Consider the following 55,123-nt stretch of genomic DNA (forward strand, 5'->3'; position numbering starts at 1 on the left):
GGCCACGGCCAGACGCAGCCGGTTGCGCCGCGTGCGGGCGACGGCCGCCCCGGCGAGCCGCTGCACAGCTCCGGGCTGGTGCGGCGCGGCGCGCAGATGCGCGTCACTCAGGGGTGCAGAGGCGGCGATCTCGGTGGGCGTGGTTTCGGTGAGCGCCACGGCCTCCGCCGCGGGCAGGGCCGCCAGGATGCCGGGCAGCCCGGCGAGTTCGGCGACGGCGACGGCGCAGGCGGGGCAGGTCGGCAGGTGGCGTTCGAAGGCGTGCCGGTCTTCGGGGCTGAGCGCGCCGAGCAGGTAGGCGGCGTCCCACTCGCGGAAGCGGTCGGAGGTCATTCGGTGACCCCTCTTTCCTGTAGGGCGAGCCGCATTGCTCGCAGGGCGTAGTGCAGGCGGGACTTCACGGTGCCCTCCGGCACCTGTTGGAGGAGGGCGATTTCCGCGATCGACTGCCCGAGGTAGTAGGCGCTCACCAGTACGGTGCGGTGCTCGGGAGTGAGCGCGGTGAGGGCATCCGTGAGCAGCCAGCGATCCAGGATGGCCTCGGTGGCGTCGGTCGACGACCTCTCCGGCAGGTCATCGGTCGCGATCTCACGGGCGTACCGAGCGCTGCGCCTGTCGTCGATGACGAGGTTGCGGGCCACCGTGAACAGCCAGGCACGAGCGGCGTCGTCATCCCGGTCCAGCAACGCCGGCCGCGTCCAGGCGCGCAACAGGGTCTCCTGCACCACGTCCTGCGCGAACCCGTAATCCCCGGTCAAACGCACCACGTACCGAAACAGTGCCGGCCCGTGGGCGTCGTGCAGCGCCCGCAGGAGCTCCGCGTGTGGCTCTGCCACGGTCACCTCCCGGTCTGCCCGATGCCCACAATGAACACGGCTCTGCTGGACTAATTCTGCGCGACGAAGAGCTCGAACTCGACGGAGCCGGCATCTTCGACCGAGACGAAGCCGAGGTCGGGGGCGTCGACGCCGTAGTCACTGAAGGTGATCGGGATGCTGCCGACAACCTGGCCGCCGGCCTCGGTGAGCGCGGCCTGCAGCTCCACCGTGACCGGCTGGGTGACGCCGTGCAGGGTGAGTTCGCCGGTGGCGCTCAGGGTCTGCGCGACACCGGCCACGGGGGCCTCGAGGGTGACCGGTGCGGTAAGCGTGAAGGTGGCGGTCGGGAAGTCGTCGGCTTCCATCGCGGAGTCCCGGAAGTAGGCATCCCTGGCGCCTTCGTCGGTGGCGATGCTCGCCACGTCCACCGTGATCGTGGCGGCGGTGAGCGAGAGGTTGTCGACGGTGAGCTCACCGGAAACGTCAGCCGTGCGACCGGTCACGGTCACGTCGTTGCCCTGCAGAACCTCGTCGACGCGGTAGCCCGCGAAAGAGTCCGCGGCCACGCTCCAGGTGCCGGAGAGGTCGTCCGCGTTGACCTCGGTGGCCGCGCCGGCATCCGTCGGGCCCGGGGTGCCCGCGGCGATGGTGGGGGCCGCCTCGACGGTGCTGTTGGCGTAGTCGGCATAGACCGCAGGCCCGAAGGCCAGGGCGGCACCGCCGATGACGACAACTCCGCCCGCAATCCACAGCCCGATCTTCGTCTTTTTCTGCATGTCACCCTCGTTCATAGTCTTCGCGTGTAATTGGCGAGCGGATGGTGGTCATCCACTCTGTACAACGAGACGGCAGGCCAAAAGGTTCAGACCGGTTCACTTTTTCGAAAAATTAGCCGGTTCGACCGCTGATGCGGCGGCCCAACTCGGCCGCGGCGTGCTCCACGGCGGCGGCGAGCTCCGGCCAGCGTTCCGGCGGCACGCTGGACCGGGCGAAGGTCACGGCGATGCCGGCGGCGGGCCAGCCGCTGTGGTCCCGAACGGCCACCGCGACGGATGCGAGACCCAGGGTGACGTCGCCGTCCTCCGCCGCGTAGCCCTGCGCGCGCACCTCGGCCAGGAGCCGGCTCAGCTCGCGATAGCTGCTCACGCCGCCCGGCGCCGGGGTGTTGCCGCCGTCGCGCTGCACGAAGGCGGACGGGTCGGGGAACAGGGCCCGCACCTGCGCGACCGGCAGCGTCGCGAGCAGCGCCCGGCCGCTGGCCGTGAGGTGGCTGGGCAGGCGCACCCCGACATCCGTCACCAGGGCGGGGCGGCGGGGAGCGCGCTCCTCCACGAGGTAGATCACATCGCGACCGTGCAGCACTGCCAAATGCGCGCTCTCGCCGATGGTGTCGACGAGCGAGGCCAGGATTGGCCGGCCCAGCCGGGCCAGGGGCTCCTGCCGGGCAAAGCCGCTGCTCAGCTCGAAGGCGGCCAGGCCGATGCCGTACCGACGGGCCTCGGGAAAGTGCAGCACGAAGCCGAGCTCGGTGAGCACGCCGAGCAGCCTGTAGACGGTGGACCGGGGGAGCCCGAGCGTCTGCGCGATGGTCGACGCCGGTACCGGCCCGCGCTGGGCGGCCAGGTGGGTGAGTATCTGCAGGGTGTGGCGGGCGGCGGGCACATCGGCCTTCGTGGGCGCCGCCCGGCTCTCAGCAGGCACGTCCACGGCGCCCCGGCTCAGCTGTCATGCGACGAGGCTATCGTTTCGACGAGCCCCCCGGGGCGCAGGCCGGTTGCCGGTTCGGCAAGCCAGTTTGTCGCCGTGCCGCCGACGAGGGAGGATGCAGTCATGCACACCAACGACACCGCCCGTGAACCCCAGGAGCCCGACGCAATAGGAGACTTCTGGGATCAGCGCTACGCCGGAAATGAGACCCTGTGGAGCGGCCGGCCCAACGCCGCGCTGGTCAGCGAGACGCACCACCTGCGGCCTGGGCGGGCCCTCGACGTCGGCTGCGGCGAGGGCGCCGATGCCCTCTGGCTGGCGGCACAGGGCTGGGACGTGACGGCGCTGGATGTCTCACGAGTGGCACTCGAGCGCGCCGCCCGCCAGGCCGACCTCGTGCGAGCCGACCTGGTCGGCGGCACGGTGCGCTGGCTGCACGCCGGACTCGTCGAGGCGGCCCTGCCGGCGGCGAGCTTCGACCTGGTCTCCGCGCAGTACCCCGCCCTGTTGCGCACGGACGAGAGTATCGCGGAGCGCGCCCTGCTGGATGCCGTCGCGCCCGGGGGTGTGCTGCTCATCGTGCACCACCCCACGCCCACCGCCGCTGAGGCCGCCGCGCACGGTTTTGATCCCGACCTGTACGTGAGCCCGGCCCAGGTCGCGGCCCTGCTGGACGACACCTGGCGGATCGAGGTCGACGAAACCCGGCCCCGCCACGTGGCCACCGGTGCCGGTGCCCACCACACCGAAGACGTCGTGGTGCGGGCGCGGCGCCTGCACTGACCGGGCTCAGCGTTCCCTGAGCGTCGCCACGGTTCCCACCGGCGCCGCCCGCGTACCCAGCCGGCTGGGGGTGGGCTCTGCCGGGTTCTGGCTCACCACCAGCACCCGGGACCCGCACAGGTGGATCTCGTCTGCCACGGTGCGGCCGCTCCGCAACAGGTCGGCGAGGCTGGGCGGCAGGTCCAGGTCGTCGATGCGTGGCGAGAAGGCGCCCGCGGCGCGGGAGGCGGGCCGCGGCGGCAGCCCGAGCAGCTCTGCGGCTCGATCGTTGTAGAGCACCAGATCGCCGGCACCGTCCACGAGAATCAGCCCCTCTGGCACCGAGTTGACCACGGAGTCGTTATGGACGAACAGTCGGGCGAGTTCTTCCGGCCCCCAGCCCAGGGTGACCCGGCGCAGGTAACGTCGCAGAACCCAGGTGGCCAGCGAACCCGCCAGGAGCAGGGTGAGCGTTATCGCCAGGATGGCGGGCAGCCGGGCGTCGAGGGCGATCTGCAGGTTGCTGGTTCTCACGCCGGCGGCCACCATGCCCACCACTTCGCCGTCGGAGTCGAGGATCGGCACCACGGCGCGCACCGACGGGCCGGGGGTGCCCGGCGTGACGTCGGTGAACGACATTCCGGCCGTGGCGGGGCCCGTGCGGCCGACATACTGCCGGCCGATTTCGGCGGGGTCCGGGTGCGTCCAACTGACCCCCGCCGGGCTCATGATCGTGATGAAGTCCAGCGCGGCGTCCCGGTTGACCTCGAGCGTGTACGGCTGCAGCGCCGCCGTCGGATCCGGCGATGTCGCCGCCGTCACCACGAACGGGCTGTCGGCGATCGCGGCCGCTACCGCGAGTAGCCGGTCGGCCCTTTCGGAGTAGCCGCGGTCCCGGGCGTCGACGAAGGCGGCAGTGCTCACGAACACGGCCAAAGACACTATGAACACAGAGTGAGCGACGAACAGCCGGCGTGTAATGCTCCACCCGTGCATAGTTCGCACCCATCCTTCCCGGCCGCACCACTGGTCCACGTCGTCGTGACCATCCTGACCTCTAGGGAGAACGTACGCCCAGACCGCCGCGCCGGGGCCGGTGCCCCTGGCGTGCTGATCTGAGTCGGGACGCTTTATCCCCGCTGACCAGCACTTGAGAGTGCACGTTGTGGGTCGGCGAGTCGGGGGTCCAGGGGTCTGGCGTGCCCTACCGTGGTAGGCTCGGTGACGGTCTTCCGACCCTTCACCAGGACGCGAACGCGTAGCCCCCAGCTCGACTGGGACGGCCGCGTGCGTACGGTGAGGCCCAGACGGACGCGATCCCATGGTCGCTCCAGCCCACGCCGTTTCTCGGTGTCGAGGCCGGTCTCGGCCTACCCGTCCGACACAGCGAGCCCCGTGTTGTCGACCGCTCAGGCGGTCTATTCGGCGTGCTCCGGAGAATCCGTGACCGAAATCATCGCCGTCAAGGCAGAAGTACCCGCCAGCGAGGCGGAGCAGACAGAAACTGCAGTAGCAGTAGCAGTAGCACCGGGAATCGCCGTGAAGGCGGACAGGCTCTACAAGGCCTTCGGCCGCAAACCGCACGACATCGTCAAGAAACTCCAGAGCGGTGCGAGCCGTGACGAGCTCGCGCACCTGGGAACGGCCGCCGTCATCGACGCTTCCTTCGAGGTGCAGCGTGGTGAGATCTTCGTGGTGATGGGCCTCTCCGGCTCGGGCAAGTCCACCCTCATCCGCATGCTCAACGGCCTGCTCGAGGCCACCAGCGGCACTGTCACCGTCGGAGACACCCCGATCACCGGCATCCCGGCGGCCAAGCTGCGGGACGTGCGCCGTCAAAGCATCTCGATGGTCTTCCAGCACTTCGCCCTGCTGCCGCACCGCACGGTGATCGATAACGTCGCCTACGGCCTCGAGGTGCAGGGCATGCCCCGTGAGGAGCGCCTCGCCAAGGCGCGCACCATCATCCGCCTGGTGGGACTGGACGGATGGGCCGACAATCTGCCCTCCGAACTCTCCGGTGGCATGCAGCAGCGCGTCGGCCTCGGCCGGGCCCTGGCCGCCGACACCGACGTTCTCCTGATGGATGAGGCGTTCTCCGCCCTGGACCCTCTGATCCGCCGCGAAATGCAGGAACAGCTGATCGAGCTGCAGGCCGAACTCGGCAAGACGATCATCTTCATCACCCACGACCTCAACGAGGCCATGTTCCTCGGCGACCGCATCGCCGTGATGCGCGACGGCCGGATCGTGCAGATCGGCACGCCCGAAGAGATCCTCACCGACCCGGCCAACGACTACGTCGCCCAGTTCGTGCAGGATGTCGACAGGGCGCGGGTGCTCACCGCCGGCAGCGTCATGGAGCCGGCGCGTTCGGTGGTCACCGTCACCGCCGGCCCGCGTGCGGCTCTCCGCACCATGCGCGACCTGCAGACCTCGGCCACTTTCGTTTTGCGCCGTGACCGCAGCTTCGCGGGGGTCGTGCGCGACCGGGACGTGCTCAAGCAGGTCAAGGCCGGCGACGGCGACCTGCGGGCCATCATCCTGGACGCCACCGCGGTGGCCGCCGACACCGCCTTGGTCGACCTCGTCGAACTGGCCGTGGAGAGCGACCTGCCCATCGCCGTGGTCGACGATCGCAACCGCTTGCTCGGCGTGATCCCCCGGGTGACCCTGCTCGCGGCTCTCGGCAATGTCAGTCCGACGACCGGTGAGCTGCCGGTGATGGAACCGCCGGCCACCATCTCGATGAGCATCATCACCGAAACCCTGCGCGAAACCGCGTCGGAAGGAGTACAGCCGTGAACGACTTCCGGATTCCCCTCGGCTCCTGGGCCGATACCTTCATCGACTTCATCACCGACACCTTCGGGTTCTTCTTCGACTTCGTGCGCGCCATCTTCAGCGGCGCCTACGACCTCGTCGACCTCATTCTGGCCACACCGCCGTTCTGGGTGATCATCCTCGTGGCCGCGGCGCTGGCACTGATGATCCGCGGCTGGAAGTTCGCCGTGGGCACCGTCGTCGGCCTCGTTGTCATCGTGGGTGTCGACCAGTGGGAGAACGCGATGGACTCGCTCGCCCTGGTGCTCGTCGCGAGCGTCCTGGCGATCCTGTTCAGCGTGCCGCTTGGCATCCTCTCGGCCAAGTCCGGCGTGGCGTCCAGCATCATCCGCCCGATCCTCGACTTCATGCAGACCATGCCGGCCTTCGTGTACCTGATCCCCGCGCTGATCCTGTTCCGCGTCGGTGTTGTTCCCGGCATCGTGGCGACGATCATCTTCGCCATGGCTCCCGGCGTTCGGCTCACCGAACTCGGCATCCGCAGCGTCGACAGCGAGGTGGTCGAAGCCGGCCAGGCCTTCGGTGCGTCACCGTGGCGCATCCTGCGTCAGATTCAGCTGCCCCTGGCGATGCCCACCATCATGGCCGGTATCAACCAGGTGATCATGCTGTCGCTCTCGATGGTCGTCATCGCCGGCATGGTCGGCGCCGGCGGTCTCGGCCAGCAGGTCGTGGCCAGCCTGAACCGCATCGACGTGTCGCTCGGCTTCGAGGCCGGCCTCTCCGTGGTGATCCTCGCGATCTTCCTGGACCGGCTCACCGCGGCTCTCGGCAACGGGAACACCCCGATCAGCAGGGTGCTCGCCGCTCGCAAGCGCCGCGCCCACCCGGTCCACGCTCCGGCCGCGGCCGTCGCCGTGGAACCGACCGTGGCCCCGGCCGTGACACCGACGCAGGCCGCCGAGCGCGAGCCGTCCCGCGTCTAGCTCCACCCGTAGCTTCAACCCCCGCAGCTTCAACCCCGGTCACCACCAGCAGGTGACACGAAAGGCAGACACATGAAGAACCGTTCACTCAAGATCCTCGCCACCGGTGCCATCGGCATGCTCGCCCTGGCCGGCTGCACCGCGGCCGAAGCCGAGACCGTCGGCGACGGCAATTCGGACAACAAAGACCTCACCATCGCCGTGTTCAACGGCTGGGACGAGGGGATCGCGGCATCAGAGCTGTGGAAGGCCATCCTCGACGAGAAGGGCTACAACGTCGAACTCGAGTACGCCGACGTTGCACCGGTCTACGCCGGGCTCTCCACCGGTGACTACGACCTCAACCTCGACGTCTGGCTGCCGAACACCCACAAGTCCTACCTCGAGGAGTACGGCGACGACATCACCGAACTCGGGGCCTGGAACGACGAGGCCAAGAACACCATCGCCGTGAACGCCGATGCGCCGATCGACACCCTCGCCGAGCTGGCCGATAACGCCGACCTGTTCGACAACCGTCTCGTGGGCATCGAGCCCGGCGCCGGTCTCACCGAGGCCGTGACCGACAACACCATCCCCACCTACGGCCTCGAGGACATGGACTACCAGACCTCCTCGACCGCAGCGATGCTCACCGAGTTGACCGCTGCGGAGAAGTCCGGCGAGAACATCGCCGTCACCCTGTGGGCGCCGCACTGGGCCTACGACACCTTCGACCTGAAGAACCTCGAAGACCCCGAAGGCACCCTCGGCGCCTCGGAGACCATCCACGCCTACGGCAAGAAGGACTTCTCCACCGACTTCCCGCAGGCCACCAAGTGGATCGCCGATTACACCATGGACCTCGACAAGCTCCAGTCGCTCGAAGCCGCCATGTTCGTTGACTACGACGGCCAGGACTACGGCCCCATCGTCGCGAAGTGGATCGAAGACAACCAGGAGTATGTGGACTCGCTCACCGCGTAGTCGACTGCCCCGTCCATGAACGGCCCGTGCCTCGGCACGGGCCGTTTCTGTGTCGTCTCTGGCGCGGTCGTCTCTGGCGCGGTCGTCTCAGGCGCTGGCGCGCAGTTCGGCGCCGATGTACGCCGCCCAGGCACCGGCCTTGCCGGTCTCTCCGGCGGCCAGCGGCCCCTCGGTGCCGTCGACAACGAAGCCGTGTGGCTTGGCCACGATAGTGGCGCCGGCGGCGTGCAGGGCGTGCGAGATCTTGGCCGCCGCATCCCCGTGGATGAATAGCTTGATGCGGGTGTCGAACGCGGCGGCCCGCACACCGGCGAGGGAGCCCGGTGCGAGGGTGCGCAGGAACCGGCGCATCCGATCGGTCGGCTTCCAGCCGTTGATCGGGCATCCCACCACCAGGACGTCGACGCCGTCGAGGCTTGCCTCGGTGATGTCGGACACGCTGAGGGTGGTGGTTCCCTGGCCCAATTCGGTGGCGATCACCTCGGCGATGGTGCGGGTGCTGCCATAGTTCGTGTCATAGACGACGAGTGCGTGCATGAGTCCTCCCGGGTCGTGGCGACGTTCGCCGACACGAGTCATAGTGGCCCCGGCCCCGGCGACCGACAAGAGCAGCAGGTCCCGCGGGTCAGTGCGATTGCCGGGTCACTGCGACTGCGGAGCTCGCAGCGTGATGAAGCTCGACAGCGCTTCGGTGATGGCCCGCTCCGATGCCGCCCGGGTCAGCGTGGCCTCGCCGTCGCCGGGCTGAGCCCCGTACGCTCCGAAGGAGGCGTGGTTGGCGCCCTCGATCCGCACAAAGGTCGTGTCGGCGGGCAGCAGGTCGGCGGTGTCCTCGATCTTGGCCGGGGTGCTCAAGCCGTCCTCGCTCCCGCTGAGGCTCAGCACCGGCAGCTCGTCGTCGACGGCCGAGGCGCAGTAGCTGCCGAACAGCACCAGGCCGGCGACCTCGTTGTCCTCGGCGTACATGCAGGCCCGCACGCCGCCGAGCGAGTGGCCGCCTACGAACCACGCCGCCACATCGGGCGCGGTGGCCGTGAAGGTGTCCAGCGGACGCTGGTCGAAGAAGGCGAGGTTCAGAACCGGTTTGGTGATGACCACGGTCATCCCCGTCTCTGCCACGGTGGGAGCCAGGGTGGCGAGGTACGCGTACGGGTCGACCTTGGCGCCGGGAATGAAGACCAGGCCGGCGACCGAGCGTTCCTCGGCCGGGGCGATCACGACGGAGACGTCGGTGTCGGTCACCGTGACGGCGGGGTCGTCGAACACGGCCTGGGCGGCCGTGCGGTCGGCGGGCATCACGAGCTGCGTCCAGAACAGGACGGCCACGATCCCGAGGGCCAGCGCGGTGAGCGCGGTCCAACCGGCGAATCTGATGCGGGTGCGCAGAACGGTTCGAGGGCTGCTGTCAGTGGTCAATTCGATCAGTCGTCCAATCCGCGTGCGGCGAGGGCCTCTCCGATCGCATCGGCGGCGTACAACGAGCGTACGACGACGGGGACGGCCAGGGCGATGATCGACCCCTGTGCGCCGCGCGCCCTCCGGGCGTCGAGCACCTCCCGCACGATCTCCGCCACCAATGGGATGCACCGGATGGTCAGGGCTACGAGCAGCCCCACCCTGTCGGCATCCACCCAACGCCGGAACGGCCGCAACAGCAGCTGGAACGCCTCGAGCACCGCGGTGACCGTGGTGGTGAGGGTGAAAAGGGCGGCGAGGGCCACGGCCACCAGCAGCCGGCCGGCCATCAGACCGGCCGTGGTCCAGCCCTCCGCCGAACCATTCGCGACCAGCACCTGCACCGGCACGGCGAAGACCAGGATCCACAGGATCGGACCGATCTGTGGCCAGGCCGCCGTGGGTGGGATGCCGGCCAGCGCGTACAGGGCGACCACGACCACGAATTCCCCCGCGAGCACCAGGGGATCGGCCGCCAGGCCGACCAGCACCATGGCGACGGCGAGCACGGCCAGCTTGAACACCGCCGGCGCGCGGTGCAGCAGCGAGGTCCCCGGCCGGTACAGCCCGATCATGCCGGCCCGGTCATGACAGCAGGCTCAGGTACGCGGTGAGAGCGGTGGCGGGCACGTCGTCGGCGACGACCCGGCCCTCGTCGACCACGATCACCCTGTCGAACCCGTCCAGCACCTCCAGGTCGTGGGTCACCACGATCACCTGCTGGGTCAGCGACACCAGCAGCCCGGTGATCAGACGGGTGTTGCGGGCATCCAGCAGGGTGGTCGGTTCGTCGGCCACTACGATGCTGGGCCCGGCCACCAGCACCGCCGCGAGGGCCAGCAGCTGCTTCTGACCGCCGGACAGACGGTGCGCGGGGCGCTCGGCGAGAGCGGTGAGACCGAACCTATCGAGCGCCTCTGCCGTGCGCGCCGTGATTTCGTCGGCGGCCAGGCCCCGGCGCCGCAGGGTGAAGGCCACATCCTCCTGCACGGTCGGCATCACGATCTGGTTGTCGGGATTGGTGAAGATGAAGCCCACCTCGCGCCGCACGAGCTTGGCTTGCCGGCGCACGTCCAGGCCGTTCACCGTGACGGTGCCGCTAGTGGGGGTGACCAGACCGTTGATCATGCGCGCCAGCGTCGACTTGCCGCTGCCGTTGGCGCCGACGATGCCGATCCGGCGTTCGGTGAGGTGCAGGTCGATGCCGCGCAGCACGGGCTGGTCGTCGAAGCCGTGCGAGACGTCCTCGAAACGGATGCCGGCGGCGCTCACGCTCACGCCCGGGCGTCGACGGGCGCGGAGACCGGAACCGTGCGGCGCGGGGTGATCAGGCCCGGGTACGCCCGGTGCACCTGCTTGGCGACGAGGACCGTCACGACCACCTTCACCAGGTCGCCGGGCAGGAACTTCGTACTGTCGACGGCGGCGGCCCACAGCGGCAGGCCCAGGTTGATGGCGGTGACGGGCACCCCGATCAGGTAGACGACCACGATGCCGCCGAGAACGGTGGCGCCCAGTGCCGGCCAGAACGGGTAGCGCGGCAGCAGCCACGCGGTGAGGGCGCCGATCACGACGACGCCCAGCAGCCATCCGTAGGGGTAGCCGGCGGAGGGGGAGGTGGTGAACCAGACCAGGCCGCCGCGCCCACCGGAGAGCAGGGGCAGCCCGGCCGCGGCGAGGACCAGCAACAGCAGCACGGCCAAGAAACCCTTGCGCGCTCCGAGGATTGCGCCGGCCAGCATCACGCCGAGGGTCTGGAACGTGATCGGCACGGTGCTGGCGCCCAGGGAAAGCGCGCCGGGGAACCCGAGGGCGGCGATGAGGGCGGCGAAAATGGCGATCTGCGCCAGGTCGCGCACGCTGAGGCGGGCCGTGACTCTACGGGCGGGAACGGTGGGGGCTGTCATGGTTTTCAATCTAGATTTCCTCGGCAGGGCGCCGCAGTGGAATACCTACAAAAAATCCGGCGGAACGCTGGTCACCGGTCCCGGCCGGGGTCTCCGGTCCGGTTTCCCGCTGCCATCGGCACGCCTATCCGTCGGACCTGTGCGGTTTTATGATCGTCGCAGCCGGACGGAGAGTTCACCGATGCCGGGACACGGAAGGCAGTTCTCATGGGTTTCTTCGGATTTCTCCTGCTCGGCCTCTTGGCCGGCGCCCTGGCCAAGCTGATCCTCCCCGGAACGCAGGGTGGCGGCTGGTTCGTGACCCTGCTGCTCGGTGTGGTCGGCGCGTTGCTGGGCGGCTGGCTGGCCGGCCTGATCTTCGGGGTCGACATGGGGTCGTTCTTCGACCTGCGCACCTGGGTGATCGCCATTCTCGGGTCGATCATCGTGCTGCTCATCTACGGCGCGGCTACCCGCAACCGCGGGAGTAGCAGCTCGACCTGATCTGCAGCGCGGGTGGTGCTTAGGCGACGAGGCGACTGATCGTGGCCGATCCGGCGCGGGCGCCGGACGTCGGTTCGGCCCACACCGAGATCGGAGCCGGGTTCCAGGGCAGTGCGGTCGGTTCCGCACCAGAGGACACCAGGAGGGCGCCGGTGTTGACGGCCGTGATTCCGTCCATCGGGGTGTCGGTGCGGGGTTCGGCGATGTTGCGGGGCGCTGCCTGGGTATCGGTGCGCAGGCGCATGGTCTCGGCAGCCAGGAGCTCGGTGAGGGTCTCGGCGATCTGGTGGGCCTTGAGCCCGTGGAAGATCACATCGGTGTCATCGGAGCGGCGGGGGACCAGGGTCCAGGCTCCCTCGGCGCCGACGAGATCGGCCAGCGCGGCGTGGAGATGTTCAAAGACCTCGGCGCGGCTGAGTTCTGCCGGAGCGGGAGCAACCGGGGCCTGGATGACGGGTGCGGTGCGACGTCGACGACCGAACATCGTGAGCCCCTTCCTACTAACAACGCGAGAAGACCAGTTTCGCCTTCTCCACCCCGAAATCACGGGGGACACGCCGCAGAACGGGGACTGGCGGGGGGATGCCCGCTACTTAACCTTCACGGCAGTGGCGCCCGGCACGGATTTCTCGTCGGCGTCCTTCACCACGTTGCCGACGGCGACCGCGACACTGAGTCCCCAGCCGATCCAGGTGAGCACCAGGCGCCAGTCCCTCGGACCGTTCTTGGTGGCCTGCAGGATGTGCCAGCCGCCGACGACGACGCTGATCATTGCGGTGTTGAACAAGAACTTTCGCATGGCTACACGCTAGCCGACAACCCGCGAACTGAGAGAAAAGCCCCAAAAAACTCGGGTTTTAGGTGCTTGAGTCACAGCTCTCGGGTGTGGTCGCGGGCGAAGGTGAGGGTTTCGGTCAGCAGGGCCAGGCGCTCCGGCTCGGTGCGGGCGGTCCGGGTGTTCACCTCGGCCACGATGGTGCCGTCCCAGTTCACCGCGGCGAGGTTCCGCAACACCTCGGCCACCGGCTCGGTGCCGCGGCCGGGCACCAGGTGTTCGTCGAAGACCCGGCCCTCGTCGAGGGAGCCCGTGCCGTCGCAGAGGTGCACGTGGCGCAGACGCTCGCCCAGGGCCGTGGCCATCGCGAGGCTGTCCTGGCCGCTGAGCGCACAGTGCGAGAAATCGAGGGTCACCGCGGCGCAGTCCATCACCGTGGGGTCCCAACCGGGGGAGTACGCCTTGACCCCTCGCCCGCCGATCTTCCACGGGAACATGTTCTCGACGGCGATCTGAAGGCCGGTGCCGGCGCCGAGCTCCCGCACGATGTCGAGAAAGTCCTCCGCATAACCGGCCTGCCAGCGAAACGGCGGATGCACAACCACCGTCGATGCGCCGACCAGCCCGGCGAGCTCGGCGGACCGCTCCAACTTCACCCGGGGGTCCCGGCCCCAGACGAAGTGGGTGAGCAACAGAACCGGTGCGTGGATCGAGAAGATCGGCAGGCTGTACCGCTCGGATAGCGCGGTCAGCGCCGCCGCATCCTGGGTGGCTTCGTCACGGGTGACCATGATCTCAACGCCGTCGAACCCTGCCTGCTTCGCCAACCTGAAAGAGTCTTCCAACCCCAGCGGGTACACGCAGGTGGAGCTCATGCCGATGCGAATCACGGCGTCAGCATAGCCTTCGCTGGTAACCTCGAGATGCAGCCAGGTGCGCCGCACAGGCGGGCACCGGAATGGATGAGTCATCGAAATCGCAGCAGACACCACCGCATCAGTCACCGCACCCGACACCACCGGAGAGGCCGGCGCGGAGCCCGGCCCCGATTCGGTCGCGCCCGGTCACTTCGACCTGGTCGTGGTCTCCAACCGGCTTCCGGTCGACTACGAAGTAGCCGAGGACGGCACCGAAAGCTGGCGCACCTCGCCCGGCGGCCTGGTCACCGCCCTCGAACCGATGATGCGCGCCTCCGACGGCGCCTGGGTGGGCTGGCCCGGCGTGGCCGACCGCGAATTCGAGCCCTTCGAAAACGACGGCATCTCGATCGTGCCCGTACGCCTGAGCACCGAAGACCTCGAGCTCTACTACGAGGGCTTCTCCAACGACACCCTCTGGCCGCTCTACCACGACGTGATCGCCTCACCCAGCTACCACCGCGAATGGTGGGACGCCTACGTCCAGGTCAACCGCCGGTTCGCCACCGCGGCCGCGGCATCCGCAGCGCCCGGCGCCACGGTCTGGGTGCACGACTACCAGCTGCAGCTGGTGCCGCGGATGCTCCGCGACGCCCGCCCCGACCTGGTGATCGGCTTCTTCAACCACATCCCGTTCCCGCCGTACGGCATCTTCGCCCAGCTGCCCTGGCGCAAGCAGATCCTCGACGGCCTGCTCGGCGCCGACCTGATCGGCTTCCAGCGGCTGGCGGATGCCGGCAACTTCTCTCGCGCCGTGCGCCGCCTGTTCGGCTACGCCACCCGCGGTGTCGCCGTGGACGTGCCCAGCCAGAACGGCCAGCACCGCCGGGTCATCGCCAAGCACTTCCCGATCTCGATCGACGCCGAGGCCTATGAGGAAATGGCCAAGCGACCGGAGATTCAGGAACGCGCCCGCCAGATCCGCGAGGACCTCGGCAATCCTAAAACGATCATGCTCGGCGTCGACCGCCTGGACTACACCAAGGGCATCGGTCACCGCATCAAGGCCTTCGGTGAGCTGCTCGCCGACGGCACTCTGAGCGTCGAGGACGTCACGCTCGTACAGGTCGCCAGCCCGTCCCGCGAGCGCGTGGCCACCTACATGCAGTTGCGCGACGAGATCGAACTCGCCGTCGGCCGCGTCAACGGCGACTACTCCACCATCAGCCACACCGCCATCAGCTACCACCACCATGGCTACCCGCGGGAAGAGATGGTGGCGCTCTACCTGGCCGCCGACGTGATGCTTGTCACGGCCCTCCGGGACGGCATGAACCTCGTCGCCAAGGAATACGTCGCGGTGCGCTACGACGGCGACGGCGTGCTCGTGCTCAGCGAATTCGCCGGTGCTGCCGACGAGCTCAAGCAGGCCGTACTGATCAACCCGCACGACATCGACGGCATGAAGGCGTCGATCATGAAGGCCGTCACCATGCCCAAGCGCGAACGCACGAGGCGCATGCGGGCCCTCCGCCGCAAGGTCTTCGACAACGACGTGGCCACCTGGTCCGCCTCGTTCCTGCAGACCCTCACCGGCGGGGCCGCCGTGCCCAGCGGCGTGCCGGAGAACCTCGTGTCGGCGCTGAAGGACATCAGCTCGGCCGAGACCATCCTGGTGGCCCTCGACTTCGATGGCACCCTGGCGCCGCACGTGGACGAACCCGAGGACGCCCGCGCGGTCGACGGCACCCACGACGTGGTGCAGCGGCTGCTCGACCTGCCCGGCGTGCGTGTCGCGTTCGTCTCCGGCCGGGCCCTGGTGAGCCTCAAGCATGTGGCCGAACCGCAGAGCGAGGTTTTGCTCACCGGATCGCACGGTATCGAGGTGCAGCTGGACGCAAACGGCATCGAGCTGGGTCTGGTACCCGAAGAGGTCGAGAAGCTCGACACCCTCACCCGGGTGCTTGAGCGCATCTCCGGCCCGGTGTTCGGCACCTGGATCGAGCAGAAGCCGGCCGGCCTGGCGCTGCACACCCGCCTGGCCACCGCGCAGGACGGCCAGGCCGTGCAGCGCGAGGCCCGCGACCAGCTGGCCGAGCTGCTGCCTGCCCTCACCGTGCGCGAGGGCAAGAACGTGCTCGAGTTCTCGGTGCGCTCCAGCACCAAGGGCGACGCCCTCGAACGCCTGCGTGCGCACACCGGCGCCGACAGGGTGCTCTATGCCGGTGACGATGTCACTGACGAAGACGCCTTCACGGTGCTGGGCGAGGGCGACCTGGGCCTCAAGATCGGCCCGGGCGCTACCCAGGCCGGCTATCGGGTGCGGGGCCCGAAGGAGGTCACCCAGGTGCTGGCGCTCCTAGCAGACTTCCGCGCCGCCGCCACGCAGCAGCAGTAGGTCCCGCGTCGCGGGCGTGCCACCGGTCGTCATGACGGGTGTGCCGCCCGCGACGTTCTAGACTCGGTGCATGTCTGAGTTCGATATGAAGCCCCGTAGCCGCGACGTCACCGATGGCATCGAGGCCACCACCTCCCGCGGCATGCTCCGAGCGGTGGGAATGGGCGACGCGGACTGGGAGAAGCCCCAGATCGGCATCGCCAGCTCCTGGAACGAGATCACCCCATGCAATCTGTCCCTGGACCGCCTCGCGCAGGCGTCCAAGGAGGGTGTGCACTCCGGCGGCGGCTACCCGCTGCAGTTCGGCACCATCTCGGTCTCCGACGGCATCTCGATGGGCCACGAGGGCATGCACTTCTCCCTGGTCTCCCGTGAGGTCATCGCCGACTCCGTCGAGGTCGTCATGCAGGCCGAACGCCTCGACGGTTCTGTGCTGCTGGCCGGCTGCGACAAGTCGCTGCCCGGGATGCTCATGGCCGCCGCGCGCCTGGACCTCGCCAGCGTCTTCCTCTACGCCGGGTCCATCGCACCCGGCTGGGTGAAGCTGAGCGACGGCACCGAGAAGGACATCACCATCATCGACTCGTTCGAAGCCGTCGGCGCCGTCAAGGCCGGCCGCATGAGCGTGGAAGACGCCAAGCGCATCGAGTGCGCCTTCGCCCCCGGCGAGGGTGCCTGCGGCGGCATGTACACCGCCAACACCATGGCCAGCGTCGCCGAGGCCCTGGGCATGAGCCTTCCCGGCTCCGCGTCGCCCGCCTCCGCCGACCGCCGCCGCGACTACTACGCGCACCGCTCCGGCGAGGCCGTGGTCAACCTGCTGCGCTTAGGCATTACGGCCCGCGACATCCTCACCAAGAAGGCGTTCGAGAACGCCATCGCCGTGGCCATGGCCTTCGGCGGTTCCACCAACGTGGTGCTGCACCTGCTCGCCATCGCGCAGGAGGCCGAGGTCGAGCTCACCCTCGACGACTTCAACCGCATCGGCGACACCGTGCCGCACATCGGTGACCTCAAGCCCTTCGGCAAGTACGTCATGAACGACGTCGACCGTCACGGCGGCGTGCCCGCCGTGATGCGCGCCCTGCTCGAGGCCGGTCTCATCCACGGCGACGCGCTCACCGTCACCGGCAAGACCGTGGCGGAGAACCTCGCCGAGATCGACCCGCCCGAGCTCGACGGCAAGGTCCTGCGCACCCTGGACAACCCGATCCACGCCTCCGGCGGCATCACCATCCTCAAGGGCTCCATCGCCCCCGAGGGCGCCGTCGTCAAGACCGCCGGCTTCGACAGCGACATCTTCGAGGGCCCCGCCCGGGTCTTCGAGCGTGAACGCGCGGCCATGGACGCCCTCACCGCGGGGGAGATCCTCAAGGGTGACGTCGTCGTCATCCGCTACGAAGGCCCCAAGGGCGGCCCGGGCATGCGCGAGATGCTCTCGATCACCGCGGCCATCAAGGGCGCTGGGCTCGGAGCCGATGTACTACTATTGACTGATGGTCGATTCTCAGGCGGCACAACCGGACTGTGTATCGGCCATATAGCACCCGAAGCGGTGGACGCAGGTCCGATCGCCTTCGTGCGCGATGGTGATCTGATACGGGTCGATATCGCAGCTCGCTCGCTTGACCTACTGGTCGACCCCGCAGAGCTGGCCGCCCGCCGAGAAGGCTGGGCTCCACTTCCTCCCCGTTACACCCGTGGCGTTCTCGCCAAGTACTCCAAGCTCGTGCAGTCCGCGGCCCTGGGTGCGACCACGGGATAATCGACACCATCCGTCATTCGAATTAGGGATTTGCTCTCATGACCACGGAACCTTTGCCCGTGCCATCCGCCCCGACCCCCAGCGCGCCGTCCGCCGACGCCGTGTCCGGAACGCCTGAAATCCTCACCGGTTCCGGCGCAATTCTGCGCAGCCTCAAGATGCTCGGCGTCACCGACGTCTTCGGGCTGCCCGGCGGCGCCGTCATCCCGCTCTACGACGAGCTGATGAACCAGGACGACATCCGCCACATCTTGGTACGCCACGAACAGGGCGCCGGCCATGCCGCCGAGGGCTATGCGTCCTCGAGCAACCGGGTCGGGGTGGCCATCGCCACCTCCGGCCCCGGCGCGACCAACCTGGTCACGGCCATCGCCGACGCCTACATGGACTCGGTGCCGCTGCTGGCGATCACCGGCCAGGTCTTCTCCACGCTGATGGGCACGGATGCCTTCCAGGAGGCCGACATCGTCGGCATCACCATGCCGATCACCAAACACTCGTTTCTGGTGAAGCGGCCCGAAGACATCCCCGCCGCCATCGCCTCGGCGTTCCTGATCTGCAACACCGGCCGTCCCGGCCCGGTGCTGGTGGACATCACCAAGGACGCCCAGCAGATGAAGGCACCGTTCATCTGGCCGCCCAAGCTCGACCTGCCCGGCTACCGGCCGATCACCAAGGCGCACGGCAAGCAGGTTCAGGCCGCGGCGGCGCTGCTGGCCGGCGCCGCGAAGCCCGTCTTCTACGTCGGCGGCGGTGTCATCCGCGCCCAGGCGTCACCCGAACTGCTCGAGCTGGCCGAACTGACCGGCACCCCCGTCGTCACCACCCTGATGGCCCGCGGAGCGTTCCCCGACTCGCACGACCAGCACCTGGGCATGCCCGGCATGCACGGAACCGTCGCTGCCGTGCTGGCACTGCAGGAATCCGACCTCATCATCGCTCTCGGCGCCCGTTTCGACGACAGGGTCACCGGCAAGGCCTCCGAATTCGCGCCCAATGCCACCATCGTGCACGTGGACGTGGACCCGGCCGAGATCGGCAAGATCCGCGCCGCCGACGTGCCCATCGTGGGTGACGCCAAGGACGTCATCGCCGACCTCACCGTGGCCTACCGTGAGGCGATCACCACGACGACCCCCGACATCTCCGAGTGGTGGACCTACCTCAAGGGCCTCCGGGAGAAGTTCCCGCTGGGCTACAGCGAACCGGCCGACGGCCTGCTCGCCCCGCAGTACGTGATCAAGCGCATCGGCGAGCTCACCGGGCCCGAGGGCGTCTACGCCGCCGGCGTCGGCCAGCACCAGATGTGGGCCGCACAGTTCATCAAGTACGAGCGGCCGAACTCCTGGCTCAACTCCGGCGGGGCCGGCACCATGGGTTACTCGGTGCCCGCGGCCATGGGCGCCAAGGTCGCCGAACCCGACCGCACGGTCTGGTCCATCGACGGCGACGGCTGCTTCCAGATGACCAACCAGGAACTCGCCACCTGCACGATCAACAACATCCCGATCAAGGTGGCGATCATCAACAACTCGTCGCTCGGCATGGTGCGTCAGTGGCAGTCGCTGTTCTATGACGGCCGGCACTCCTTCACCGACCTCAATACCGGTCACGGCACCGCGATGGTGCCCGACTTCGTGAAGATGGCCGATGCGTACGGTGCCCTGGGAATCCGGGTCACCCGCGCCGACCAGGTGGACGACGCGATCAAGCTTGCGTTGGCCACCAACGACCGGCCCGTGGTGATCGACTTCATCGTCAGCCGCGACGCCATGGTGTGGCCGATGGTGCCGCAGGGCGTCAGCAACAGCTTCGTGCAGTACGCCAAGGACCACGCCCCCACCTGGGAAGAGGAGTAACCGATGAGTACCCACGTTCTCAGCCTCCTCGTCGAGGACAAGCCCGGACTGCTGACCCGCGTCGCGGGCCTGTTCGCCCGGCGCGGCTTCAACATCGAGAGCCTTGCCGTCGGCCACAGCGAAATCCCCGGCCTGTCGCGCATCACGATCCTCGTCGACGTCGAGGACGCCCCGCTGGAACAGGTGACCAAGCAGCTCAACAAGCTGATCAACGTCATCAAGATCGTCGAGCTCGACCCGAGCCAATCGGTCCAGCGCGAGCACCTGCTCGTCAAGGTGCGGGCGGACAACACCACCCGCTCCCAGGTCCTCGAAGCGGTCACCCTGTTCCGTGCCCGGGTCGTCGACGTGTCCACGGATGCCGTCGTGATCGAGGTGACCGGCGACTCCGGCAAGACCCAGGCGTTCCTGCGGGTGCTCGAGCCATACGGCATCAAGGAAATCGCCCAGTCGGGCCTCCTCGCCATCGGTCGGGGATCCAAATCGATCACCGAACGCGTCTTCAAAAACTAAGGTCTCGACAAGCTCGACCAGCGCACCTTCTCGACAAGAACGCCAAACAAAATTTTCCCGACAAATACACAAACCAAGGAGAACACCACATTGTCTGAAATCTTCTACGACAAAGACGCCGACCTGTCCCTGATCCAGGGCAAGAAGGTCGCCGTGATCGGCTATGGCTCGCAGGGCCACGCCCACGCGCAGAACCTGCGCGACTCCGGCGTCGAGGTCGTCATCGGACTCAAGGAGGGCTCGAAGTCGCGTGCCAAGGCCGAAGAGGTCGGCTTCACCGTCCTCAGTGCCGCCGAGGCATCCGCCTGGGCCGACGTCATCGTGGTCCTCGCACCCGACCAGGTGCAGCGTCACCTGTACAAGGACGACATCCTCCCCAACCTCGCCGACGGCAAGGCCCTGGTCTTCGGCCACGGCTTCAACATCCGTTTCGGCTACATCGAGGCGCCCGCGGGCGTCGACGTGGTCATGGTCGCCCCCAAGGGCCCGGGCCACACCGTGCGCCGCGAATTCGAGGCCGGCCGTGGCGTTCCCGTCATCGTCGCCGTCGAGAAGGACGCGTCCGGCAACGCCTGGCCGCTGACCCTCAGCTACGCCAAGGCGATCGGTGGCCTGCGTGCCGCCGGCATCAAGACCACCTTCACCGAAGAGACCGAGACCGACCTGTTCGGTGAGCAGGCCGTTCTCTGCGGTGGCGCGTCGCAGCTGATCCAGTACGGCTTCGAGGTTCTCACCGAGGCCGGCTACCAGCCGCAGGTTGCCTACTTCGAGGTGCTGCACGAGCTCAAGCTCATCGTCGACCTGATGTGGGAGGGCGGCATCGCCAAGCAGCGTTGGAGCGTCTCCGACACCGCCGAGTACGGCGACTACGTCTCCGGCCCGCGCGTCATCGACCCGAGCGTCAAGGAGAACATGAAGGCCGTTCTCGCCGACATCCAGAACGGCGCATTCGCCGAGCGCTTCATCAACGACCAGGATGCCGGAGCTCCCGAGTTCCTGGCCCTGCGCAAGAAGGGCGAAGAGCACCCGATCGAGGCCACCGGCCGCGAGCTGCGGAAGCTCTTCGCCTGGAACGCCTCGAACGACGACGACTACGTCGACGGCGAAGCTGCCCGCTAACTCCGTACCTGTTTCACCCGAAGGGGCCAGTCGAATCGACTGGCCCCTTCGGCGTGTGCCGGCGCCGCTCACAAGGTGAATGCGCCGTCAGTTGCCAGTTGAAGCCCCTTCGGACGCCATGATGGGGCGCCAACTGGCAACTCACGGAGACGGCCTCGCGTCGAGTTGCGGCATCCTTCCCCCTCAGAGCCACCGAAGGGGGTGTTTGCGGCGACTCGGCGAGCTAGTCGACCTCTTCCTCGGGCAGGCACCGTGCGCGGATGTAGCGTGCGATCGGGTCCGGGGTGAGATAAGCGAGGTGGGCGGCTCCATTGATCGCGTCCGGCAGGTGCGGATCTGCGCCGGTGCGTTGGCGGGCGCGGGTGAGCGTCTCGGCGATCTCCCGGAACACCGGGGCGGAGTCGGTGCCGAACGCGAAACGGATGTCGCTGCCGGTTGCGCGCAGGAGGGCGGGGTCGACGGTCTCCCCGGTGCGCGGCAGGTCGTCCCGAATGAAGTTCTCGGCCAGGGCCGCCCCGCGCTCGGTGTACCACTCGAGCCCGGGCGGGGCGTCGAGCGGACCCCGGCCTGCGGAGTCGTCGGGGCTGTTCAGCCGGGCGGCCGGGTCCCGCCCCGCCATACGCGCCACCACGGCGAGGGCGCCGGCCCAGTCGTCGGTGCGCTCCCGCAGGTGCTTTCGCACGGCGTCGGTGGTGCGGGCCAGCAGCGCGGCGCCCGAATCCGTGCTGCGGAAGAAGCCCGGTTCGTACACGAGGACCTGTCGCACCAGGTCCGGATGCCGCACGGCGAGCCGAATCGCCACGATCCCACCGGCGCTGGCGCCGAAGATCGCGGCGGGAACGACCCCGAGGTCCTGGAGCAGCGCGGCGGCATCGTCGGCGTGGGTATACGAATCGCATGGCCAGCCCGGCCTCGTGCTCCGTCGGGTGCCGCGGGGATCCCAGGTCACAACGGTGAACCCGGCGACGCCGGTGAGCCCGGCCAGCCGCTCGGCGATCGGCCGGAACATCTCGGCGTCGTCGCTGGCGGCGCCGATGATCAGCAGCGGCGGGCCGGCGCCGCGCACCTCGGCGTACAGGCGGCATCCGTTCACGTGGTGCCGGCCCACGGTCGGGGCCGGAGCACCAGGGATGGCGAAGGGGACGCCGGGGGACTCGTCTCGAGCCATGGCGGAAGTCTACGAGCGTCCCCGGCAGACCGATAGGCTTCCGCAGGTGAACGCTATGAATGCCGGAGGCGAGAGCTCGGTCACGGCCCGGTTCACCGGCCGGCCCGGGACCCGACTGCTGGCGACCGTCGCCCTCGTTGGCGCTGTGCTCTACGTTCTGGTAGACGTGGTGTTGCAGCTGCTACCGCCGCACTACAGCGTGATCTCGGAGGCCGAGAGCAACCTCGCGGTGGGGCCGTACGGCTGGATCATGAACCTGAACTTCCTGGCCAGGGGAGTGGTGACGCTCTGCGCCGTCGCCGCGCTCTCCTCGTTCGGCCCGCGGTCGCCGCTGCGGCAGGCCGGCCTGGTCCTGATGCTGTTCGCCGGGGTGTGCTCCGCCGCGCTGGCATTCCTGCCCACCGACATCCCACCCGCCGATGCGCCGGGGCTCGCCCCGACCACCGCGCCGGGCGCCGCGCACTTGATCGTCGCGGCCGCGGGCTTCGTCGCCGCGCTGGTGGCGTTCGCCCTTCTGACGAGGTGGCTCCGCGGCAGTGAGCTGCCCCGCGCCTACCCGGCCGCCGCGTGGCTCACCGGGGTCGCCGCCGTCGGCCTGGTGTCGCTGGGCGTCACCGCCGCGATCGCCCCCGGCCTGCTGGGCCTGGCCGAGCGGGTCTGCCTGGCCGGGGTGCTGGGTTGGGTCATCGCGGTGAGCATCGCAGTGGTCAGGGCCGTGCGGCACCGCTGAGTCGCCGCGGTGCCCGTCAGCCGAGCGGCTTCACGGCCTGGATCGTGTAGCTGAGCGGTGCGACCCCGGCTCGCTCACCGAGCGCGAACTCGCCGTCGGGTCGCTCGATCATCTGGCCGGGCAGGGCCTCCCACGGCACACTGTCGTGTTCGACGAGCATCGTCAGGGTGAGGCCGGCGTTCAAGAGTGCCGTGACGATCTCGCCGATCCCGTGGTTCCACTCGTAGGTCTTCGTGTTGGTGATCGGCCGATCCGTCACGACGTAGCTGGAATCGTCGTCCCACTCCAACGGTTCCTGCTGCTCGAAGTAGGGGAATCGCAGGTGCAGGTCATCAGCGAGTCGCTCGTCCATGGTCCACAGGATCGGGTGACCCTCACGAATGAACAGGCGCCCGCCCGGTGCCAGCAGCCCGGCGACGACGGCCGCCCATCGGTCGATGCTCGGCAGCCAGCACAGGGCACCGATGCCCGTGTAGACCAGGTCGAAGCCGGCCTGCGGAAGAACGGCGAGGGCCGCGTACACATCGGACTCAACGAACTCGACGGCGTCCCCGGTTTCGGCGACCAGGGCGCGGGCCTCGGCAAGAGCCACCGACGAGAAGTCAAGCCCGGTGACCCGGGCGCCCAACCGGGCCAGCGAGAGCGTGTCGGTTCCGATGTGGCATTGCAGGTGCACCGTCGTCAGCCCGGCGATATCGCCCAGCCGCTCGCGGTCGAAGCGGACGACATCCGACAGAAGCGCGGGATCGTCGACGTACCGCTGCACTCCGTAACCGAACCCGGTGCGCACCGCGTGGGCCGCGGCCCGATCGTCCCAGTTCGCGCGGTTGGTATCGAGATGGTGTTGCATGATCAACCTGTTTTCGCCCGGGGTCGAACGAGCCCACCAGACTACCCCGCGAGTACTATGGCGCGCATCAGCGGGGGCAGCGCACAACTGACTCGAAGGAGCGTCATCGTGAAAGCACTCGTTTATGGCGGCCCTGGCGTGAAATCCTGGACCGACATGCCGGACCCGCAGATCGTGCGGTCGACCGACGCGATCGTGCGCATCGACACCACCACCATCTGTGGCACCGACCTGCACATCCTCAAGGGCGACGTGCCCGCCGTGACGCCCGGGCGCATCCTGGGTCACGAAGGTGTCGGCACCGTCGTCGCGGTGGGGGAGTCGGTGGAATCCATCATCGTGGGCGAGCGGGTGCTGATCTCCTGCATCAAGTGCTGCGGGCACTGCGCGAACTGCAAGACCGGCCTCTACTCACACTGTCTCGGCGACGAGGGCCGCTCGGGCATCGGCTGGGTTTTCGGCCATCTCATCGATGGCACCCAGGCCGAACTGGTGCGGGTGCCCTACGCCGACAACACGCTTTACCCGCTGCCAGACTCCGTCACCGACGCCGAGGCCGTGATGCTCTCGGACATCCTGCCCACCGGGTTCGAGATCGGCGTGCAGTACGGCCAGGTGGCACCCGGCGACGTCGTCGCCGTGATCGGCGCCGGTCCGGTCGGCCTGGCCGCCATCGCCACCGCGGGACTCTACGGCGCCGGGTCGATCGTGGCCGTCGACATCGACGAGAACCGGCTCGAACAGGCCAAGACCTTCGGGGCCACCCACACCGTGCGCTCCGGACGACCGGAGTGGCGAGAAGAGGTGCTCGCCGCCACCGACGGCGCCGGCGTCGACGTGGCCATCGAGGCCGTCGGCATCCCGGAGACCTTCACCATGGCCACCGAGATCGTGCGGCCCGGCGGACACCTGGCCAATGTGGGTGTGCACGGCAAGCCCGTGTCGCTGCACGTTGAAAACCTGTGGATCCAGAACATCAGCATCAGCATGGGCCTGGTGAACACCAACACCACGCCGATGCTGCTGAAGCTGGTGGCCCAGCACAAGATCCCCGCAGACCGGTTGGCCACCCACACCTTCGACTTCGGCCACGTGGAAGACGCTTACGACACGTTCTCCCGCGCCGCCGAAACCCACGCGCTCAAGGTGCTGATCAGCCACTGAACTAATAGGCTGAGCGCATGACTTCTTCCCGGGATGACGACGCGCTCGGCTGGGCCGGCGACGACGATCCCACCCTCGTGTCCGGCAGCACCAACCCATCCGAGCCCGCGGATGGGCCTGCTGCCGATCTCCCCGAGGGCTGGGCCGTCACCGGATCACCGGGTGGCTACGTCGATGCTCCCGCGGGCAAGGCGGCTCTGTCGTCGCCGGCCCTCGTTGGTCTGGGCATCCTCGCGGGCGTCTACCTGCTCTACACGATCGGCTGGTTCATCGGAGTGGGGCGCATCGAGAATCCGCTGACCGACCCGCTGTCGCAGTTCATGTTCTCACTGGGCACCTGGCTGGCCGTGGCCGCACCGCTCGTGTGGTTCGCCGCCTCGTACTGGCTCACCCGCGGCATGCCGCGTCTGCGCTGGACCTGGCTCATCCTGGGAGTCGTGCTGCTGGCCCCACTGCCCTTCATCGCCGGAACCGGGGGACTCTGATGAGCACTGCAACCACCGCACCCCAGCGCACCCGTCGCACGCCGGCGTGGCTCTCCGCGACCATCGCCATCCTGTTCGGGCTGTTCTACGCGTACAGCGCGTGGTCGGGCCTGGGCAACCTGCTGGGCCTCAACAGTGCCGCCCAGTCGCTCGACACCACCCTGAGCGGCTTCGGCTGGGGCCTGCTGTTGGCGGGTGTGCTCGTCCCGATCGTGGTGTTTGGGATCGCGTTCTGGCTCGGCCGCCGCCGGGAAGCCGGTCCGCAGGCGCTTCTGCTGCTGGCCGGGCTGGCCCTGGTCTCGGCGATCTCCCTCGACATCTTCGTGTTCGGCCTCGGCAGCCTGATCGTCTAGGGCCTGAGAGGCTGGCTCAGCCGGCCAGACCCGCCACGAGCACCAGACCGATCAGCGCCAGCTGGCCGAGCAGCCGCGGAACCAACGGAATCGCGACAGCGCCGAACCGGTCCTTGTGCCGCGCCGCGTAAGCGTTGGCGGGAAAGACGGCCACGAGGAACACGGCCAAAGCGACACCGGACGTAACACGGGTGGATTCGAGAAGCAGCCCGATGCCGCCGGCAATCTCGCACAGACCGGTGAAAATCACGAGGTTCCGCGGGGCCAATAGGCCCCGCACGCGCAGTCGTGGCGGGATCATGGCCGACATCGTGCGCTGAACCGCGGGCACGAAATGACTGATCCCGGCGACGACGAACACCACCGCAAGGACGATTCTCAGCACGGTTAGGACGTAGGTCACTGACTCGGGGCTCATGGCTCCATTGTGGTGCCAGTAAGGTGTTGTGGTATCTGGCGCCCCACCGTCGAGGCGCGAGCTTCCCTCGCCCGACGCTTTCTAAGGATCTGTTTTCGTGTCGAAGCCCGTCGTATTAATCGCCGAAGAACTCTCGCCTGCCACTGTCGATGCCCTCGGGCCCGACTTCGACGTTGTCAACGTCGACGGCACTGACCGTGCCGCACTGCTCTCCGCCCTGGCTTCCGCCAACGCCATCCTGGTCCGCTCCGCGACCAAGGTCGACGCCGAGGCCCTCGCCGCCGCACCGAACCTGAAGGTCATCGCCCGTGCCGGTGTCGGCCTCGACAACGTCGACATCAAGGCCGCGACCGCGGCCGGTGTCATGGTCGTCAACGCCCCTACCTCCAACATCATCTCCGCCGCCGAACTCACCGTCGGCCACATCCTCAGCCTGGCCCGCCACATCCCGCCGGCCCACGGCGCCCTCGCGCAGGGTCAGTGGAAGCGCTCCAAGTACACCGGCATCGAGCTGTACGAAAAGACCGTCGGCATCATCGGCCTCGGCCGCATCGGCGCCCTGGTGGCCGCCCGCCTGCAGGCCTTCGGCGTGAACATCATCGCGTTCGACCCGTACATCACCTCGGCCCGCGCGCAGCAGCTGGGCGTGCACCCGGTGAGCCTGGACGAACTGCTCGCGCAGTCCGACTTCGTCACCATCCACATGCCGAAGACCCCCGAGACCACGGGCATGATCAGCGCCCCGCAGCTCAAGCTGATGAAGCCCACCGCGTACGTCGTCAACGTCGCCCGCGGCGGACTCATCGACGAAGCCGACCTGTACACCGCCCTCGTCGACGGGACCATCGCCGGTGCCGGCCTCGACGTCTTCGTCAACGAGCCGCCGACCGGATCACCGCTGCTCGGCCTCGACAACCTGATCAGCACCCCGCACCTGGGCGCGTCCACCGACGAAGCGCAGGAAAAGGCCGGCGTCTCGGTCGCCAAGTCGGTGCGGCTCGCGCTGTCGGGCGAACTCGTGCCCGACGCCGTCAACGTCGCCGGTGGCATCATCGACCCGACGGTCCGCCCCGGCATCCCGCTGGTCGAGAAGCTCGGCCAGGTGTTCTCCGGACTCGCCGCGCACAGCCCGCTCACCAGCGTCGACATCGAGGTGCGTGGTGAGATCGTCGAGTTCGACGTCTCGGTGCTCAAGCTCGCCGCGCTCAAGGGCATCTTCACCAACGTGGTCAGCGAAACCGTCTCCTACGTGAACGCGCCCCTGCTCGCCGAGCAACGCGGTGTCGCGGTGCGCCTGATCACCGAGGCCGAATCGCCCGAGTACCGCAACCTGATCACCCTCCGCGGCGCCCTCGCCGACGGTTCGCAGGTCTCGGTGTCCGGCACCCTGGTGGGCCCCAAGCAGATCGAGAAGATCGTCGAAGTGAACGGCTACGACGTGGAGGTGCCGTTCGCCGAGCACCTCATCGTCATGCTGTACACCGACCGTCCCGGCATCGTCGCGGTCTACGGCCGTGAGTTCGGCGACGCCGAGATCAACATCGCCGGCATGCAGATCGCGCGGCACGAGGCCGGCGGCCCCGCGCTGAGCGTGCTGACCGTCGACTCGCCGGTGCCGGCCAGTCTGCTCGCCTCCGTGCGTGAAGCCATCACTGCCGACGTGATGGTCGCCATCGACATCACCGAATAGGACACCGCTGCCTCACAGGCCGCACACACAAGAAAGCCCCGGATGCGAATCCGGGGCTTTCTTGTGGATGGAGCGTTGGTGAAGCGAGGGTTACACGTCGTCGATCGAGCGCTCCCGCTGCACGACGCGCTCTCCGCTGACCGGGTCGACGGCGCTGCGAGTGGTGCTGATGCTGCTGCGGCGGCGGGTGAGCAACACCAGGCCGAGCACGAAGATGAGCGCGCCAGCACCCATCAAGATGTAACCGACGAGGTCGATGTCGATCATGTCGACCTGGATGTTCAGGGCCCACACCAGGATGGCGCCGACGACGAACAGGAAGATTCCCAATCCGATACTCATGGTGAACTGCTTTCTTCGGGGATGGCACACGCACGCCGACGACGCACATGGTCAGGGTCCTCAAGCATAGACAGCCAAATGGGCACAGTAGGGTTGATTTGCAGGGTATCTCCAAGCCAATATCGCGCCAATATCGCCAGCCCACCGGCTGCCTCACCGTAATCGGAGCCGCATGTCCCGCTCAGTCAAGCTCGCAGTCATCGCCGGAGACGGCATCGGCCCGGAGGTCGTCGCCGAAGCGCTGAAGGTGCTCGACGCCGTGACCCACGCCGACCCCGTCGAGTTCGAGCTCACCCACTTCTCACTCGGTGCCACCCGGTTCCTCGCGACCGGCGACGTGCTCACCGACGATGACCTGGCCGCGATCAGCGCCCACGACGCCATCCTGCTCGGCGCCGTCGGTGGGCTGCCCGGCGACCCGCGGCTGAAGAACGCCAACATCGAGCGCGGGCTGCTGCTCAAACTGCGTTTCTCCCTCGACCACTACGTGAACCTGCGCCCCAGCGTCCTCTTCCCCGGTGTGCCCAGCCCGCTCGGCGACCCCGGCGACGTCGACTTCGTCGTCGTGCGCGAAGGCACCGAGGGTCCCTACGTCGGCAACGGCGGCGCCATCCGTCAGGGCACACCGAACGAGGTCGCCAACGAGGTCTCGGTCAACACGGCGTTCGGCGTGGAACGGGTCGTGCGCTACGCCTTCGAAGCGGCCCAGAACCGCCCGCGAAAGAAGCTCACCCTGGTGCACAAGACCAACGTTCTCGTCTTCGCGGGCAGCCTCTGGCAGCGCATCGTCACCGAGGTTGCCGCCGAATACCCTGACGTGACCGTGGATTACCTGCACGTGGACGCGGCAACGATTTTCCTGGTCACGAATCCGAGTAGATTTGACGTCATCGTCACGGACAACCTCTTCGGCGATATTCTCACTGACCTGGCAGCGGCAATCAGCGGCGGCATCGGCCTGGCGGCATCCGGAAATATCAATCCGGAAGGTCGCTTCCCCAGCATGTTCGAACCCGTGCACGGTTCGGCACCCGACATCGCGGGCCGGCAGTTGGCCGATCCCACGGCGGCGATCCTCTCTGTCGCGCTCCTCCTGAACCACCTCGGTCTGGCGGATGCGTCGGCCAGGGTGAGCGCGGCCGTCACGGCCGACATCATCGCCCGCAGCGTCGCAGCGGAGCCACGATCCACCAGCGCCGTCGGCGATGCCATCGTGTCCCGCCTGACCGGCACTCCCGCCTAACCGCACTCCCGTCTAAACACAAGGGACTCCCATGAGCCAGCAGACCACATCTTTCCCGCTCCAGTTCGAGCGCACGCCGTCACAGACCGCCCGCAGCATCGCTGAGCGCGAAACGATCCTCGCCGACCCCGGCTTCGGCAAGCACTTCACCGACCACATGGTCACGATCGACTGGACCATCGAGAAGGGCTGGCACGACGCCAGGGTGACGCCATACGGGCCGTTGCTGCTCGACCCCGCCTCCTCGGTGCTGCACTACGGCCAGGAGATCTTCGAGGGCATGAAGGCGTACCGCCATGCCGATGGCTCCATCTGGACGTTCCGGCCGGAGAAGAACGCCGAACGCCTGCAGAGCTCCGCCCGCCGGCTGGCGCTGCCCGAACTCGCAGTGGCCGATTTCCTCGAATCCGTCAAGCAGATGATCGCCGTCGACGGCTCCTGGGTGCCCGACGCCCCGGAGACCAGCCTGTACCTGCGCCCGTTCATGATCGCCAACGAGAGCTTCCTCGGCGTGCGAGCCGCGCACAAGGTGGGCTACTACGTGATTGCCAGCCCCGCCGGCGCCTACTTCACCGACGGCGTCGCCCCGGTGAAGATCTGGTTGTCCACCGAGTACTCCCGCGCCGGTCGCGGCGGCACCGGAGCAGCCAAGTGCGGTGGCAACTACGCGGCCTCCCTGCTGCCCCAGCAGGAGGCGTACGACAACGGCTGCGCCCAGGTGCTCTTCCTCGACGGGGAGACCGGCACCCACATCGACGAACTCGGCGGCATGAACGTGTTCTTCGTGCACGGCACCGACACCCTCGTCACCCCCCGCCTCACCGGCACCATCCTCGAGGGCGTCACCCGCGACAGCATCATCCAACTCGCCCGTGACCGCGGAATGACCGTGATCGAGCGCGACGTGACGGTGGACGAGTGGCGCGACGGCGTGGCATCCGGTGAGATCACCGAGGTGTTCGCGTGCGGCACCGCCGCCGTGGTCACCCCGATCGCCCAGCTCAAGGCCGTCGGTTTCACCATCGGCCACGCCGACGCTGCCGCGGGGGAGATCACCCTGGCGCTCCGTCAGGAGCTCACCGACATCCAGTACGGCCGTCTGCCCGACCGGCACGGCTGGTTGATGCGTCTGGACGCGGAGGTGACGGCGTGAAGATCGCCAGGTTCAGCCACGCCGGAACCATCGCGTTCGGCATCATCGACGACGACGAACTGGTCGTCCTGACCGGCGACCCGATGTTCGCCGGCTACAACCCCACCGGCGCGCGCCTGCCGCTGGTGGATGTGGCGCTGCTCGCGCCGGTGATTCCGCGCTCCAAGGTCGTCGGCCTGGCCGGCGCCTATTTCGCGGATGCCGCGGAGAAGGCCGCGGCGCTTGCCGCGCCGGGGGAGCCCGCCGAGCCACGCTTCTTCCTCAAGCCCAACACCACCGTCGTAGGCCCCAACGACCCGATCGTGCTGCCCGCGGCCTCCGACGATGTGCGCGTCGAGGGTGAGCTGGCCATCGTGATCGGCCGGGTCGCCAAGAATCTCAGCGTCGCCGACGCTCCCGGGGCCATCTTCGGCTACACAATCGCCAACGACGTCACCGCCGTCGACCTGGCCGAGGGCAGTGGCCATGGGGCCAGGGCCAAGAGCTTCGACTCGTTCTGCCCGCTCGGACCGGTTATCGACACCGAGTTCGACCCCACGGACGGCCGCGTGCTCGGCCGGGTCAACGACGTGGAGTTCCAGAGCGGAGAGGTGTCGCTGCTGGCCTTCTCGATGGCAGAAATCGTCTCGTTTTTCTCGCACTCGTTCACCCTGTTGCCCGGCGATGTGATCCTCACCGGCTCGTCCAGCGCCGCACGGCGAGTGTCGCACGGCGATACCGCGAGCATCGAGATCCCGGGCCTCGGCGTGCTCACCAACCCGGTTCGCCGCCCGGCCTGACCGACCGGACCGACGGGGGACCGATGAACGCTGCCGAGCTGTACACGGCCGACCTGGAACGCGCGAGGTCACCATGGCCCGGCGGGCAGGGATGCTCGCCGGCACCGTGGCGTCGCTGGCGGTCAGCCTGCTCGGCATGGGAGACACCCCGATCGGACCGGCGGTCGCCGACCTCGTCATCCGGGTCAGGGCCGATGGGCGCGAGGTCTACCGCTCCGGGCAGAACGACTCGCAGCTGGCCGACTCCATGCTGGAGACGGTGCGCCGCGAGCTGAACGAATTCACGCCAGAGGTCTTCGCGGCGGAGTGGGGAATCGCCCGCTCCTAGGCAGCGACTGTTGCCCAAGCGGACAATTGTGCCCGGCGCACCGGGACCAATTGTCCGGACGGGGAACAGTTAGAGCGGGAACCAGGCGCGGACCTGGTCGGCGGCCGTGGAGAGAAGCGCGGCCGACTCGGCGGCATTGACCCTCGCGAGCAGCATCGCGCTCATCGAGAGCGACGCGAGGGTTCGCACCCGCTCGTCGGTGTTTGCGGCTGGTCCGCCGGCGAGGGCGTTGCGAAGTGCGGCGGCCAACTCGGTTCGGTATGCCTCGACCACTTCCCGGGCGGGTTCGTCGTGCGTGGCCAGACCCGTGGCGCAGTTGACCAGGAGGCAGCCCCGTCGGGGGGAGTCCAGAGGCAGCGTCGCCACGGCCTCCCGCAGTTCGTCGAAGTAGGCCAGCAGCTCCTGGCGGCCGGCGCCATCCGCTTGCAGGCCGCGCAGGCGCGGCCGGATGACGGTGTCGCGGTAATCGGCGACGGCGGCGTCGAAGAGCCCGCGTTTGCTGCCGAACGCGTGGTACAGGCTCGACCGGTTTACACCCGTCGCCGTCTCGAGGTCGGCCAGGGATGCGCCGTCGTAGCCGCGGTCCCAGAAGACGTCGCGGGCGGATTGCACGACCGTGGTGCTGTCGAACGTCTGGAGCCGTCCCATGAGCTGTCTGCCTTCCGTCCGCGGACGTCTGGTCCGTGGGTGTTGCGAGCGGTGTTGCTGTGAATGTTCTGTACCGCTCGTTTCACTATAAACGATAGCCCAGCTATAGTAAAACGATCGGTGCAGAAAACCATCCGTTGAGAACAGGGACGCCCCCGGCACCGATCGCGAACAGTAAGGACTCTTTTCATGACGACAGCCACCAGCACTCAGATTCAGCTCGCCGCCCGGCCCACCGGTTGGCCCACCGCAACGGACTTCAGCACCGTGGTCATCGACCTGCCCGACCTGACGGCGGGCCAGGTGCGCGTTGTTAACGACTTCATCTCCGTCGACCCCTACATGCGTGGCCGCATGAACGACGTGAAGTCCTACATTCCGCCCTTCGTGCTCGGGGAGACCATGGGCGGCGGCGCCGTCGGCCACGTGGTCGAGTCGGCCGCGGCGTCCGTGCCCGTCGGCAGCCTCGTTGTGCACCAGTACGGCTGGCGCGATGTCGTACAGGAGGATGCCGCGGGCTTCCGCGTCGTTCCCGAGATCCCCAACGTGCCGTCGTCGGCGTACCTGGGTGTGCTGGGCATGACCGCTCTCACCGCCTACGTGGGCCTGCTCGAGGTGGCCAAGTTCAAGGCAGGCGACACCGTCTTCGTCTCCGGCGCAGCCGGTGCCGTGGGCAGCATGGTCGGCCAGATCGCTCGCCTCAAGGGTGCCGCACGAGTCATCGGCTCCGCCGGCACCGACGAGAAGGTGGCCCTGCTCACCGAGAAGTACGGCTTCGACGCGGCCTTCAACTACAAGACCGGCGACCTCGCCACCCAGCTGGCCGAAGCCGCCCCCGAGGGCATCGACGTGTACTTCGACAACGTCGGCGGCGACCACCTGAGCGCCGCACTCGGTGCCTTCAAGGATGGCGGCCGCGCCGCACTCTGCGGCGCCATCTCGCAGATGAACCGCACCGATGGCCCCACCGGCGTGCAGAACATGGTCAACATCGTCACCCGCGGGCTCACCCTCACGGGCTTCACCGTGGGCAACTACCTGCAGCACTTCCCGGCCTTCACCGAGCAGATGGGCGCCTGGTTCACGGCCGGCGACATCGTCTTCGACGAGACCGTCGTTGTGGGCATCGAGAACTCGGTCGATGCGTTCCTGGGCATGCTTCGTGGAGAGAACACCGGCAAGATGGTGGTCAAGACCTCTGACTCCGCCGCGGCCGGGTACTAATCCGCAACCGCCGCAACCGATTCACTGAATTCGATCTAGGAGAAACATGACTTCCGTACTTTTTGTTGTCAGCGCTGCTGACCACTGGACCCTCAACGACGGCACCCTGCACCCCACCGGGTACTGGGCCGAGGAACTCGCCGAGCCGCACCGCCTCTTCACCGAGGCCGGCTGGTCGATCACCATCGCCACCCCGAAGGGCGTCGCGCCCACCGTCGACGAGGGCAGCCTGGCCGCCGGGGCCACCGGAGGCGAAGAACGCTCCACCGAACTCCGCAGCTATCTCGACTCGATCCCCGCGCTGAAGAGCCCGACCTCGATCGACGACGTCACTGCCGCCGACTACGACGTGGTCTTCTACCCCGGTGGACACGGCCCCATGGAGGACCTCGCGGTCGACACGACCAGCGGCCAGATCATGACGGACACCATCGCATCCGGCCGGATTCTCGGTGTGCTCTGCCACGCCCCTGCCGCACTTCTGGCCGCCACGGCCGCTGACGGCACCTGGCCGTTCCTGGCCTACCGCATGACCGGCTTCACCGACGCCGAAGAGGCCCTGGGCGGACTCGCCCCGAAGGCCAAGTGGCTCGTGCAGGCGCGGCTGGTCGAGCTCGGGGCCGACTTCGTCGAGGGTGCCTCGTTCGCCGAGCACATCGAGATCGACCGCAACCTCTACACCGGCCAGAACCCGGCCTCCTCGGTGAAGCTCGCCAGTGCAATCATCGACGCGGTGGCCGCCCAGAAGTAGCAGCGCTCAGCCGTACCAGGCAGTTTCGCGAAAGCGGTCCTATGGTCGCCTCACCATCCCGAGGCGACCACAGGGCCGCTTTCGTGCGAGGCTAGCGCCCCAGGGCGGCCAAGACGGCAGCCACGTCGGTGGGGTCGTTCCAGAGGTGGAAGGCCAAGCGGGCGCGGCCGGCCCGGCCGGACGCGGTAATACCGGCGGCGGTGAGTCGGGCCAGGTCGGTTCCGGCGGGATCGGCCCAGGTGACGATGGCCTGATTGTGTTCGGGCAGTCCGAGCCCGGCGCAGAGGGCATTGCCCAGACCGGTGTCGTGGGCGTACACGGCGGCCGAGTCGAGTGAGCTGAAGAACTCGAGAGCCACCCGCGTGCCCACCCAGGCCGGCCAGGCCGGTGACACGTCGAAGCGTCGGGCATCCGTCGCCAGGGTCATGGTCGGGCCGTAGCAGGATGCCCACGGGTCGTCGCCCGCGAACCAACCTGCCTGCACCGGGCGCAGCACCTCGGCCAGCGCGGGCAGCACGGTGAGGAAGGCCGCGCCCCGCGGTGCACCCAACCACTTGTAGGCGTGGCAGATGGTGGCATCGAAGTCGCCGGCGTGTACGGGCAGCCAGCCGGTGGCCTGTGTTGTGTCGCAGAGGGTGAATGCACCCACCGCGGCTGCTGCCGCGCGGATGGCCGGTGCATCCGCGATCACACCGGTGCCGGACTGTACAAGCGAGAAGGCGACCAGCCAGGTGCGCTCGGTGAGCGAGGCGGCGAGCTGGGCCACCGGAACGTGGCGTACCGTGATCCCGCGGTGCTCCTGCTGCAGGAACGGGAAGACCATCGACGTGAAGTCCCCGTCGACGCAGACGACCTCGCGCCCCTCTGGCACGGATGCGGCCAGCACGGCTGCCATCACCGACGCCTGTGACCCGATCGCCACCCGGTCGGTACCCACCCCGACCAGCCCGGCGTAGAGAGCCCGGGCTCGGTCGATTTCGGCCTGGTAGTGCGCGGGGGAGGCCAGGCCGCTGCCCCACATGCCGGCGTCCTCGCGGAGCGCCCGCACCGTGTCCAGGGTGGGCAGTCCCGAGGTGCACGCGGCCAGGTAGCGCGTGTTCGTGGGGGCGTAGGCGGCCCGCACCTGGGGCATGCTCGGGGCGGGAGCCGGGGCTACGGGCGGAACAGTGGACGGAACGGTGGATCGCATCCATCCAGCGTTGCCCCGTTCGATCCATTCGGCAACGCCCAGTCCTCGATCAATCAGATAACCAGTGGTTATGATTTGGGCATGCCCGAAAATCTTCACCGTGCACTCGACGTAGATTCCCACGCGCTGCGCATCGTGCACCGCATCAACGAGCTGGGCTCGATCACCGCGGCGGCCCGGTCGCTCGGCTACAGCCAGCCGGCCGTGAGCCAGCACCTCAAACGGCTCGAGGCCCGCCTGGGCATGCCGTTGGTGGCCAAGGCCGGCCGCGGCGTGCGGCTCACCGAGGCCGGCCGCATCCTGGCCCGGCACGCCGCCACCGTGACACAGGCGCTGGATGCCGCGGCGGGCGAACTCAGCGACCTGGCCGGCCTGCGGAGCGGCCGGGTGACCCTCGCCGCCTTCCCCTCCGCCTCGGCCACGGTCATCCCCACGGTGCTGCGCGGCCTCTCCCAGCGGCACCCCGGTGTGCAGCTGAACTACCTCGAGGCCGAACCGCCGGAGGCCGTGCGGGCCGTGCGCGACCAGGCCGCCGACCTCGCGATCACCTTCAGCTACACGGGCGACCAGGCCGACCCGCACCGGCAGAGCGCCCAGGGCCTCACCGTCGTGCCGCTCTGGCGCGACGAGATGCTCGTGGTTGTGCCCCGCGAGCACCCCCTGGCCGGCCGCGACCGGATCGACCTGGCCCTGCTGGCCGATGACCAGTGGATCGGCGGATGCCCGCGCTGCCGGGCGCACCTGCTCGACCTCGCCACCCGCAGCGGCTTCAGCCCCAGCATCTCCTACGAGACCGACAACGTCGTGGCGGTGTTCGGCATGGTCGCGGCGGGCCTGGGGGTGGCGCTGGTGCCCGCCCTGGCCATCGCCGCGTCGCCCCTGCCGGCCGGGATCGTCGCCCGGCCGACCGCGGGCGGCGACTTCCGCACGATTCACCTGGTGGGAACGGAGGGCGCGGAGTCGATTCCGGCCGTGGCTGCCACCATCCGGGCCATCGGCGAGATCGACGCGGCGCCCTGGTCACTCGTGGGGGCAGACCGTGAACACACCCCGGGCGCGCCGCTCGCTCGGTAGGATGAATGTCGTATGTCTACTACAACAGCGCACCCGTTCTCGACCGCAACCGGCACTGATGTGCGTGTGCGGTTCTGCCCCTCGCCCACCGGAACGCCGCACGTCGGCCTGATCCGTACGGCCCTGTTCAACTGGGCCTACGCCCGGCACAACGGGGGCACGTTCATCTTCCGCGTGGAGGACACCGACGCCGCCCGCGACAGCGAGGAGAGCTTCACCCAGCTCTTGGACGCCATGCGCTGGCTGCGCCTGGACTGGGACGAGGGTGTGGAGGCCGGCGGGCCCCACGAGCCGTACCGCCAGTCCCAGCGCTACGACATCTACCGTGACGTGATCGCCAAGCTCATCGAATCCGGCCACATCTACGAGAGCTTCGCCACCGGCGAGGAGATCGCCGAGCGCAACATCAAGCTCGGCCGGGACGCCAAGCTCGGCTACGACAACTACGAGCGCGACCTCACCGACGAGCAGAAGGCCGCCTTCCGCGCCGAGGGTCGCGAGCCCGCGCTGCGCCTCAAGGTGCCGGACACCGAGCTCTCCTTCGACGACCTGGTCCGCGGTGAGATCACCTTCCCGGCCGGCTCGTTCAGCGACTTCGTCGTGGTGCGCCCCAACGGTCATCCGCTCTACCCGTTCGTGAACCCCGTCGACGACGCCCTGATGGGTGTCACCCACGTGCTGCGCGGCGAAGACCTGCTCTCGTCCACGCCCCGCCAGATCGCGCTGTATCACGCGCTGATCGACATCGGCCTGACCACCTTCGTGCCGCGTTTCGGCCACCTGCCCTACGTGATGGGTGACAAGAACAAGAAGCTCTCCAAGCGCGACCCGGAGTCGAACCTGTTCTTGCACCGCGAACGGGGCTTCATCCCCGAGGGCCTGGTGAACTATCTGTCCCTGCTGGGCTGGTCGCTCACCCACGACCGCGACGTGTTCTCCATCGAAGAGATGATCGCCGCATTCGACGTGGTCGACGTGAACCCGAACCCCGCCCGCTTCGACCTCAAGAAGGCCGAATCGCTCAACGGCGACCACATCCGTCTGCTCGAGCCGGCCGACTTCGCCGCCCGCGTGGTTCCCTACCTGGTGAACGCCGGCGTGCTCACCGAGCCGCTCAGTGACACCGAGCAGGCCATCCTCGCCGCCGCCGCCCCGCTGGTTCAGGAGCGCATCGCCCTGCTCGGTGAGACGCCCGACATGCTCGGTTTCCTCTTCGAGAGCGCCGACAAGCTCGAGCACCAGCCGGATGCGCTCGCCTCGCTCCCGCAGAACGCCGCCGAGATTCTCACGGCCGCCACGGCAGCGCTGCGCGACATTCCCGAAGAGGAGTGGACCCACGAACTCGTGCACAGCACCCTCACTGACACCCTGATCGGTGGCCTCGGCCTCAAGCCGCGGGTCGCGTTCGGCCCGCTGCGTGTCGCCGTCTCCGGTCGCAAGATCTCGCCGCCGCTGTTCGAGTCGATGGAGATCCTCGGCCGGGCCGACTCGCTGGCTCGCCTGGATCGGCTCTCGGCGACCCTGGTGTCATGAGCTCGGACGGTCTGCTGAGCGCCGGTGCCGGCGGCGATTCCGCTGCCGGTGCCGTTGAGGCGCCGTTTGACGTCGTCATCATCGGTGCCGGCCCGGCGGGCCTGGCCGCGGGGCTCAACCTCGTGCGCGCCCGCCGCCGCACCCTGATGATCGACAGCAACCGGCCCCGGCACTCCGCCACCCTGCGTTCGCACGGCTTTATCACCCGCGACGGCGTGCCGCCGCTGGAGCTGCGCCGCATCGGCCGCGAGGAGTACGAGGCCTACCCGGCCGCCGAGTTCCACATGGGCCTGGTGCGCTCCGTCGAGCAGTTGCCCGACGCCGCCGCCGCCCGCTTCACCGTGTCCACCAAGGGCATGCGGGGCGAGAGGAACCGCGTGGTCACCGCGCGCACCGTGCTCATCGCCACGGGCCTGGCCGAGACGCTGCCGGCGCTGCCGAGCATTCGCGCCTGGTACGGCACCAACCTGCACAGTTGTATCGCCTGCGACGGTTACGAAGAGGCCGACCGGGCCCTGGCCCTGATCGGCGAGACCGACGACCTCGCCGAATACGCCCTGCTCATCTCGCAGTGGACCGACGACCTGATCGTCTTCACCAACGGTGTCGGCCAGGTCACCGACGCCGACGAGGCCGCACTGGCCGCGCGCGGCATCCGCGTCGACCGCCGCCCGCTCACCGACGTGGTGGGGGAGCGGGGAGCCATGACCGGCATCCAGGTCGCCGACGGCGAGTTCGTGGCCAGAGAGGGCGGGTTCGTGCGCCCCAAGTACGAGGCTGCCGCCACGTTTGCTGCGTCGCTGACTCCGACAACGGATGCCGCCGGCCTGCTTGTCGTCGACGATCAGGGTCGCACCTCGGTGCCCGGGCTTTACGCCGCGGGGGACACCACTCCGCCCGGCCCGGAGCAACTGCTGGTCTCGGCCGGAGAGGGAGCTCGCGCCGCGGTGGCGATAAACCGGGAACTTCTCGGCCCGCTTGCGACACACCCTCCCGTCAATTTGGCTGGTCGCCCCGGAGTGGGATAGAGTTACTTTTCGGCGCGGTCCTCGGACAACGCATTGGGGTATGGTGTAATTGGCAACACGGATGATTCTGGTTCATTTGTTCTTGGTTCGAGTCCAGGTACCCCAGCAGTAACAGGCGCAGGATTCCGCGGCGAAACAGCCCATCGCCCCTCCTCCCTATCAGGCCCAAAAAGGCCGCTGTGACCAGAAATGGACCAGAAACCCTCGTGCGGGGACCCTCTGGCACCATGCCGCCCGGGTTCGTACGGACCTGCCCCGGCAGAGTCAGACCGCTTACGATAGAGCGCGCACACCTTCTGGGTATGGACGCGACGACACAGATCACTTCGACGTTTCTCACCCAGCGTGAACTCGCTGAGCTGCTCCGGCTACCCGAGCGCACCTTAGAAGACTGGCGACTGACCCACACGGGTCCGCCCTACCTCAAGCTTGGCCGGCACGTGCGCTACGACGTTCAGGACGTACTGGCCTGGGCTCAGGAACACCGGCATGGCTAGGCCACAGATCGCTGCCGGCGTGCTGGGCACCATAACTGTGAGTGTCCTGCCGAACGGTCGGTATCGCGCCCGTGCTTCCCTCCGTGACGACGGTGGCGCCCTGCATCGACTTTCCGCGGTTGCTCACACTGATGAGAACGCGCGCGCAGGCGTTCGCCGGCAGGCAGCGGTGCTCGGTACTGGCGGCACCGGCGCTCTCTCGCCCAAGAACACGGTCGCTCAGGTGGTCGAACTCTGGCTATCCCAAATCGCAGCCCGCGCGAAGACCGGCAGTATCACCTATTCGACTTACGAATCGTATGAGACAACTGCGCGACTGATCATCTTGCCCCGCTGCGGAGGAATCAAGCTCGACCGACTTACCGTCGGCCGCTGCGACCGCATTCTCCAAAAGATTCTGGAGGAAGAATCCATCTCGAAAGCGCGTCACGCCCGCGCAGTGTTGAGCCTCATCTGCGGCTACGCCGTGCGGGATGACGCGCTGCCTAGTAACCCTGTGCGTGACGTGCAGCGCTTGCCAACCACGCCTAAGAAAGAGTCCACGCTCACCACTGAGCAACTCAACAGCATCCGTGCGCTCATGCAAGATTGGCGAACCACTCGGCCGGACGGACCAAGGCCCAACTACCGCATCTTGATCGACGGTATGGAAATCATGCTGGGCACCTCAATCCGGATCGGAGAATGCCTCGGCCTGCGCCGCTGCGACGTGGATATGACAACACGACCACCGACCCTTGTCGTCAACGGCACCATCGTCAGCACAAAGGCGGAAGGAATCCACCGGAAGGACACACCCAAGCGCTCCCGCCAGCGGCGTAGCATCGCTCTGCCCTCTATGGCAGCCGCAGCGGTGCGCCGACGGCTAGCACTTGCCGAACCCGACCCGGATGCGTCGTTGTTCCCGACGAAAACCGGCCGTGCACTGAGCGTCAGCAACTACGAGCGCCTGCTCCGCTCTTTCATTGCCGACGAGCGCGCGAGTCTGGTCAGGCTGGGAGTGGACGTGGACGAGTACACCACGCATATCTACCGCCGAACGGCCGCGACACTGGTCGAGCGGGCCGCGGGAATCACGCTGGCGTCGCGACTCCTCGGCCACGCGAACGAGCAGACGACGCGAAACAGCTACGTCGTCACGGCGGATCTGGTCGACCCCGTAACGGCCGAGATCCTTGACGATGTGCTCGGTGGTTAGACCAAGCCGACGACTAGCGGCTGGCGGCAGATTTGGGGGCCGTGATCCTCGAACGTCAGGAATACAGCTGTGCTTGCAGAGGAGCCGTTCGAGCGGCGAGTATCTCGATGTCTCGACACACAGGCGCATCCCGAGTACGTTATGCCTCACGGATGCCCTCGCGTCGGTCGATCCGCCGCATTGTTCTAGCTGCCTAAGCACGTGCCTGCCAGCAGGCACGACATCGCACCCCTACTGGGTGTGCCCGGACTGCAAGGCCGCGGTGCTTGTGCGTGGCTGACGCGATCAGTGTCCGCAGTGTCCGCAGGATTCCGCGCCGAATTTGAGAGGACGCGAGGAGCTAGACAGTCGTCCACTCCAGGAGCTTCCCAGACATATAAGCGGACGGAAATCGGCGGCACTCAACAGCGCGATAGGCATCACGGCAAAATCCAGGCCTTACTGAACTAAAGTCCGATGCCGAAGGCTGAGTGCTGGGCGCAGCTCGTGGGACAGGAGCTGACATCATTGGGCTCATGGTCAAGGCAAAGAGTCCCGATGTTCACGATGGCGAGTTTTCCACGCTGAACTCCAAGTTTTACCAAGGTTCTCCGCATTCGTACTTTGAACGTCGGCTCCAGTCCTTGACAGTCGCCCTCGGGGCAGAGGGGGCGATCAATGACCTTCTGAAGTCCGGCGTTTCCTACGGCGATTTCGAGATGAACCTTGAAGACGGGTCCAACGATTCTGTTACCGACGGGCAGAAGGAGATCGACGACTACGCGGCTGTGGAATCGGTCGTACTCCTCCATCACACCGCTGAAGCCACGCTGCGGCTGTACCTCGCACATGCAAACCGGAACCCATGTCCTTGGCTCGCAGTGGCGAAACTGATGAGCCCACGTGAGTTCAAGCAAGGCATCCAGGAGCTTGCGGGCATGCTTCAGCAGGAAGATGTGCTTGACGACATCGCAGAGGTCTTTTCGTATCGGTCGACTCCCGAGTTCCTCTTGGGCAAAGACCCGACGGCCGCCTGGACGAGCCACCGCGAAGGATTGCGGATGTTGCTTTGCGAGGCAATCAGAGTTCTCCTCGAAGACGCGCATATATACAACGCTGCGAAGCATGGCATGGCTGTAATCTCGTCAGACTTGGGATTTTCGCTAGGTGCAGAGCAGGGAAACGAGTCACTCATCGAGCAGAAGGGACCGGTCCTCACCTTCTTGGAACTTAGCCACGTGCCGGAAACGGGGAGCATGTGGCATCAGACTGCGGCATGGGTTGACCCGACGAAATATATGGGCGTCACGTTCCTGCTTATCAAGTTGATGGACTCTCTGTGGCGGAGTGCCAAAGCGCACTTCGAGATTGAGTCCGCAGTCAAGCTGCCCTACTTGCTGGAAGCTAACCAGATTTCTGACCTATTGGGGCTCCACCTCAAGGAGGGCTTCAACGTGAGCAGGATGAGCGAACGGCTTCACGTCGCCGAGAAATAAGCACGGGGACTTGCGTGCCTATTCGTTGAAATCCGTGCCTCGTCTGGCGTGGCAAATCGCGAATTGAGAATTTGCTGAACCTACGGGTCCTTGGTGACGACCGTGTCGCCCCGGTTGTACCTACCAATGACCGTTGAGTTGTCCGAGGTCCTGGGTGAGCTTTGTGACTAGTCATGGATTGGCGGCGATTGGGGTGAGCGCGGCCGCATGGCCGTCAGGAAAGAGTATGCGCACTCAACGAAGGACAGCTACTGACGAGGCTGGGGACCCCGAAGTAACGTGAGCTCAGGGCAACTCAGGCCAATGCGAAAAGCACGCCATCCTCTTTAGTTTGCGTTGTTGGCAGCTCGCCACGGTCCGTCGCGTAGAAATACAGACGCGCGCGCAACTCTCGCTTGTGTGGCTTTGACAGCCCGCGAAAGTCCACAAAGCAATGTCCCGGGGCCCTCACTTGCCCCGCGGCAAGTGAGCACAGCGAGTCATCTACAACGTGGCGCCCTGATTCGATCGCCTCGCCGACCGTTACGCCCCACACTCCGAGTGAGGGACTCTTTGCGTTCTGCGTGTGCCAGTCGCGCGACTCTTGTGGTGTCCCCTCGGTCGAGCGGGAGTACGAGGGCATGTCCCGGTCAGCAGAGCTGGGGCCGAACGCCTCGGTCTTGAGCTTGTCACCGTCAAGCATGTGCTGCGTCATTTGCCGATACAGAAGCTCCTCCGCATTGCTCATCAGCTGCTCACCGTCCAGCAGCTCGACGTCCGGGACGGTCATGCTCTTTCCGCCTCAACGAAAGCGATCGCAACAGAAAGGTCCTTAGTCACGGCGTGGTCGCCCATGCGTTGAGTGCGCAGAAGCGAAAACAATTCGAACGAAGCATCGGGCATAATTTCCACGCTGCGAACTCTGGCCGGGCCGGCCCACTCCACGAGAACGCCGCCCTCCTCGGTTGGGAACACCCCGGGACGTTCAATTTGGGCGTGATCGACAGCTCGGAGCAACATTTGAGAGGCGTCCAGTGCTACGGAGGTGATCTGTTCGCCGGCACCGTCCTCCCATCCGGAGGGCAGCGATGCGAACTCGGTAAGTCGCGCCCCCCAAGCAGTGTCATCGAATTGGACGCGCTGAATGGAGCTGACTTCCTTGAAACGGAACGGTTTGCCACTTTTGGACTGAAGGGTGCCCGAGATGCGGGTCAGCGGGCCCTCTTCGGTGGAGTTGACCACTTCGCGAAAGTCCTCGAGAAGCTCGGGTGTTTGGCGATACCAGCCGTGGACCTGATTACCGTCTGCAAGCACGATCGTGAACTTTTGGTCATCTGCGTTCAAGATGGTGACGCGACCAACGAGGCTCTCCTCCGTTGTTTGAAGCCCCTTTGTCGTGGGCGAGGGGTCCGTGGGCATGAGGAAGTCTTCGATGCGCGACAACTGGTCCACCGCGAGTTTGCGTGTTTCGACGGTGATCGTCACGGGTTTGGCATTGGGCGAATCTGGATAGAACTCAATACTTTGTGCAGGGCCTAGTGTGAGTCCGATTTGCGAGACCGCTTCTCGGAACTCACTGTCCTCCTGTAGGGAGAGCGCAGGTAGCTCGGGAATTGGAGCACCAGAGTACGCGGCTACTATGATCGCGTCGGCCGCGTCCTGGGCTTCGGATTGGTAATGAACGTAGACCTGGTTTTGCTCGAAGGCCAAGAACACATCGGCGCTGCCTTCGTCTATGCGCTCGATGGTGAGGCTAACCGAGTTGCGAAGGTCGCTCGGCAGTTCCTTATCGGGATTCTCACGCCGCCACTCGGCCGCGGCTGCGATGCGAACGACGTCCTGGTACTTCTGCAGCTCTACGAGCGAGTCAACGGGAAGACGTCCTCCGTCGAAGCGGGCACCGGTAAGGCGCACACGCTTAATGCCCGGTTTTCGCTCATCTCCCACATCGGACATGCTAGTGGCGTGGTGACTCTCCGAGAGACCTCTTCTTCTTGCGCGGACGGTGGCACGCAAGGGCATCGCCGTCGGGAGCGGGTCGAGGCTGGGCCGGATTGTTCTCAGTTCTCTTCTGAATGAACTCTGTCGATGGGGTAATTCTGGCCTTCAGTGCGAAAAGGGGATCGCTAGTTTGGACCTGCCTAGACTTGTCCGGGCAAAGGAGAAACGGAGCGAGTATGAAAATCGACCTCGAGTTCGCGACGTCTACTTGCATCCTTGATGACGAATAGCGCAAAGTCCTCGTCGCGGTCGCCGATCATGATGTCTTCGACGGCATCGGCGAGAGGCTCGCCCGGCCAACCTGTCTGCCGGGTCGGTCGATCGCGATCGAGGCGCGTACCCGACGTCGCCACCCAGTCGTGGAGGCGCTGACGGGCATCGGCGAAGTCGCGGTGCCAGCCGAATGGTGCCGACCCGTGTTGATCGGGGTCATAGGCGCAGAGCCAATGCAGGTGCAACGCGGAGAGCTCCCAGACAAGCTCGGGATGGCGGTGCCAGAAGGGCGGCACGATGGAGGCCGGGAGTCCATACGTCCGGCGAAGCCAATTTACCCACCGGTTGAGCTCAGTCCACTCGACCGCGGCTTCGTCGGCGGTGAGTAGGTTCCAGTTGACGGGATGCGGCGGCTCTGCCGTGAGCGGCCCGTCGAGATCATCGAATGAGTCCTCGGCGAACGAGGCGTCTTGATCGTCGGGCACCCACTCGTCCAGTGGCGCGGTCATAGTCGCCTTCACAATCCGAGCGCGGCCGAGTGGGCCTGGGCGAGCCCGGGCACTCGCCACATGACCTTTTGGGCAGCCGGTGCATTCACGGCCTCGGCCGGCGCTGGGCGGCGGGCACGATCGACCTCGTAGTTCGTGCGGGCGAGGTCGTGGCCGATCTTCTTCGCGACGAACTCCTCCCGATCGATGACTTCACCGTCGCGCTCCACTTGGAAAGAGCGAACGTAGCCCTCGGCGACGAAGCTGTCACCCTTCGCGAACCGAGTGAGTGCCCGTTCGGCGGCAGCCCGGTACGCGACGAGGTCGTGGAAGCTTGGCTCGAGCGGGGTAAAGCCTCCTTCCTCGCGGCGGAAATGGGGCTGGCCGACACGCACGTAGAAGCGCGTGTCGCCGTTCTCGGTGACCGTTTGTTGTGGCTCCGATGCGATAAAGCCTGACAGCGACTGCTGCGTGTGAATTGTCATGGGACTCAACCTCCTGTGACTGGGCGGACCGTATGATCCGCGCTCACTACTAGGTGTGCCGTCGCCTACACAGTGAGGGTGGATGGGCAAGCGACCTCGACCGCCGCAGCCACTTCACCGACGCAGTGTGGGGCGATGCTGTCACTCCGGTTGGCTCCGCGACGGATGCGCGGGCTCCTCCGGGGCAGGCCTACGCATCAACGCTTCGATATCAGCCCGGTTCGCGAGAAGTGTCTTCGAATCGGGACGCGCGGTCCACATCTGCAGGCTCGCGATGACGGGCGGGGCCGCGCGGAGCATGATCAGGCCCGTCCCGAAAGGGAGGGTGCGGATGGTGTCGGGCGGCATGACCGGGACCCGGCGGACGGAGCGCTGCGCTGAGCGTGAACCCCGGTCGCCGACGGTGGTTGAGTCAGTGGACTCGTCGCGCTCGCCGATCAGCGTCGAGAGATCGTGCAGGTCTCGAGAGTTGGATGCGCCACCAAGAATGACCTTGACGATCGACGAATCCCATATCGTGCCTGCTGCGTTCTCGCTCCACTTCGTTCGTGCCTGCGCGAGGGACTGTAGAACGGGCATGGTTGTTATGCCCGTGCCGCCGCCTTCCGCCATCAGGTTGGGAAGCGAGGGGAGGGGTGCCAAATTCCCGATTTCGTCGAGTGCGAGTAGCAGAGGCGGGTCGAGTCGCGCACCGGCGCTACGAGCGGCCAGGCGACGGGCGGTCTCGACGAGGTCCTCAACGAAAGCAGAGACAAGCGCGGCGGAGTTGTTGGAGCCCGCACCTGTTGCGAGCAAGTACAGGGTGCTGTTGCTGCGTAGGAATCCCTCCGGGTCGAAGCTCTCTCCTTCTCCCGGTGAGACGGCATCCAGCACGCGCGGGTCGGCGAGGGCGCCTAGAGAGAGGGAAACACCCTGCCAGATTGAATCGCGTGTTCGTGGGTCGGCGTCCAGCATGGCTTGCAGGGAATCGCCCCATCCTGTGGCGGCCGCAGGAGTGCTGAGCAGGATCGCGACCGCATCGTGTGCTGCAGCTGGGTCGAGGGTCCAGCGGAAGAGCTCGGCGGGCGTGCGGTGGTCGAGGGCGGCCGCGTGCAGCAACGACTGCAGAGCAGTGCGTGTCTTTGCCTCCCAGAACCCGCCTCCATCGACGCCACCGGCCGCAAGTCCAGTGCCAGCTGCCAATCCCGTTGCGCGGATCATCGCTGTGAGGGGGTCTTCGCAACCACGGATCGGCGACCAGCGTAGGCCCGCGGGTAGTCCGAGGGCGAGCTGTTGGGGATCGAACACTGCGACCGGCCCGGTCCGCTGGCGCGCTCGGAGTGTCGCGGTGAGGTTGTCAGGGCGGGTTGACGTGGTCACAACCGGCCCGGGGGAGTCGAGGATGGCGTTGACGACTATGTGTGCGCCCTTGCCGGAGCGCGGTGGTCCGATGACGAGGATGGAATCCTCGACGCTGGCCCAGACGTCGATACCTCGTGATCGTCCGATGCGGTATCCAACGTCCGTTGGTTTCGCGTTCGACAGGGCCGGACGGAGATGCGCAGCGCGACGCATGAGCGCTTTGCTGGATGCCGCTCGCAGAACATCGTTCCGTGTCGCAATTCCGGGGATGCGATACGGATCCATCCTTGCTGTCTTGCGAGGATCGTGAAGCATCCGCCACAGCCAGGTCCCGGCTGTACCAACCGCAACGACCATGATGCTGGCCGTCAGCCAGTAGGCAAGCGGGTGCAGCCCGGGAGCCTGCATGGCGACTGATGGGTTGCCCGGGTCAAGGAGGACGGAGAGTCCGGTTTCGGGCCCGCCAGCCGGTTGCGCAATGCCTGTCGCCCATGCCGCGGCGGCACCCGCCAGCCGGAGAAGGAGCGCAAGTACTGCTGAACACATCAGGAGTCCGATGCCGAGGTTTGCGAGCTCGTCGCCGAGCGAACCCTGAGTTCGGGGTGTGCTCACCAGCGCTCTCCTTTCACATAGATCGTCTACAGGCGGAGATCCGTACCGCTTCGACTGAATCGTCGCGTGGCTGAGTAAGTGAAGGTTCGGTCTCCTGAGAAGCCGGCCGAGGCATCCAGCAGGTCCGTCACGTCTTGGGCGTCGACCACGAGACTTGCGACTCCCTCTTGGATGAGCCGGTGGCAGCCTGCGCTCGCCGGGCTAGTGACGGGTCCGGGGACGGCGCCGACCGGTCGACCCAGGGAATGGGCTTGTGCAGCCACATTCAACGAACCAGATCGATGCCCAGCCTCAACGACGACAGTCGCGCTCGAGAGGGCTGCGAGGATCCGGTTCCGTTGGAGGAACCGCCACCGAGTCGGAGCGGAGCCAGGGGGAAGTTCGCTCAGGAGCAAACCACCGCTTTGTTCGATGCGCTCAAAGAGTTGCTCGTGGCCCGCTGGGTAGAGTCGGTCGAGCCCGCCGGCAAGCACGGCGACTGTGGACCCGGGATAGGACACGGTGGCAGCTCGATGCGCTGCTCCATCGATGCCATACGCGCCGCCGGAAAGGATCACCCTGCCCTGCGAGGCGAGCTCAGAAGCGAGCTCGGTTGCCACTTGGCTGCCGTACGCCGTTGCGGCCCGGGAACCCACGATGGTCACGCGGCCGGGCAGGGGAGCCGAGAGCTGACTCGGGTCGCCTTTGAGCCAAAGTGCGATGGGCGCGGTAGCGCCGAGCTGCTGCAGCTCGCCGGGCCAGTCAACATCCTCAGGAGTCAGAAGCCGAATGTCATGGTGCTCCATGTCGCCATTGATACGGTCTATCTGACCGGGGTCGATGCGGGGAGCCAGCCGCCGTCGCCAGAGTTCGCCTTCGGCGGGTTCGACGCCATTCGGTAGCCGATCGCCGGAAGTGATGAGCTGCATGGTCGCCGCTGCGCCGAGACGGGCGACTAGGGTCCCCGTGATGACGTCACTTGGCTCGGAGAGCGCCGCAAGCAGCATCCTCGCTTCTCTCTCTTCGCTCGCATTTTTGACCATCGGAATGACTCCTTGTTCTGGGTGGAAAGTCCGCTCGGGATGCGCGATTACCGCTCCGCGGACATCCGGGCAGTCGTGTCGAATGCTTCAAGCTCGTTGGGGTGCAGCTGGTGCTGCACGATGAAGCTGCGATCTTTGACGCGCCAGAGACCTTGACCGGTCCCGAGCGCGGGGAGCAGCTGCTGTTCTGTTCCGCTGAGCCCGAGGGCGCTCGCCGTGGATCCGAGCTGGTCTGGTTCCTGGCGGTAGACGATGCGAGTCTCGGCGTTCGCCAACAGCGACGACGCGAGCGCGCGCATGGCGGACCCGGAGTCACCAACGTTGTCGAGGTCGCTGAGTTTGTGGAAGACGAGCATGTTCGCGATCCCAAAATGCCGGGCCAGGCGCCACTGTGCATCCATGCGGCGCAGGAGTGCCGGGTACGCCATGAGGCGCCAGGCCTCGTCGTAGATGACCCATCGTTGGCCGCCGGCCGGATCGGCAAGTGCAGCTTCCATCCATGCGGATGAGCAGGTCATGAGCACGGAGATGAGTGTTGAGTTCTCGGCGACGCGCGACAGGTCGAGCGAGACCATTGGCAGTGAAGGGTCGAAGCGCACGGTGGAGGGTCCGTCGAAAAGTCCGGCGAGGTCGCCCGCGACGAGCCGACGCAGCGCATGGCCGACAAGGCGTCCATCTTCCGCGAGACGGCCCTCGTCGTCTTCCGGGTTCGGGGCGAGGATACGATCCACGACCATCGGCAGGATCGGCACCTCGGCGCTTCGAACCGCATCCGCGAGGGCGAGGTCGATGGCGGTGTGCTCAAGCGGACTCAGCACTCGATCGAGCACAGTCTCGGCGAGCGCGCCGATGAGCTCACGACGCCGCGACGCCAGCTGCGCCGACCACTCGGCGTCCGTAGCGGAGGCCGCCCGGTGACCTTCGTCGAGCGGGTTGAGCCGGTTGCGCAGTCCGTGACCCAGGATGATCGCCTTGCCGCCGACGGCCTCGGCCACGACGGTGTGCTCACCCTTCGGGTCCCCAGGCACGTAGACCCGACGGCCGAATGGGAGTGAGCGTGTGTAGAGCGACTTCGCGAGCGATGACTTGCCAGAACCTACGATGCCGGCGAGGACGATGTTCGGGGCGGTGATCATTCCACGCTGATAGAGCACCCAGGGGTCGTAGACGAATGAGCCACCCGAATAGAGGTCCTGCCCGACGAAGACGCCAGCCGAACCCAGTCCGGCCTCGGCGAGGAAAGGGTAGTGGCCGGACAGAGTAGCCGAGGTGTCCTGATGCTTCGGGAGCCGGAGTCGACCAGGCATCCGCAGTTGTGCGGGACCTGGCTCACCGCCGGCGGCAAGGTATTCGGTCGATCGCGCCTCCTCCCGTTCGGTCTGCCATCGCGTGCGCGCCTCGAGATGCTTCGCCCGCCGCGCGTCAGCCACGATCTGCGCCGCTGAGCGCTTGCGCGCCTGGCGGTCACGCCGGATTTCGCCGTGCGGCGCAAGCAGGTGAGTTGTGTGCAGGCGTTGGTCCTTTGGGTTGTTCACAGCGAGACCGAGCGCCCTGCCTTGTTGCTCGATCGAGCTCCAGTGCATGCCCAGGTTTCGGCGCGCTGGCGCGTCTGGGCAGGTTGGGTGGATGCCACCCTTGGCGTCCGGACGAGATTCGGTCCATGTTCATCTGGATAGCGGCGCAGCAGCGACACATAGCCGAACGGTGCACTGTAGGTCAGCACGTATGGTGATTCGTCGTCTTCGATAATCCGATCTGTCGACCCGGCCGGAATACGGTCGTAGACGTACCCGTTGGTGAGAGCAGCGTCAATCGTCTCGTCTCCGTAGTCCCACTTTTGTAGGTGCTCGATAGCCGCGATTGCGCCCCTGAGGTCGATCATGCCGAGCACTGCGTGGGCCTCGTCTCCCTGGAGGAAGACGACACTGATCCAACGAGGTTCGGCTGTGCTCAGTCCTTCGTCAAACATCTCGACTCCAATCGATTGCTTCATGGGACAGGTGCGCGCCGGTTACACGCTGCGGCAAAGGGGCAGCGCTGCGGCGGTGAACGCTTGTGCCTGTTGACCGACGAGCAGACGTGTCTCGCACGAGCTCTGGATGGCGGCCTGCTCGATTGACGCCACCGCGGCGTCGAGCTGGTCGGCAGTGGACGCCGTCACGCACACAAGTCCGGTTGCGCGAACAACACCGTGGCCAGCCGTGAGGTCTGCCTCCTGCTGAAGCACGTCTTCATACTCCGCGGTGGAACTGGCATCCTCGATCTGGCCGATACGCCTGCGTTGGTGAGCATCGCTGATGAGCTCGGTCTTCTTCTTGCGGAGGTCTCGCGCGGCCTGATCCGCACGAACGGGCAGATAGTGCAGCGACAGCGTGCGGAGAACACCGTTAGTGAAGACGAGTGGTGACAGGAACCCGGGGAACACCTGCGATCGTGGCCATTCGCTGATCCACAACACCGCGTGGAAGGCACTGTCCGTTCGCAGCCGATCCCAGCTCTCGGTGACGGCAACGGGGCCGGCAGTGGCGAGCGACCGTCCCATGTCAGGATGTCGTTCCAGGTCTACAGCAACGGCGGGGTCGTACGCGGTTCGCAGTATTCTCGCCAGTTCGTCAGCGGTGAGCCAGCTTCCGACCGAGAGGTCCGCGGACCTCAGCGCTCCCGTCAAGGCCGTCATCTCCTGGCGGAGCACCGCTGCCGCACCGCGCATGCCGCCGCCTTGCGTTCGGACCTGGCGCGCGGCCGATGCGAGATCGACGGAGAGGCTGATCGTGGTGGCGTGGCGCTCGCCGGCTGGTCCGGCCCTCCCGATGAGATCGCGATACGTGACCGCAGCCCAACCGCCGTCATCGATGCCGTGTTGCTCCCACCACTCGGCGAGCCCGGTGCCTGAATCAGGCAGTGTGCGTTCCGACACCTGCAGACGTGCGATGCGTCCTGACCTGCACGCACCCGCGAGTACACGCCCCCAACCGGTCACCCTCCGATGCTGCTCACCGGGGTCGAGCAACGCGAAGGCCGGGTGCGACACCGCCACCACTGCGGTGAGGGTTTTCGCGTGCGGATCGTGGATCATGACCGCCCCGGTCTCGGGATCGTTCCATTCGCGCAGGGCGGCCGCGTCGCCGGGAAGGGACAGCGTTCCAACGGGGCGCGGCCGGATGATTCGACGCCGGTAGGTCAGCTGGCGGTAAGCGACGCGCCACATCCACCGTGTGCCGACCGGCACCCACTCGACGAGCTTGCGGCCGCGGATCGAGACACCCGCGATGACCGCGGTGGTCACCCAGACGGGACTTGTCCACGCTAGGCCGGAGGCGCCAGCTGTGTACAGCGCTGTTACGAGAGTGAGCATCCCGATCGACAGTGCAATCAACTGTGGCAGCGACAAGCTCAGGACGATGCCGCGTTTGGTCAGACGGGAGAATTGGACGGGGGACAGCTGGTACTTGGCGCGGTTCTCGTCGGCGTCCATAACTAAACGTCCTTACGGCCGAGTCCGGATGCCGAGGCGGGTACCTCGGCTAGGGGCGTGGGGGTTCTTGGCTGCATGGGTTCTGGTTCCGGCGTAGGTGCGCTCGGTCCGGCGGCGTCACCGACTGCCTGTGTGTGAGTGTCAGCAGTCTGTCCGAGCGCGTTGCCGAATCCTGGTCCGGCCTCCGCGGCGGCGCCGGCAACTGCTGCTCCAACCACGATTCCTGTGCTGCCCACCCCGGCTGCTGCTCCCGGAACGGCAGGTCCGGCTCCAGCACTGGTGCCAGATGATGCAGGGCTGGACGCTCCGACAGTGGGGCCGGGGCTCCCGGTAGGCGAAGCGGTGGTGGGTCCTGGCCCAGATGGAGAAGTGCTCGCCGTCTGACCGGTTGGAGCCGTCGCCCCCTTCTCGTCGCCTCCGCTCGGGCCAAGAATCTTCTTGGCGCTGTCTGCCATCGGTGCGGCAGGCACAGGCACTGGACGGTTCAGGGCCGACTTCGCTTCCTGCTCACTCGACATGGCGTGGTACATGTCGAACCCGACGAAGCTGATGAACTTGTACGTGATGTACGGCGCGAACGCGGCAATGAACATGAGCACGATCCCAGCGATCGGGTCGCTGATCGAAGCCAGATCGGCGTCGATCGGTGCCGAGACTTGGGCGACCGCAACCAGGAAGATCACGACGAGCACGAGTTTTGACAGGATGAGCGCGATCACGAAGGCGACCCATTTTGCGAACCATCCCTTGGCGGCATCCCAGGTCGCGCCGGCGAGGGCGATTGGCCCGAAGACGATCGCCACGAGCAGCAGCGCCTTGCGGATAAGGAGTGAGAACCAGACGATCGCCGCGGCGCTGATCGCAAGCGCAGACAGGAAAATCGTCACGATCGCTCCAACCCCGGGAGCAGCGACGTTGACCGCTGTGAGGCCGGCGGGGAGCAGAGCGATTCGGTCGCCCATCCCTTCCATGGTGTTGCCACTTGCCTGAACGATGCCGATCGTTAGTTGATCAGTGATCTCGAGCAGCAACGCTGTGATGGTGATGAGAACGAAAGCACCCAGCACCGACTTGGCGAGGCCCGTGGCGGCGCGGGCAAGCGCGGTCGGGTCGCGGTGGATAAGCCCAGTAATGAGTTGCAGGCAGAAGAGCACGAGGGTGACGAAGACCGCGACGCCGAAGAGAACGTTATATACGTCGATGTACCCAGGGTCGGTGACGTCGACGAGTGTGGTCGTGTCGAAGGCGGCCCACACCGACTCGAACAGCCAGGCGGCGGCTGAGCCCATCGCGTTGGCGAGCCAATCGAACGGTGCCGCGACCAGTGAGGCAGTGCCTTCACCGACGGCGTCGCAAACGCTCGCGATCACCGGCACATCGCACACGCTCATAGGCTTGCCTTGATCATGTCTGAGTCACGGTCAGACGGCTTGGCCGACGCCCCAGAAGAAGTTGACCAGCGTCACAGCCGCGCCGCAGATGATGGCCGCACCGCAGGACACGAGCACGCCGGTCTTTCCGCGCGAAGCGAGATGCGGGTTGGACGAGTTGGCCCCGAAGCCCCAGACGATGGCCGCGACGATCAAGGCGAGCACGCTCAGGACCAAGCCGATGGTCATGACCGCGCCCACGATGGTGCGCAGCTGGTCGATGCCAGGTAGGCCCGTCCCATTCGGATCAATGTCGATCACAATCAGCTCCCTCAATCGATGGACGTACGACAGACAGGAGCGCACTGCGTCCCGTTGGGGCTGCGGCCGTTACAGAGTTGAACCGATATCGATTAGGAAGTTGACCCAGGCGACACCGGCACCGGCCAGGGCAGCTGCACCGCAGGCGACCCAGAGCCCGGTGCGGGCGCGGACGGCAGTTTGGAAGTTGCCGCTCGCCGAGGCGAGCGCCCAAGTGACGCCAGTGATGATCATCATGAGCACCGAGATCATGAGCACTAAGGTGAGCATGGCGCCGACGATGTTCTGCAATTCTTCGGCGCCACCGACGGCTCCGAAGTCGGGGAAGACATCCATCTCATTCAGCCCTTTCTGGTGTGCATCCTGCTGTGGTGACCGCTGCACCTGTGACACCGGCGGCGCCGTTCTCGGCGAGCCACTGCTCCGCATTCACAGCAGGTTGGTCTGCTCCACCCGGGTGGATCTCTAGGTGTAGGTGGGGACCGGTCGATTTGCCCGCTGAGCCGACATCGCCGACGTGCTGGCCGGCTGCGATGCTGTCGCCCTTGGTCACCAGGATGCCCGCGTCGTACATGTGGGCGTAGTACGAGGCGACGCGCTCGCCGCCGACAGTATGGTCGATGACGATCAGCCCACCGTAGGTACCGCGTTGCCCGGCGAAGCTGACGATGCCGTCCGCGACCGCGAGGATGGGCGTGCCCGCGGGCGCAGCGAGGTCACTTCCGGCGTGGAACCGTGATTCACCGCTGTAGGGGTCCGTCCGCATTCCGAAGCTGTCTGTCTTTGTATACGTGCCGTCGGGGAGCGGGAACGCCACCTGTGATGTCTCTGGAACTATCTTGTCGAAACCGGCGGCGCTCGCCGACTGCGATCGAGTCAACGCGGCGAGGATCGACTCTGCGACGGGCTGGAAGTCTTGGTATCGGTCCGGATAGGCGCTGACTTCGACGGCCTGCGCGGCCTCGCCCGGATCGAGTAACTGCCAACCCGGGATGTCAAGCAGGCCGCGAGGTGACCCGCGATTCGGCCCGGAAAGCCCACCGAAGAATGCGCGTGCCTGGTAGTCCGGATCCATGAGCTCTGCCACAGTTCCCCAACCTGAAACAGATCTCATCTGAAACAGGCCGAGGGAATCATGATCGGAGCCGAGTCCGTCGTTTGGATACTTCCCTGACTCCGGATAGGCGCTGGTGTTGGCCAGCATCCGGAGCGTTGACTCCGTGAGCGCGGCCATCAACGCGATGAGGGCGCCCTCTCGGCCGACACCGGGTGTTTGTGCCCCTACCGTGGCAATTGTCGCGGCATGGGTGAGCTGGTTCTTGTTCAGAGTGATCGAACGGCC

Annotated in this window: 59 protein-coding genes and 1 tRNA gene (1 of these 60 cut by a window edge); 28 read left to right on the plus strand and 32 right to left on the minus strand. The window is 66.9% G+C overall.

Features of this window, described 5'->3' with window-relative positions:
- The 4 genes from E3T19_RS14905 to E3T19_RS14920 all read right to left on the minus strand — a co-directional run.
- Positions 1-333 (minus strand): anti-sigma factor (locus E3T19_RS14905; protein WP_134409215.1); only part of this gene is annotated, 333 nt, incomplete at its 3' end.
- Positions 330-836 (minus strand): sigma-70 family RNA polymerase sigma factor, encoded by a 507-nt coding sequence (locus E3T19_RS14910; RefSeq protein WP_088458060.1) that lies wholly within the window; start codon positions 834-836, stop codon positions 330-332. The genes E3T19_RS14910 and E3T19_RS14905, both read right to left, overlap by 4 nt.
- Positions 837-886: 50 nt before the next feature.
- Entirely contained in the window at positions 887-1,594 is a 708-nt protein-coding gene (locus E3T19_RS14915) for a YceI family protein (protein WP_088456676.1), read from the minus strand.
- A 112-nt stretch (positions 1,595-1,706) separates the two neighbouring features.
- Entirely contained in the window at positions 1,707-2,525 is an 819-nt protein-coding gene (locus E3T19_RS14920) for an IclR family transcriptional regulator (protein ID WP_241980274.1), read from the minus strand.
- A 123-nt stretch (positions 2,526-2,648) separates the two neighbouring features.
- Between E3T19_RS14920 and E3T19_RS14925 the strand changes: the two genes are divergently transcribed.
- A complete protein-coding gene (locus E3T19_RS14925) occupies positions 2,649-3,308 on the plus strand; it encodes a bifunctional 2-polyprenyl-6-hydroxyphenol methylase/3-demethylubiquinol 3-O-methyltransferase UbiG (RefSeq protein ID WP_134409217.1) in 660 nt (219 codons plus the stop codon).
- 6 nt (positions 3,309-3,314) lie between these two features.
- On the opposite strand, the gene E3T19_RS14930 is transcribed toward E3T19_RS14925, so the two are convergent.
- Positions 3,315-4,217, minus strand: a complete 903-nt coding sequence (locus E3T19_RS14930; RefSeq protein WP_166788892.1) for a PAS domain-containing protein — start codon at positions 4,215-4,217, stop codon at positions 3,315-3,317.
- A gap of 603 nt (positions 4,218-4,820) precedes the next feature.
- Between E3T19_RS14930 and E3T19_RS14935 the strand changes: the two genes are divergently transcribed.
- The 3 genes from E3T19_RS14935 to E3T19_RS14945 all read left to right on the plus strand — a co-directional run bounded on the left by E3T19_RS14935 (position 4,821) and on the right by E3T19_RS14945 (position 8,023).
- Positions 4,821-6,092, plus strand: coding sequence for a glycine betaine/L-proline ABC transporter ATP-binding protein (locus tag E3T19_RS14935; protein ID WP_088458059.1), 1,272 nt, complete (start codon positions 4,821-4,823; stop codon positions 6,090-6,092).
- Positions 6,089-7,057 (plus strand): proline/glycine betaine ABC transporter permease, encoded by a 969-nt coding sequence (locus E3T19_RS14940; protein ID WP_088456672.1) that lies wholly within the window; start codon positions 6,089-6,091, stop codon positions 7,055-7,057. The genes E3T19_RS14935 and E3T19_RS14940 overlap by 4 nt, the downstream gene beginning before the upstream one ends.
- Before the next feature lie 72 nt (positions 7,058-7,129).
- Complete coding sequence (locus tag E3T19_RS14945; RefSeq protein WP_088456671.1) at positions 7,130-8,023, plus strand: glycine betaine ABC transporter substrate-binding protein; 894 nt, start codon at positions 7,130-7,132, stop codon at positions 8,021-8,023.
- Between the two features lie 87 nt (positions 8,024-8,110).
- Here E3T19_RS14945 and E3T19_RS14950 read toward each other — a convergent pair whose 3' ends face one another.
- From E3T19_RS14950 to E3T19_RS14970, 5 genes are all read right to left on the minus strand, one after another.
- Positions 8,111-8,560 (minus strand): flavodoxin domain-containing protein, encoded by a 450-nt coding sequence (locus tag E3T19_RS14950; RefSeq protein ID WP_088456670.1) that lies wholly within the window; start codon positions 8,558-8,560, stop codon positions 8,111-8,113.
- Positions 8,561-8,665: 105 nt separating this feature from the next.
- The gene (locus E3T19_RS14955; RefSeq protein ID WP_240632218.1) at positions 8,666-9,439 is read right to left on the minus strand and encodes an alpha/beta hydrolase; all 774 of its coding nucleotides are present in this window, start codon (positions 9,437-9,439) and stop codon (positions 8,666-8,668) included.
- Between the two features lie 5 nt (positions 9,440-9,444).
- The gene (locus E3T19_RS14960; RefSeq protein ID WP_134409219.1) at positions 9,445-10,053 is read right to left on the minus strand and encodes an energy-coupling factor transporter transmembrane protein EcfT; all 609 of its coding nucleotides are present in this window, start codon (positions 10,051-10,053) and stop codon (positions 9,445-9,447) included.
- 10 nt (positions 10,054-10,063) lie between these two features.
- Positions 10,064-10,756 carry an energy-coupling factor ABC transporter ATP-binding protein gene (locus E3T19_RS14965; RefSeq protein WP_240632217.1) on the minus strand — a complete coding sequence of 231 codons (693 nt, stop codon included), beginning with the start codon at positions 10,754-10,756 and terminating at the stop codon, positions 10,064-10,066.
- Positions 10,753-11,385 (minus strand): biotin transporter BioY, encoded by a 633-nt coding sequence (locus E3T19_RS14970; RefSeq protein WP_088456668.1) that lies wholly within the window; start codon positions 11,383-11,385, stop codon positions 10,753-10,755. Before E3T19_RS14970 ends, E3T19_RS14965 begins: the two co-directional genes overlap by 4 nt.
- 207 nt (positions 11,386-11,592) lie before the next feature.
- On the opposite strand from E3T19_RS14970, the gene E3T19_RS14975 reads away from it, so the two are divergent.
- On the plus strand, positions 11,593-11,868 hold the full coding sequence (locus E3T19_RS14975; RefSeq protein ID WP_088456667.1) for a GlsB/YeaQ/YmgE family stress response membrane protein: 276 nt from the start codon (positions 11,593-11,595) through the stop codon (positions 11,866-11,868).
- Positions 11,869-11,887: 19 nt separating this feature from the next.
- Here the strand turns inward: E3T19_RS14975 and E3T19_RS14980 are convergent, their stop codons facing one another.
- The 3 genes from E3T19_RS14980 to E3T19_RS14990 form a co-directional block, all read right to left on the minus strand.
- Complete coding sequence (locus tag E3T19_RS14980; RefSeq protein ID WP_134409220.1) at positions 11,888-12,352, minus strand: hypothetical protein; 465 nt, start codon at positions 12,350-12,352, stop codon at positions 11,888-11,890.
- Between the two features lie 105 nt (positions 12,353-12,457).
- Positions 12,458-12,667, minus strand: a complete 210-nt coding sequence (locus E3T19_RS14985) for a hypothetical protein (RefSeq protein ID WP_088456665.1) — start codon at positions 12,665-12,667, stop codon at positions 12,458-12,460.
- A gap of 71 nt (positions 12,668-12,738) precedes the next feature.
- Positions 12,739-13,533 carry a sugar phosphate isomerase/epimerase gene (locus E3T19_RS14990; protein WP_134409221.1) on the minus strand — a complete coding sequence of 265 codons (795 nt, stop codon included), beginning with the start codon at positions 13,531-13,533 and terminating at the stop codon, positions 12,739-12,741.
- A 79-nt stretch (positions 13,534-13,612) separates the two neighbouring features.
- Between E3T19_RS14990 and E3T19_RS14995 the strand changes: the two genes are divergently transcribed.
- The 5 genes from E3T19_RS14995 (at position 13,613) to ilvC (ending at position 21,154) form a co-directional block, all read left to right on the plus strand.
- Positions 13,613-15,898 carry a bifunctional alpha,alpha-trehalose-phosphate synthase (UDP-forming)/trehalose-phosphatase gene (locus tag E3T19_RS14995; RefSeq protein WP_370028282.1) on the plus strand — a complete coding sequence of 762 codons (2,286 nt, stop codon included), beginning with the start codon at positions 13,613-13,615 and terminating at the stop codon, positions 15,896-15,898.
- Positions 15,899-15,968: 70 nt separating this feature from the next.
- Complete coding sequence (gene ilvD / locus E3T19_RS15000) at positions 15,969-17,663, plus strand: dihydroxy-acid dehydratase (protein ID WP_103461537.1); 1,695 nt, start codon at positions 15,969-15,971, stop codon at positions 17,661-17,663.
- Positions 17,664-17,701: 38 nt separating this feature from the next.
- Positions 17,702-19,522 (plus strand): acetolactate synthase large subunit, encoded by a 1,821-nt coding sequence (locus tag E3T19_RS15005; protein ID WP_088456662.1) that lies wholly within the window; start codon positions 17,702-17,704, stop codon positions 19,520-19,522.
- A gap of 3 nt (positions 19,523-19,525) precedes the next feature.
- Positions 19,526-20,035 (plus strand): acetolactate synthase small subunit, encoded by a 510-nt coding sequence (ilvN, locus tag E3T19_RS15010; RefSeq protein WP_088456661.1) that lies wholly within the window; start codon positions 19,526-19,528, stop codon positions 20,033-20,035.
- A 90-nt stretch (positions 20,036-20,125) separates the two neighbouring features.
- Positions 20,126-21,154, plus strand: a complete 1,029-nt coding sequence (ilvC, locus tag E3T19_RS15015) for a ketol-acid reductoisomerase (protein WP_088456660.1) — start codon at positions 20,126-20,128, stop codon at positions 21,152-21,154.
- A 223-nt stretch (positions 21,155-21,377) separates the two neighbouring features.
- On the opposite strand, the gene E3T19_RS15020 is transcribed toward ilvC, so the two are convergent.
- Positions 21,378-22,322, minus strand: coding sequence for an alpha/beta fold hydrolase (locus E3T19_RS15020; RefSeq protein ID WP_134409222.1), 945 nt, complete (start codon positions 22,320-22,322; stop codon positions 21,378-21,380).
- A gap of 55 nt (positions 22,323-22,377) precedes the next feature.
- Between E3T19_RS15020 and E3T19_RS15025 the strand changes: the two genes are divergently transcribed.
- Positions 22,378-23,052 (plus strand): DUF998 domain-containing protein, encoded by a 675-nt coding sequence (locus E3T19_RS15025; RefSeq protein ID WP_241980289.1) that lies wholly within the window; start codon positions 22,378-22,380, stop codon positions 23,050-23,052.
- A 16-nt stretch (positions 23,053-23,068) separates the two neighbouring features.
- Here the strand turns inward: E3T19_RS15025 and E3T19_RS15030 are convergent, their stop codons facing one another.
- Positions 23,069-23,902 carry a bifunctional 2-polyprenyl-6-hydroxyphenol methylase/3-demethylubiquinol 3-O-methyltransferase UbiG gene (locus E3T19_RS15030; RefSeq protein WP_088456658.1) on the minus strand — a complete coding sequence of 278 codons (834 nt, stop codon included), beginning with the start codon at positions 23,900-23,902 and terminating at the stop codon, positions 23,069-23,071.
- Positions 23,903-24,010: 108 nt separating this feature from the next.
- Between E3T19_RS15030 and E3T19_RS15035 the strand changes: the two genes are divergently transcribed.
- The 3 genes from E3T19_RS15035 to E3T19_RS15045 are packed head-to-tail and all read left to right on the plus strand — an operon-like array spanning position 24,011 to position 25,904.
- The gene (locus E3T19_RS15035; RefSeq protein WP_134409224.1) at positions 24,011-25,066 is read left to right on the plus strand and encodes a zinc-dependent alcohol dehydrogenase family protein; all 1,056 of its coding nucleotides are present in this window, start codon (positions 24,011-24,013) and stop codon (positions 25,064-25,066) included.
- Between the two features lie 17 nt (positions 25,067-25,083).
- Positions 25,084-25,551, plus strand: a complete 468-nt coding sequence (locus tag E3T19_RS15040) for a DNA polymerase III subunit gamma/tau (protein WP_134409225.1) — start codon at positions 25,084-25,086, stop codon at positions 25,549-25,551.
- Positions 25,551-25,904 carry a bacitracin resistance protein gene (locus E3T19_RS15045; protein ID WP_134409226.1) on the plus strand — a complete coding sequence of 118 codons (354 nt, stop codon included), beginning with the start codon at positions 25,551-25,553 and terminating at the stop codon, positions 25,902-25,904. The genes E3T19_RS15040 and E3T19_RS15045 overlap by 1 nt, the downstream gene beginning before the upstream one ends.
- Before the next feature lie 16 nt (positions 25,905-25,920).
- Here E3T19_RS15045 and E3T19_RS15050 read toward each other — a convergent pair whose 3' ends face one another.
- Positions 25,921-26,322 carry a DoxX family membrane protein gene (locus E3T19_RS15050; RefSeq protein WP_088456654.1) on the minus strand — a complete coding sequence of 134 codons (402 nt, stop codon included), beginning with the start codon at positions 26,320-26,322 and terminating at the stop codon, positions 25,921-25,923.
- A 97-nt stretch (positions 26,323-26,419) separates the two neighbouring features.
- Here E3T19_RS15050 and serA point away from each other — a divergent pair, with 97 nt between their 5' ends.
- Complete coding sequence (gene serA / locus E3T19_RS15055; protein ID WP_088456653.1) at positions 26,420-28,012, plus strand: phosphoglycerate dehydrogenase; 1,593 nt, start codon at positions 26,420-26,422, stop codon at positions 28,010-28,012.
- Between the two features lie 90 nt (positions 28,013-28,102).
- On the opposite strand, the gene E3T19_RS15060 is transcribed toward serA, so the two are convergent.
- On the minus strand, positions 28,103-28,354 hold the full coding sequence (locus E3T19_RS15060; RefSeq protein WP_088456652.1) for a DUF6458 family protein: 252 nt from the start codon (positions 28,352-28,354) through the stop codon (positions 28,103-28,105).
- A gap of 172 nt (positions 28,355-28,526) precedes the next feature.
- On the opposite strand from E3T19_RS15060, the gene E3T19_RS15065 reads away from it, so the two are divergent.
- The 4 genes from E3T19_RS15065 (at position 28,527) to E3T19_RS15080 (ending at position 31,857) form a co-directional block, all read left to right on the plus strand.
- Positions 28,527-29,597 carry a 3-isopropylmalate dehydrogenase gene (locus tag E3T19_RS15065; protein ID WP_088456651.1) on the plus strand — a complete coding sequence of 357 codons (1,071 nt, stop codon included), beginning with the start codon at positions 28,527-28,529 and terminating at the stop codon, positions 29,595-29,597.
- 31 nt (positions 29,598-29,628) lie between these two features.
- Entirely contained in the window at positions 29,629-30,750 is a 1,122-nt protein-coding gene (locus E3T19_RS15070; protein ID WP_134409227.1) for a branched-chain amino acid aminotransferase, read from the plus strand.
- Positions 30,747-31,529: a fumarylacetoacetate hydrolase family protein gene (locus E3T19_RS15075; protein ID WP_134409228.1), complete on the plus strand. Its 783-nt coding sequence runs from the start codon at positions 30,747-30,749 to the stop codon at positions 31,527-31,529. The genes E3T19_RS15070 and E3T19_RS15075 overlap by 4 nt, the downstream gene beginning before the upstream one ends.
- Before the next feature lie 73 nt (positions 31,530-31,602).
- Entirely contained in the window at positions 31,603-31,857 is a 255-nt protein-coding gene (locus E3T19_RS15080) for a hypothetical protein (RefSeq protein ID WP_134409229.1), read from the plus strand.
- A gap of 69 nt (positions 31,858-31,926) precedes the next feature.
- On the opposite strand, the gene E3T19_RS15085 is transcribed toward E3T19_RS15080, so the two are convergent.
- Positions 31,927-32,505: a TetR/AcrR family transcriptional regulator gene (locus E3T19_RS15085; protein WP_134409230.1), complete on the minus strand. Its 579-nt coding sequence runs from the start codon at positions 32,503-32,505 to the stop codon at positions 31,927-31,929.
- Positions 32,506-32,694: 189 nt separating this feature from the next.
- Between E3T19_RS15085 and E3T19_RS15090 the strand changes: the two genes are divergently transcribed.
- Both E3T19_RS15090 and E3T19_RS15095 read left to right on the plus strand, forming a co-directional pair.
- Positions 32,695-33,729, plus strand: a complete 1,035-nt coding sequence (locus tag E3T19_RS15090; RefSeq protein ID WP_134409231.1) for an NADP-dependent oxidoreductase — start codon at positions 32,695-32,697, stop codon at positions 33,727-33,729.
- A 46-nt stretch (positions 33,730-33,775) separates the two neighbouring features.
- A complete protein-coding gene (locus tag E3T19_RS15095) occupies positions 33,776-34,480 on the plus strand; it encodes a type 1 glutamine amidotransferase domain-containing protein (protein ID WP_134409232.1) in 705 nt (234 codons plus the stop codon).
- A 91-nt stretch (positions 34,481-34,571) separates the two neighbouring features.
- On the opposite strand, the gene E3T19_RS15100 is transcribed toward E3T19_RS15095, so the two are convergent.
- Positions 34,572-35,669 (minus strand): aminotransferase class V-fold PLP-dependent enzyme, encoded by a 1,098-nt coding sequence (locus E3T19_RS15100; protein ID WP_241980275.1) that lies wholly within the window; start codon positions 35,667-35,669, stop codon positions 34,572-34,574.
- A gap of 81 nt (positions 35,670-35,750) precedes the next feature.
- On the opposite strand from E3T19_RS15100, the gene E3T19_RS15105 reads away from it, so the two are divergent.
- The 7 genes from E3T19_RS15105 (at position 35,751) to E3T19_RS15135 (ending at position 42,474) form a co-directional block, all read left to right on the plus strand.
- Positions 35,751-36,743 (plus strand): LysR family transcriptional regulator, encoded by a 993-nt coding sequence (locus E3T19_RS15105; protein WP_134409233.1) that lies wholly within the window; start codon positions 35,751-35,753, stop codon positions 36,741-36,743.
- 12 nt (positions 36,744-36,755) lie between these two features.
- Positions 36,756-38,276 (plus strand): glutamate--tRNA ligase, encoded by a 1,521-nt coding sequence (gltX, locus tag E3T19_RS15110; protein WP_134409234.1) that lies wholly within the window; start codon positions 36,756-36,758, stop codon positions 38,274-38,276.
- Positions 38,273-39,304, plus strand: coding sequence for an NAD(P)/FAD-dependent oxidoreductase (locus E3T19_RS15115; protein ID WP_134409235.1), 1,032 nt, complete (start codon positions 38,273-38,275; stop codon positions 39,302-39,304). The genes gltX and E3T19_RS15115 overlap by 4 nt, the downstream gene beginning before the upstream one ends.
- A gap of 34 nt (positions 39,305-39,338) precedes the next feature.
- Positions 39,339-39,410, plus strand: a tRNA-Gln gene (locus E3T19_RS15120).
- A 196-nt stretch (positions 39,411-39,606) separates the two neighbouring features.
- Complete coding sequence (locus tag E3T19_RS15125) at positions 39,607-39,801, plus strand: AlpA family transcriptional regulator (protein ID WP_134409236.1); 195 nt, start codon at positions 39,607-39,609, stop codon at positions 39,799-39,801.
- Positions 39,794-40,999, plus strand: a complete 1,206-nt coding sequence (locus E3T19_RS15130; RefSeq protein WP_134409237.1) for a tyrosine-type recombinase/integrase — start codon at positions 39,794-39,796, stop codon at positions 40,997-40,999. Before E3T19_RS15125 ends, E3T19_RS15130 begins: the two co-directional genes overlap by 8 nt.
- 515 nt (positions 41,000-41,514) lie before the next feature.
- Entirely contained in the window at positions 41,515-42,474 is a 960-nt protein-coding gene (locus tag E3T19_RS15135; protein ID WP_134409238.1) for a hypothetical protein, read from the plus strand.
- Between the two features lie 295 nt (positions 42,475-42,769).
- On the opposite strand, the gene E3T19_RS15140 is transcribed toward E3T19_RS15135, so the two are convergent.
- From E3T19_RS15140 to E3T19_RS15200, 13 genes are all read right to left on the minus strand, one after another.
- Complete coding sequence (locus E3T19_RS15140; RefSeq protein ID WP_134409239.1) at positions 42,770-43,243, minus strand: hypothetical protein; 474 nt, start codon at positions 43,241-43,243, stop codon at positions 42,770-42,772.
- Positions 43,240-44,409 (minus strand): hypothetical protein, encoded by a 1,170-nt coding sequence (locus E3T19_RS15145; RefSeq protein ID WP_134409240.1) that lies wholly within the window; start codon positions 44,407-44,409, stop codon positions 43,240-43,242. Before E3T19_RS15145 ends, E3T19_RS15140 begins: the two co-directional genes overlap by 4 nt.
- Before the next feature lie 185 nt (positions 44,410-44,594).
- Complete coding sequence (locus tag E3T19_RS15150) at positions 44,595-45,176, minus strand: hypothetical protein (RefSeq protein WP_134409241.1); 582 nt, start codon at positions 45,174-45,176, stop codon at positions 44,595-44,597.
- 8 nt (positions 45,177-45,184) lie between these two features.
- Positions 45,185-45,640 (minus strand): single-stranded DNA-binding protein, encoded by a 456-nt coding sequence (locus E3T19_RS15155; protein WP_134409242.1) that lies wholly within the window; start codon positions 45,638-45,640, stop codon positions 45,185-45,187.
- Positions 45,641-45,781: 141 nt separating this feature from the next.
- Entirely contained in the window at positions 45,782-47,593 is a 1,812-nt protein-coding gene (locus E3T19_RS15160; protein ID WP_134409243.1) for a TraM recognition domain-containing protein, read from the minus strand.
- A 26-nt stretch (positions 47,594-47,619) separates the two neighbouring features.
- Positions 47,620-48,615 carry a DNA-processing protein DprA gene (gene dprA / locus E3T19_RS15165; RefSeq protein WP_134409244.1) on the minus strand — a complete coding sequence of 332 codons (996 nt, stop codon included), beginning with the start codon at positions 48,613-48,615 and terminating at the stop codon, positions 47,620-47,622.
- 47 nt (positions 48,616-48,662) lie between these two features.
- Positions 48,663-50,198 carry an ATP-binding protein gene (locus E3T19_RS15170; RefSeq protein WP_241980276.1) on the minus strand — a complete coding sequence of 512 codons (1,536 nt, stop codon included), beginning with the start codon at positions 50,196-50,198 and terminating at the stop codon, positions 48,663-48,665.
- A complete protein-coding gene (locus tag E3T19_RS15175) occupies positions 50,147-50,584 on the minus strand; it encodes a hypothetical protein (RefSeq protein WP_134409245.1) in 438 nt (145 codons plus the stop codon). Before E3T19_RS15175 ends, E3T19_RS15170 begins: the two co-directional genes overlap by 52 nt.
- Before the next feature lie 42 nt (positions 50,585-50,626).
- A complete protein-coding gene (locus E3T19_RS15180; protein ID WP_134409246.1) occupies positions 50,627-52,090 on the minus strand; it encodes an SCO6880 family protein in 1,464 nt (487 codons plus the stop codon).
- Positions 52,091-52,092: 2 nt separating this feature from the next.
- Positions 52,093-53,481, minus strand: coding sequence for a conjugal transfer protein TrbL (locus E3T19_RS15185; protein WP_134409247.1), 1,389 nt, complete (start codon positions 53,479-53,481; stop codon positions 52,093-52,095).
- Positions 53,482-53,511: 30 nt separating this feature from the next.
- The gene (locus E3T19_RS15190; RefSeq protein ID WP_103432436.1) at positions 53,512-53,781 is read right to left on the minus strand and encodes a DUF6112 family protein; all 270 of its coding nucleotides are present in this window, start codon (positions 53,779-53,781) and stop codon (positions 53,512-53,514) included.
- Positions 53,782-53,850: 69 nt separating this feature from the next.
- Positions 53,851-54,117 carry a DUF6112 family protein gene (locus tag E3T19_RS15195; RefSeq protein WP_134409248.1) on the minus strand — a complete coding sequence of 89 codons (267 nt, stop codon included), beginning with the start codon at positions 54,115-54,117 and terminating at the stop codon, positions 53,851-53,853.
- 1 nt (position 54,118) lies between these two features.
- Positions 54,119-55,123, minus strand: partial view of a M23 family metallopeptidase gene (locus E3T19_RS15200; RefSeq protein WP_134409249.1) — the 3' portion only. Its footprint extends 162 nt past the window's final position; 1,005 of the gene's 1,167 nt are visible here — the last part of the coding sequence; its start codon lies beyond the right edge, outside the window; it ends in the stop codon at positions 54,119-54,121.

Source organism: Cryobacterium sp. TMT4-31 (assembly GCF_004403385.1).
GTDB lineage: Bacteria > Actinomycetota > Actinomycetes > Actinomycetales > Microbacteriaceae > Cryobacterium > Cryobacterium zongtaii.

What these genes read in the sequence shown, in the direction of transcription:
- E3T19_RS14975 (WP_088456667.1), top strand. Translation starts at nt 11,593, where the DNA reads ATGGGTTTCTTCGGATTTCTCCTGCTCGGCCTCTTGGCCGGCGCCCTG.
- E3T19_RS14960 (WP_134409219.1), bottom strand. Translation starts at nt 10,053, where the DNA reads ATGATCGGGCTGTACCGGCCGGGGACCTCGCTGCTGCACCGCGCGCCG.
- gltX (WP_134409234.1), top strand. Translation starts at nt 36,756, where the DNA reads ATGTCTACTACAACAGCGCACCCGTTCTCGACCGCAACCGGCACTGAT.
- E3T19_RS15180 (WP_134409246.1), bottom strand. Translation starts at nt 52,090, where the DNA reads ATGGACGCCGACGAGAACCGCGCCAAGTACCAGCTGTCCCCCGTCCAA.
- E3T19_RS15105 (WP_134409233.1), top strand. Translation starts at nt 35,751, where the DNA reads ATGCCCGAAAATCTTCACCGTGCACTCGACGTAGATTCCCACGCGCTG.
- E3T19_RS15020 (WP_134409222.1), bottom strand. Translation starts at nt 22,322, where the DNA reads ATGGCTCGAGACGAGTCCCCCGGCGTCCCCTTCGCCATCCCTGGTGCT.
- E3T19_RS15085 (WP_134409230.1), bottom strand. Translation starts at nt 32,505, where the DNA reads ATGGGACGGCTCCAGACGTTCGACAGCACCACGGTCGTGCAATCCGCC.
- E3T19_RS14915 (WP_088456676.1), bottom strand. Translation starts at nt 1,594, where the DNA reads ATGCAGAAAAAGACGAAGATCGGGCTGTGGATTGCGGGCGGAGTTGTC.
- E3T19_RS15095 (WP_134409232.1), top strand. Translation starts at nt 33,776, where the DNA reads ATGACTTCCGTACTTTTTGTTGTCAGCGCTGCTGACCACTGGACCCTC.
- E3T19_RS15005 (WP_088456662.1), top strand. Translation starts at nt 17,702, where the DNA reads ATGACCACGGAACCTTTGCCCGTGCCATCCGCCCCGACCCCCAGCGCG.
- E3T19_RS15100 (WP_241980275.1), bottom strand. Translation starts at nt 35,669, where the DNA reads ATGCGATCCACCGTTCCGTCCACTGTTCCGCCCGTAGCCCCGGCTCCC.
- E3T19_RS14925 (WP_134409217.1), top strand. Translation starts at nt 2,649, where the DNA reads ATGCACACCAACGACACCGCCCGTGAACCCCAGGAGCCCGACGCAATA.
- E3T19_RS15125 (WP_134409236.1), top strand. Translation starts at nt 39,607, where the DNA reads ATGGACGCGACGACACAGATCACTTCGACGTTTCTCACCCAGCGTGAA.
- E3T19_RS14980 (WP_134409220.1), bottom strand. Translation starts at nt 12,352, where the DNA reads ATGTTCGGTCGTCGACGTCGCACCGCACCCGTCATCCAGGCCCCGGTT.
- E3T19_RS14945 (WP_088456671.1), top strand. Translation starts at nt 7,130, where the DNA reads ATGAAGAACCGTTCACTCAAGATCCTCGCCACCGGTGCCATCGGCATG.
- E3T19_RS15195 (WP_134409248.1), bottom strand. Translation starts at nt 54,117, where the DNA reads ATGGATGTCTTCCCCGACTTCGGAGCCGTCGGTGGCGCCGAAGAATTG.
- E3T19_RS15060 (WP_088456652.1), bottom strand. Translation starts at nt 28,354, where the DNA reads ATGAGTATCGGATTGGGAATCTTCCTGTTCGTCGTCGGCGCCATCCTG.
- E3T19_RS14950 (WP_088456670.1), bottom strand. Translation starts at nt 8,560, where the DNA reads ATGCACGCACTCGTCGTCTATGACACGAACTATGGCAGCACCCGCACC.
- E3T19_RS15145 (WP_134409240.1), bottom strand. Translation starts at nt 44,409, where the DNA reads ATGTCCGATGTGGGAGATGAGCGAAAACCGGGCATTAAGCGTGTGCGC.
- E3T19_RS15090 (WP_134409231.1), top strand. Translation starts at nt 32,695, where the DNA reads ATGACGACAGCCACCAGCACTCAGATTCAGCTCGCCGCCCGGCCCACC.
- E3T19_RS15135 (WP_134409238.1), top strand. Translation starts at nt 41,515, where the DNA reads ATGGTCAAGGCAAAGAGTCCCGATGTTCACGATGGCGAGTTTTCCACG.
- E3T19_RS15030 (WP_088456658.1), bottom strand. Translation starts at nt 23,902, where the DNA reads ATGCAACACCATCTCGATACCAACCGCGCGAACTGGGACGATCGGGCC.
- E3T19_RS15040 (WP_134409225.1), top strand. Translation starts at nt 25,084, where the DNA reads ATGACTTCTTCCCGGGATGACGACGCGCTCGGCTGGGCCGGCGACGAC.
- ilvD (WP_103461537.1), top strand. Translation starts at nt 15,969, where the DNA reads ATGTCTGAGTTCGATATGAAGCCCCGTAGCCGCGACGTCACCGATGGC.
- E3T19_RS15065 (WP_088456651.1), top strand. Translation starts at nt 28,527, where the DNA reads ATGTCCCGCTCAGTCAAGCTCGCAGTCATCGCCGGAGACGGCATCGGC.
- E3T19_RS15115 (WP_134409235.1), top strand. Translation starts at nt 38,273, where the DNA reads ATGAGCTCGGACGGTCTGCTGAGCGCCGGTGCCGGCGGCGATTCCGCT.
- E3T19_RS14970 (WP_088456668.1), bottom strand. Translation starts at nt 11,385, where the DNA reads ATGACAGCCCCCACCGTTCCCGCCCGTAGAGTCACGGCCCGCCTCAGC.
- E3T19_RS15140 (WP_134409239.1), bottom strand. Translation starts at nt 43,243, where the DNA reads ATGACCGTCCCGGACGTCGAGCTGCTGGACGGTGAGCAGCTGATGAGC.
- E3T19_RS15150 (WP_134409241.1), bottom strand. Translation starts at nt 45,176, where the DNA reads ATGACCGCGCCACTGGACGAGTGGGTGCCCGACGATCAAGACGCCTCG.
- E3T19_RS15130 (WP_134409237.1), top strand. Translation starts at nt 39,794, where the DNA reads ATGGCTAGGCCACAGATCGCTGCCGGCGTGCTGGGCACCATAACTGTG.
- E3T19_RS15185 (WP_134409247.1), bottom strand. Translation starts at nt 53,481, where the DNA reads ATGAGCGTGTGCGATGTGCCGGTGATCGCGAGCGTTTGCGACGCCGTC.
- ilvN (WP_088456661.1), top strand. Translation starts at nt 19,526, where the DNA reads ATGAGTACCCACGTTCTCAGCCTCCTCGTCGAGGACAAGCCCGGACTG.
- E3T19_RS14985 (WP_088456665.1), bottom strand. Translation starts at nt 12,667, where the DNA reads ATGCGAAAGTTCTTGTTCAACACCGCAATGATCAGCGTCGTCGTCGGC.
- dprA (WP_134409244.1), bottom strand. Translation starts at nt 48,615, where the DNA reads ATGGTCAAAAATGCGAGCGAAGAGAGAGAAGCGAGGATGCTGCTTGCG.
- E3T19_RS15045 (WP_134409226.1), top strand. Translation starts at nt 25,551, where the DNA reads ATGAGCACTGCAACCACCGCACCCCAGCGCACCCGTCGCACGCCGGCG.
- E3T19_RS15080 (WP_134409229.1), top strand. Translation starts at nt 31,603, where the DNA reads ATGGCCCGGCGGGCAGGGATGCTCGCCGGCACCGTGGCGTCGCTGGCG.
- E3T19_RS15050 (WP_088456654.1), bottom strand. Translation starts at nt 26,322, where the DNA reads ATGAGCCCCGAGTCAGTGACCTACGTCCTAACCGTGCTGAGAATCGTC.
- E3T19_RS15025 (WP_241980289.1), top strand. Translation starts at nt 22,378, where the DNA reads ATGAATGCCGGAGGCGAGAGCTCGGTCACGGCCCGGTTCACCGGCCGG.
- E3T19_RS15175 (WP_134409245.1), bottom strand. Translation starts at nt 50,584, where the DNA reads ATGTTTGACGAAGGACTGAGCACAGCCGAACCTCGTTGGATCAGTGTC.
- E3T19_RS15070 (WP_134409227.1), top strand. Translation starts at nt 29,629, where the DNA reads ATGAGCCAGCAGACCACATCTTTCCCGCTCCAGTTCGAGCGCACGCCG.
- E3T19_RS15170 (WP_241980276.1), bottom strand. Translation starts at nt 50,198, where the DNA reads ATGCACTGGAGCTCGATCGAGCAACAAGGCAGGGCGCTCGGTCTCGCT.
- E3T19_RS15155 (WP_134409242.1), bottom strand. Translation starts at nt 45,640, where the DNA reads ATGACAATTCACACGCAGCAGTCGCTGTCAGGCTTTATCGCATCGGAG.